The 57,671-nt window shown below is 49.4% G+C and carries 58 protein-coding genes and 1 riboswitch (2 of these 59 cut by a window edge); of the genes, 27 read left to right on the top strand and 31 right to left on the bottom strand.

Features of this window, described 5'->3' with window-relative positions; all coding sequences use genetic code 11:
• The 3 genes from ACTRXD_RS18900 to ACTRXD_RS18890 form a co-directional block, all read right to left on the bottom strand.
• On the bottom strand, window positions 1-1,029 hold the 5' portion of the coding sequence (locus tag ACTRXD_RS18900; RefSeq protein ID WP_442433333.1) for a hypothetical protein. Its footprint begins 762 nt before the window's first position; the window shows 1,029 of its 1,791 coding nt (coding positions 1-1,029); the start codon lies at window positions 1,027-1,029; its stop codon lies beyond the left edge, outside the window.
• A gap of 480 nt (window positions 1,030-1,509) precedes the next feature.
• Entirely contained in the window at window positions 1,510-3,822 is a 2,313-nt protein-coding gene (locus ACTRXD_RS18895) for a hypothetical protein (protein ID WP_442433332.1), read from the bottom strand.
• A gap of 551 nt (window positions 3,823-4,373) precedes the next feature.
• Window positions 4,374-4,748, bottom strand: a complete 375-nt coding sequence (locus ACTRXD_RS18890; protein WP_442433331.1) for a DoxX family protein — start codon at window positions 4,746-4,748, stop codon at window positions 4,374-4,376.
• 346 nt (window positions 4,749-5,094) lie between these two features.
• On the opposite strand from ACTRXD_RS18890, the gene ACTRXD_RS18885 reads away from it, so the two are divergent.
• Window positions 5,095-5,310 (top strand): addiction module protein, encoded by a 216-nt coding sequence (locus tag ACTRXD_RS18885; RefSeq protein WP_442433330.1) that lies wholly within the window; start codon window positions 5,095-5,097, stop codon window positions 5,308-5,310.
• A gap of 1 nt (window position 5,311) precedes the next feature.
• Entirely contained in the window at window positions 5,312-5,515 is a 204-nt protein-coding gene (locus tag ACTRXD_RS18880) for a type II toxin-antitoxin system RelE/ParE family toxin (protein WP_442433329.1), read from the top strand.
• Between the two features lie 6 nt (window positions 5,516-5,521).
• On the opposite strand, the gene ACTRXD_RS18875 is transcribed toward ACTRXD_RS18880, so the two are convergent.
• A complete protein-coding gene (locus ACTRXD_RS18875) occupies window positions 5,522-6,298 on the bottom strand; it encodes a hypothetical protein (RefSeq protein ID WP_442433328.1) in 777 nt (258 codons plus the stop codon).
• Window positions 6,299-6,641: 343 nt separating this feature from the next.
• Between ACTRXD_RS18875 and ACTRXD_RS18870 the strand changes: the two genes are divergently transcribed.
• The gene (locus tag ACTRXD_RS18870; RefSeq protein ID WP_442433327.1) at window positions 6,642-8,324 is read left to right on the top strand and encodes a protein kinase domain-containing protein; all 1,683 of its coding nucleotides are present in this window, start codon (window positions 6,642-6,644) and stop codon (window positions 8,322-8,324) included.
• 91 nt (window positions 8,325-8,415) lie between these two features.
• On the top strand, window positions 8,416-9,114 hold the full coding sequence (locus tag ACTRXD_RS18865; RefSeq protein WP_442433326.1) for a hypothetical protein: 699 nt from the start codon (window positions 8,416-8,418) through the stop codon (window positions 9,112-9,114).
• A 370-nt stretch (window positions 9,115-9,484) separates the two neighbouring features.
• Here the strand turns inward: ACTRXD_RS18865 and ACTRXD_RS18860 are convergent, their stop codons facing one another.
• The 3 genes from ACTRXD_RS18860 to ACTRXD_RS18850 all read right to left on the bottom strand — a co-directional run bounded on the left by ACTRXD_RS18860 (window position 9,485) and on the right by ACTRXD_RS18850 (window position 12,130).
• Entirely contained in the window at window positions 9,485-9,787 is a 303-nt protein-coding gene (locus tag ACTRXD_RS18860; RefSeq protein WP_442433325.1) for a hypothetical protein, read from the bottom strand.
• A 418-nt stretch (window positions 9,788-10,205) separates the two neighbouring features.
• Window positions 10,206-10,415 carry an addiction module protein gene (locus tag ACTRXD_RS18855; protein ID WP_442433324.1) on the bottom strand — a complete coding sequence of 70 codons (210 nt, stop codon included), beginning with the start codon at window positions 10,413-10,415 and terminating at the stop codon, window positions 10,206-10,208.
• Window positions 10,416-10,543: 128 nt separating this feature from the next.
• Window positions 10,544-12,130, bottom strand: a complete 1,587-nt coding sequence (locus ACTRXD_RS18850; protein ID WP_442433323.1) for an esterase/lipase family protein — start codon at window positions 12,128-12,130, stop codon at window positions 10,544-10,546.
• A gap of 273 nt (window positions 12,131-12,403) precedes the next feature.
• On the opposite strand from ACTRXD_RS18850, the gene ACTRXD_RS18845 reads away from it, so the two are divergent.
• Window positions 12,404-13,399, top strand: a complete 996-nt coding sequence (locus ACTRXD_RS18845; RefSeq protein ID WP_442433322.1) for a HEAT repeat domain-containing protein — start codon at window positions 12,404-12,406, stop codon at window positions 13,397-13,399.
• 158 nt (window positions 13,400-13,557) lie between these two features.
• On the opposite strand, the gene nhaA is transcribed toward ACTRXD_RS18845, so the two are convergent.
• Window positions 13,558-14,865, bottom strand: coding sequence for a Na+/H+ antiporter NhaA (gene nhaA / locus ACTRXD_RS18840; protein WP_442433321.1), 1,308 nt, complete (start codon window positions 14,863-14,865; stop codon window positions 13,558-13,560).
• 410 nt (window positions 14,866-15,275) lie between these two features.
• On the bottom strand, window positions 15,276-16,109 hold the full coding sequence (locus ACTRXD_RS18835; RefSeq protein WP_442433320.1) for a DUF4412 domain-containing protein: 834 nt from the start codon (window positions 16,107-16,109) through the stop codon (window positions 15,276-15,278).
• A 547-nt stretch (window positions 16,110-16,656) separates the two neighbouring features.
• Here ACTRXD_RS18835 and ACTRXD_RS18830 point away from each other — a divergent pair.
• The 12 genes from ACTRXD_RS18830 to ACTRXD_RS18775 all read left to right on the top strand — a co-directional run bounded on the left by ACTRXD_RS18830 (window position 16,657) and on the right by ACTRXD_RS18775 (window position 26,525).
• Entirely contained in the window at window positions 16,657-18,414 is a 1,758-nt protein-coding gene (locus tag ACTRXD_RS18830; protein ID WP_442433319.1) for a DEAD/DEAH box helicase, read from the top strand.
• Between the two features lie 99 nt (window positions 18,415-18,513).
• Window positions 18,514-19,704, top strand: coding sequence for a hypothetical protein (locus ACTRXD_RS18825; protein WP_442433318.1), 1,191 nt, complete (start codon window positions 18,514-18,516; stop codon window positions 19,702-19,704).
• A 249-nt stretch (window positions 19,705-19,953) separates the two neighbouring features.
• On the top strand, window positions 19,954-20,688 hold the full coding sequence (locus ACTRXD_RS18820) for an SIR2 family NAD-dependent protein deacylase (protein ID WP_442433317.1): 735 nt from the start codon (window positions 19,954-19,956) through the stop codon (window positions 20,686-20,688).
• A gap of 84 nt (window positions 20,689-20,772) precedes the next feature.
• Entirely contained in the window at window positions 20,773-20,973 is a 201-nt protein-coding gene (gene thiS / locus ACTRXD_RS18815) for a sulfur carrier protein ThiS (RefSeq protein ID WP_312748054.1), read from the top strand.
• Window positions 20,970-21,899: a cysteine synthase A gene (cysK, locus tag ACTRXD_RS18810; RefSeq protein ID WP_442433316.1), complete on the top strand. Its 930-nt coding sequence runs from the start codon at window positions 20,970-20,972 to the stop codon at window positions 21,897-21,899. The genes thiS and cysK overlap by 4 nt, the downstream gene beginning before the upstream one ends.
• A gap of 224 nt (window positions 21,900-22,123) precedes the next feature.
• Window positions 22,124-22,954, top strand: a complete 831-nt coding sequence (locus tag ACTRXD_RS18805; RefSeq protein WP_442433315.1) for a HesA/MoeB/ThiF family protein — start codon at window positions 22,124-22,126, stop codon at window positions 22,952-22,954.
• Between the two features lie 31 nt (window positions 22,955-22,985).
• Complete coding sequence (gene thrC, locus ACTRXD_RS18800) at window positions 22,986-24,224, top strand: threonine synthase (protein ID WP_442433314.1); 1,239 nt, start codon at window positions 22,986-22,988, stop codon at window positions 24,222-24,224.
• Window positions 24,221-24,496 (top strand): ubiquitin-like small modifier protein 1, encoded by a 276-nt coding sequence (locus ACTRXD_RS18795; RefSeq protein ID WP_312641811.1) that lies wholly within the window; start codon window positions 24,221-24,223, stop codon window positions 24,494-24,496. Before thrC ends, ACTRXD_RS18795 begins: the two co-directional genes overlap by 4 nt.
• Window positions 24,493-24,735 (top strand): NIL domain-containing protein, encoded by a 243-nt coding sequence (locus ACTRXD_RS18790; protein ID WP_312641817.1) that lies wholly within the window; start codon window positions 24,493-24,495, stop codon window positions 24,733-24,735. Before ACTRXD_RS18795 ends, ACTRXD_RS18790 begins: the two co-directional genes overlap by 4 nt.
• A 14-nt stretch (window positions 24,736-24,749) precedes the next feature.
• A complete protein-coding gene (gene moeB / locus ACTRXD_RS18785; RefSeq protein ID WP_442433313.1) occupies window positions 24,750-25,550 on the top strand; it encodes a molybdopterin-synthase adenylyltransferase MoeB in 801 nt (266 codons plus the stop codon).
• Between the two features lie 4 nt (window positions 25,551-25,554).
• A complete protein-coding gene (locus tag ACTRXD_RS18780) occupies window positions 25,555-26,064 on the top strand; it encodes a M67 family metallopeptidase (protein ID WP_442433312.1) in 510 nt (169 codons plus the stop codon).
• A gap of 110 nt (window positions 26,065-26,174) precedes the next feature.
• Entirely contained in the window at window positions 26,175-26,525 is a 351-nt protein-coding gene (locus ACTRXD_RS18775; protein WP_312748067.1) for a hypothetical protein, read from the top strand.
• A 171-nt stretch (window positions 26,526-26,696) separates the two neighbouring features.
• Here ACTRXD_RS18775 and ACTRXD_RS18770 read toward each other — a convergent pair whose 3' ends face one another.
• The 15 genes from ACTRXD_RS18770 to ACTRXD_RS18700 form a co-directional block, all read right to left on the bottom strand.
• The gene (locus tag ACTRXD_RS18770; protein WP_442433311.1) at window positions 26,697-27,896 is read right to left on the bottom strand and encodes a substrate-binding domain-containing protein; all 1,200 of its coding nucleotides are present in this window, start codon (window positions 27,894-27,896) and stop codon (window positions 26,697-26,699) included.
• A gap of 164 nt (window positions 27,897-28,060) precedes the next feature.
• Window positions 28,061-28,741, bottom strand: coding sequence for a hypothetical protein (locus ACTRXD_RS18765; RefSeq protein WP_442433310.1), 681 nt, complete (start codon window positions 28,739-28,741; stop codon window positions 28,061-28,063).
• Complete coding sequence (locus ACTRXD_RS18760) at window positions 28,734-29,255, bottom strand: peptidylprolyl isomerase (protein WP_442433440.1); 522 nt, start codon at window positions 29,253-29,255, stop codon at window positions 28,734-28,736. Before ACTRXD_RS18760 ends, ACTRXD_RS18765 begins: the two co-directional genes overlap by 8 nt.
• 26 nt (window positions 29,256-29,281) lie before the next feature.
• Entirely contained in the window at window positions 29,282-30,349 is a 1,068-nt protein-coding gene (locus ACTRXD_RS18755) for a hypothetical protein (RefSeq protein ID WP_442433309.1), read from the bottom strand.
• Window positions 30,350-30,407: 58 nt separating this feature from the next.
• Complete coding sequence (gene tatC / locus ACTRXD_RS18750; protein WP_442433308.1) at window positions 30,408-31,208, bottom strand: twin-arginine translocase subunit TatC; 801 nt, start codon at window positions 31,206-31,208, stop codon at window positions 30,408-30,410.
• A gap of 38 nt (window positions 31,209-31,246) precedes the next feature.
• A complete protein-coding gene (locus ACTRXD_RS18745) occupies window positions 31,247-31,492 on the bottom strand; it encodes a DUF465 domain-containing protein (protein ID WP_312748079.1) in 246 nt (81 codons plus the stop codon).
• Window positions 31,493-31,538: 46 nt separating this feature from the next.
• Window positions 31,539-32,093 carry a ribosomal protein S18-alanine N-acetyltransferase gene (gene rimI, locus ACTRXD_RS18740; protein WP_442433307.1) on the bottom strand — a complete coding sequence of 185 codons (555 nt, stop codon included), beginning with the start codon at window positions 32,091-32,093 and terminating at the stop codon, window positions 31,539-31,541.
• A gap of 47 nt (window positions 32,094-32,140) precedes the next feature.
• Window positions 32,141-32,836 carry a tRNA (adenosine(37)-N6)-threonylcarbamoyltransferase complex dimerization subunit type 1 TsaB gene (gene tsaB / locus ACTRXD_RS18735; protein WP_442433306.1) on the bottom strand — a complete coding sequence of 232 codons (696 nt, stop codon included), beginning with the start codon at window positions 32,834-32,836 and terminating at the stop codon, window positions 32,141-32,143.
• Window positions 32,837-32,887: 51 nt separating this feature from the next.
• Window positions 32,888-33,673 (bottom strand): hypothetical protein, encoded by a 786-nt coding sequence (locus tag ACTRXD_RS18730; RefSeq protein WP_442433305.1) that lies wholly within the window; start codon window positions 33,671-33,673, stop codon window positions 32,888-32,890.
• A gap of 27 nt (window positions 33,674-33,700) precedes the next feature.
• Window positions 33,701-35,083, bottom strand: coding sequence for a DNA repair protein RadA (gene radA / locus ACTRXD_RS18725; protein WP_442433304.1), 1,383 nt, complete (start codon window positions 35,081-35,083; stop codon window positions 33,701-33,703).
• A gap of 111 nt (window positions 35,084-35,194) precedes the next feature.
• Window positions 35,195-36,061 (bottom strand): hypothetical protein, encoded by an 867-nt coding sequence (locus ACTRXD_RS18720; RefSeq protein ID WP_442433303.1) that lies wholly within the window; start codon window positions 36,059-36,061, stop codon window positions 35,195-35,197.
• A gap of 29 nt (window positions 36,062-36,090) precedes the next feature.
• A complete protein-coding gene (locus tag ACTRXD_RS18715; protein WP_442433302.1) occupies window positions 36,091-36,345 on the bottom strand; it encodes a hypothetical protein in 255 nt (84 codons plus the stop codon).
• Between the two features lie 115 nt (window positions 36,346-36,460).
• The gene (locus tag ACTRXD_RS18710) at window positions 36,461-36,748 is read right to left on the bottom strand and encodes a DUF507 family protein (RefSeq protein WP_442433301.1); all 288 of its coding nucleotides are present in this window, start codon (window positions 36,746-36,748) and stop codon (window positions 36,461-36,463) included.
• 50 nt (window positions 36,749-36,798) lie between these two features.
• Window positions 36,799-37,080, bottom strand: a complete 282-nt coding sequence (locus tag ACTRXD_RS18705) for a DUF507 family protein (RefSeq protein ID WP_442433300.1) — start codon at window positions 37,078-37,080, stop codon at window positions 36,799-36,801.
• Window positions 37,080-37,448 (bottom strand): cyclophilin-like fold protein, encoded by a 369-nt coding sequence (locus ACTRXD_RS18700; protein WP_442433299.1) that lies wholly within the window; start codon window positions 37,446-37,448, stop codon window positions 37,080-37,082. Before ACTRXD_RS18700 ends, ACTRXD_RS18705 begins: the two co-directional genes overlap by 1 nt.
• 137 nt (window positions 37,449-37,585) lie before the next feature.
• Here ACTRXD_RS18700 and ACTRXD_RS18695 point away from each other — a divergent pair, with 137 nt between their 5' ends.
• Window positions 37,586-38,359, top strand: coding sequence for a ribonuclease H-like domain-containing protein (locus ACTRXD_RS18695; RefSeq protein WP_442433298.1), 774 nt, complete (start codon window positions 37,586-37,588; stop codon window positions 38,357-38,359).
• A complete protein-coding gene (locus ACTRXD_RS18690; RefSeq protein ID WP_442433297.1) occupies window positions 38,356-39,135 on the top strand; it encodes a PP2C family protein-serine/threonine phosphatase in 780 nt (259 codons plus the stop codon). Before ACTRXD_RS18695 ends, ACTRXD_RS18690 begins: the two co-directional genes overlap by 4 nt.
• A 21-nt stretch (window positions 39,136-39,156) precedes the next feature.
• On the opposite strand, the gene ACTRXD_RS18685 is transcribed toward ACTRXD_RS18690, so the two are convergent.
• The gene (locus ACTRXD_RS18685; protein ID WP_442433296.1) at window positions 39,157-39,897 is read right to left on the bottom strand and encodes a 2OG-Fe(II) oxygenase; all 741 of its coding nucleotides are present in this window, start codon (window positions 39,895-39,897) and stop codon (window positions 39,157-39,159) included.
• Window positions 39,898-40,129: 232 nt separating this feature from the next.
• On the opposite strand from ACTRXD_RS18685, the gene ACTRXD_RS18680 reads away from it, so the two are divergent.
• Window positions 40,130-40,801 (top strand): DUF6445 family protein, encoded by a 672-nt coding sequence (locus ACTRXD_RS18680; protein WP_442433295.1) that lies wholly within the window; start codon window positions 40,130-40,132, stop codon window positions 40,799-40,801.
• Between the two features lie 78 nt (window positions 40,802-40,879).
• Here the strand turns inward: ACTRXD_RS18680 and recN are convergent, their stop codons facing one another.
• From recN to ACTRXD_RS18665, 3 genes are all read right to left on the bottom strand, one after another.
• Window positions 40,880-42,610: a DNA repair protein RecN gene (gene recN, locus ACTRXD_RS18675; RefSeq protein WP_442433294.1), complete on the bottom strand. Its 1,731-nt coding sequence runs from the start codon at window positions 42,608-42,610 to the stop codon at window positions 40,880-40,882.
• Between the two features lie 25 nt (window positions 42,611-42,635).
• The gene (gene trxA, locus ACTRXD_RS18670) at window positions 42,636-42,983 is read right to left on the bottom strand and encodes a thioredoxin (protein ID WP_442433293.1); all 348 of its coding nucleotides are present in this window, start codon (window positions 42,981-42,983) and stop codon (window positions 42,636-42,638) included.
• A gap of 168 nt (window positions 42,984-43,151) precedes the next feature.
• Complete coding sequence (locus ACTRXD_RS18665) at window positions 43,152-43,709, bottom strand: hypothetical protein (RefSeq protein WP_442433292.1); 558 nt, start codon at window positions 43,707-43,709, stop codon at window positions 43,152-43,154.
• A gap of 443 nt (window positions 43,710-44,152) precedes the next feature.
• On the opposite strand from ACTRXD_RS18665, the gene ACTRXD_RS18660 reads away from it, so the two are divergent.
• Window positions 44,153-44,722, top strand: a complete 570-nt coding sequence (locus ACTRXD_RS18660; protein WP_442433291.1) for a cell wall hydrolase — start codon at window positions 44,153-44,155, stop codon at window positions 44,720-44,722.
• Here ACTRXD_RS18660 and ACTRXD_RS18655 read toward each other — a convergent pair whose 3' ends face one another.
• The 3 genes from ACTRXD_RS18655 to ACTRXD_RS18645 all read right to left on the bottom strand — a co-directional run bounded on the left by ACTRXD_RS18655 (window position 44,723) and on the right by ACTRXD_RS18645 (window position 48,282).
• Window positions 44,723-45,601: a sigma-70 family RNA polymerase sigma factor gene (locus ACTRXD_RS18655; RefSeq protein WP_442433290.1), complete on the bottom strand. Its 879-nt coding sequence runs from the start codon at window positions 45,599-45,601 to the stop codon at window positions 44,723-44,725. It abuts the gene before it with no gap.
• An 86-nt stretch (window positions 45,602-45,687) separates the two neighbouring features.
• Window positions 45,688-45,778, bottom strand: a riboswitch (cyclic di-GMP riboswitch).
• 301 nt (window positions 45,779-46,079) lie between these two features.
• Entirely contained in the window at window positions 46,080-47,168 is a 1,089-nt protein-coding gene (gene lptG, locus ACTRXD_RS18650; RefSeq protein ID WP_442433289.1) for an LPS export ABC transporter permease LptG, read from the bottom strand.
• A gap of 28 nt (window positions 47,169-47,196) precedes the next feature.
• Entirely contained in the window at window positions 47,197-48,282 is a 1,086-nt protein-coding gene (locus ACTRXD_RS18645) for an LptF/LptG family permease (RefSeq protein WP_442433288.1), read from the bottom strand.
• A gap of 328 nt (window positions 48,283-48,610) precedes the next feature.
• Here ACTRXD_RS18645 and ACTRXD_RS18640 point away from each other — a divergent pair, with 328 nt between their 5' ends.
• From ACTRXD_RS18640 to aspS, 6 genes are all read left to right on the top strand, one after another.
• Complete coding sequence (locus tag ACTRXD_RS18640; protein WP_312641881.1) at window positions 48,611-48,832, top strand: cold shock domain-containing protein; 222 nt, start codon at window positions 48,611-48,613, stop codon at window positions 48,830-48,832.
• A gap of 271 nt (window positions 48,833-49,103) precedes the next feature.
• The gene (locus ACTRXD_RS18635) at window positions 49,104-52,046 is read left to right on the top strand and encodes a 6-bladed beta-propeller (protein WP_442433287.1); all 2,943 of its coding nucleotides are present in this window, start codon (window positions 49,104-49,106) and stop codon (window positions 52,044-52,046) included.
• A 276-nt stretch (window positions 52,047-52,322) separates the two neighbouring features.
• The gene (gene guaB, locus ACTRXD_RS18630) at window positions 52,323-53,783 is read left to right on the top strand and encodes an IMP dehydrogenase (protein WP_442433286.1); all 1,461 of its coding nucleotides are present in this window, start codon (window positions 52,323-52,325) and stop codon (window positions 53,781-53,783) included.
• A gap of 58 nt (window positions 53,784-53,841) precedes the next feature.
• Window positions 53,842-55,398 carry a glutamine-hydrolyzing GMP synthase gene (gene guaA / locus ACTRXD_RS18625; protein WP_442433285.1) on the top strand — a complete coding sequence of 519 codons (1,557 nt, stop codon included), beginning with the start codon at window positions 53,842-53,844 and terminating at the stop codon, window positions 55,396-55,398.
• Between the two features lie 2 nt (window positions 55,399-55,400).
• Window positions 55,401-56,639 carry a pseudouridine synthase gene (locus ACTRXD_RS18620; protein WP_442433284.1) on the top strand — a complete coding sequence of 413 codons (1,239 nt, stop codon included), beginning with the start codon at window positions 55,401-55,403 and terminating at the stop codon, window positions 56,637-56,639.
• A 67-nt stretch (window positions 56,640-56,706) separates the two neighbouring features.
• A protein-coding gene (gene aspS / locus ACTRXD_RS18615) for an aspartate--tRNA ligase (protein ID WP_442433283.1) crosses the window boundary here: on the top strand, window positions 56,707-57,671 show its 5' portion. 811 nt of this gene lie beyond the right edge of the window; the window shows 965 of its 1,776 coding nt (coding positions 1-965); its start codon is at window positions 56,707-56,709; its stop codon lies off the right edge, out of view.

Here is a 57,671-nt window from a genome sequence, read left to right as displayed (position 1 = left end):
TCCTGCATGGACGAGCCAGAGATTGCCGGCTGCTTGATTCGAGAAAAAGTTATAGTCAGTGTTACCCGTTCCCGGCATGCCGACGTTCAGACCGCTTTCTTCAGAGAACTGCACCGTGGCAGATACTTCTTTGGTGGCAATGGTGTAATTGAAGTTGAAATCGGGGCGGGACTTTTGTGTGTTCCACGTGAATGCGACCTTTTTTTGATTATTCTGAAACACGACCATGTTCCAAAAGTTTAGTTCGTTCGTTTTGCCTCCTGCGATCTTTGATGGGTCGGAACCACGTCCCCTCAGAACACCATCCTTGTCACTATCCGTCCCGTCGAAGATGATTACAACCTTGTAGTTCTGGGATCCGTTCCACGTTACCTGATACCCTTGGGGATATCCAACGGCCGGCTGCCAGTTGGCCGGACAGGATTGAAGATTAAAGAAGGCCAGGGAGGAGGTGCCGTAATCGTCTGTCGGTGGGGGGGATTGTTCGCTGTCCTTCTTCTCGCACGCAAGAATCTGGAATAGGGGAAGATCCGAGGAACCGCCATTCTGGGTCGGTCCCTTGACCGTGTAGTTATGGCTACTGTCGCTCTTGTGCACAGCGTTACCTGTACAGCAGCCGCAGTCGCCGCCTGACAAGTGTTTTTCGCTGAGGTTGAGGTCTGCGGTGAACGGATGCTGGTGTACGGGGGCCTGGAGATTTGTCAGGGGGGTGCCGACCGTTTTCGCCAGATCGTAGGTCGTGAGGTCGGTCACGCCGAGCAGGAGCCGTCCCTGTGCATAGGGCGCTGGCTCCCATCCAGTCGGACATTGGCTTTGCGGAAAGAACGCAACCATACCGGCCGGGGACGTGTCGGTGGCTTGCGCGCTTGCCGACGGAGGTGCCAGTGCGCTGACCGTGCCCAAAATACACGAAACGAACATGAGCCCCATACCCGAAAACATCCAGGTGTGCATGACATACTCTCCGTGATGATGAGGTGAAAAAAATGTTCTTTTTGAATGGTCGGCGATAACAACCTCAAGAGACATACATTTCGCTTTTGGTACCATTTCCCCTATTTTTTGTCAAAAAATTTGGCAGAGCATATAGCGCTGAAATATGTCGTCATTCTCACGGCATCTTCCTATTGTTCAGCATAAAAAACCGCGGATGTTCGCCAAAGCCCGTTCACCAGCCTGCGAACACTCACAAGCTGACGGTCACACACATGGAAAACATTCTCTGAGCAAACACATTGAGGCGGGAGGCTTCACAGAAAATTTCCTCGAATCTGCAAGAGTGGGCAGGCTTATTGAAAAGCGAGGGCAGAAGCATGTGTCATGAGCACAGAAAATGGTGGCATCAAGCGGCAGCAGGACATGCCATCAACTAATGGGAGAAGAGAGCTGGCACGCCAGAACAGCGGTACCCTACCCCACGGTTAAATGGGGGAGAGCACCGCCACACGACGATACACAACGACGGTAAAATTTCATTTTAGGTTATGGCGCTGTCGGGTATCATAATTATCAATCCCGATCAGGCCCTCCGTAAGGTGAATGGTCCCGATGGCCATATCGGTGGTCTCTCCTGTGGCCGTTTCGCCGGTCCCTTCGGTGGCCTGTTTGGTCAAATGATTGCGGCGGTCCGATGAGCGGTGTCTTCACGGGTCCGGCGGCGCCCGGAACGATCACGAACGAATTGCCACCCGGATTGGTGTTATAGACCGGCCCGTAAGGACCGGTTTTTTTCCAATTGTTGAGGAGCCAGACGTTTCCGGACGGATCGATACCACCGCCCGTAATCCGGTCCAACGCATCACTCACGTACCCGGTGGGCGGTGAAATGGGGTCACCCTTCCTTTTATTTAACGGGCATTTGCCGGGATCCGCACCACAGAAATGCGAGAGCGGCGTATCCGGCCACACAGTGTTTTCATCGACGTCGCGGGTAGGTTTCTGGCCAAAATTAAACACCCATAGCGTGTCGTTCCCGTCGACCGCGTTGCCCCAGGGAACGGTAAGACCGCCACCAGTGTATACAGTAGGAGCAATGTCATCAGCGGGATACAGCGTGATGGAGGGACCCTGCTCTCCGTCTTGGGGGTCGAGTGGGTCGACGCAGGGAACTTTCACCGAATTGGAGTTCGAGACCCACATGTTTCCCTTGCTGTCGCCGGAAATTCCCATCGGCCATGACAACACCGGGACGTTGTTGGCGTCGAGGTTCGATAAGGTTTCCACGGTGCCATCGGAGGAAATACGGTACACGCCGCCAACCGCCTCGCTCGGATCATCCGTGCCTGGATGGACATATTCTGCCTGGTTGGCGGTTACCCACGCACGGCCCTTCGGATCGATCGCGATTGCAAACGGTTTAAGAAGTGGCGCATCCGAATTCGGCTCCGTATCCGGGATAGACGGGGTGAAGTTGCCGGCTGCTCCCCGTCCGCCTGGAAGCACAATATTCCTTGCATGCGAAGCCTTGCCATGCGGGATAAAGGTGACCGTGTCGTTTCCGCAGTTGGCTAGCCAGATGTTCCCTTTCTTGTCCGATACGGTGGCCTGTGGCCACCAGATATGGCCCACACTGAATCCATCAAAGCCGGAGATCGAACTGCCATCGGGACGGAAAACCGAGACGCTGTCATGCGCGGCCGGTATTTTTAAAAGCGGATCAGGCATGGGGTCGACGGTGGTATCCGCACAGGCCGGTGCCTCAAATCCAAAATTGCCCACCCAGACCTTGCCGTGCGGGTCGAGTGTAATACCGAACCCCACCCCGCTGAGACCGCCGCCGAAGTACGGCGATCCGGGGAAGGTCTCACCCCAGGGATACAGTTTAATCAAGCGCTGGCCGGCACAGGCAATTTCATTTGAGAATGTCGGACGATAGTTATCGTTGATCCAGGCGAACCCGCCTTCGTCAAAGGCGATTTGGCCAGGGCCGCTCATGAGGTTGAACGGATCATAGATGTTGTGCTGTCCCCCGTTGAATTTGATGAACAACAGCCAACTCGTCGGACGTGACGTCAAGGCCGGCTGATTGACCGGGTCCAATAGCGACAACTGATACAGCGGATCATCCGTGTCTGTCGGATAACCTGGATACGACGGGTATTTGGCAATGTTGGCGACAGCTTGCAATACTGTGGTCGGCGCGGGTCCACCCTCCGGTGTCGTCGCCTCAAACAGTGCCTGACAGTTGGCGTCATCACCTACACAGCCCGCAATTACGTTGGTGAGGGAATTGAAGGTCGGATATGTCGACGTCTCGGTTCCGTTTGGTTTATTGAAGAGCACCTCGCCAATGTCTCCGGTCTCCGGATTGGCCATGTTCTCCGCCATCTTGACGGCGTTGATCATGCCGTAGGTGTTGCCGTGAATATTCCGTCCATCGACGAATTGAGCAAAAGCGGTTCCGCTGGCAACCGTCGTGCGTTCATTGACCAGGACGACGTGGGGAACCTGATGGTCGGTTCCAATCACGCCGGCCAGCATGACCGGTCCATGTTCGGCGATGACAAAGAGGACGGATTGCTGACCATGCGGCAACCGGTAGCGGATCTTGAATTTCCCATCGCCATCGGTTCTAGCCGTTCCAAGCACTTGACCATTCCCATGGCCGCCTGCCTCAGCCGCATAGAGCGAGACCTTATACCCGCGTTGCGCATGGCCATTGCCCTCTACCGTGCCACGTAGCGTTTGAGAATGCGGATGTTGGCCAGCGAACACGGGCAGCATCCCAACCGTGCACGCCAGTATCATCATGGTCATGGCTGTGATAGCAACCGGGAATTTTCTCAAAAAGACCGATCGCGCGAGTCCAAATGTGGGTGTCATGATCAGACCTCCTTTTTCTCTTCCCTCTTCACATGGAATAAATGGTAAATGATGCCTGTTCCTGAGGTTATGGAATGACCACTTGCCTGGTCAAGGAATGGAAAGATGAAAGGAGTCTGAAAAATGTGAGGGGTCTACCAGGAATGGGGCAATACAAAAACCCCTGTATTGATGGGTCACCGGCGAGTTATTCAAACTGTGAGTGTTGAATAATAAGGATGTTCAAGGGCAAATTTGCGCAGGATTAGATTACTCATCAAAGGCTACGGATCGATTCAAAAAAGTCCGTCCAGCAAGGCCGCAGCCGTTTTTACGCGCGGAGCGTACGCGTAGTACGTGAGCACGGGAAAACGGCGAGAACGCCGCTGGCGGCTTTTTTCAAAAGACCCAAACTCATCCAGGCTCGGCTAGCCAACGTGTGATGCAGGCACATCCGCCACGGGAGAGCCCCTTACCAATAAATCCCTACGGAAATGTGAAGGAAAAACCCAAGCGATTTTTTTGTAGAATTTCGTGCGGACCGGAACCTGTATGACGCTTAAACCGATTTGTTATTCAGGAGGCCAATGATTGGCTCCATTCTTCCTGGACGTTTTTTTCACCGTCCAAGCCAACAGGACCAGAAGACCAAGCAGCACAAGTGGAACCGGCACAGCACCCATTTCTCCAGCTCTCAGATGGGTCAATGCCGCACCCACCATGGTCAAACCCAAGACCACAATGCCATACCATTGCGTCTTTGGAATAAATAAACAGATCCCGCCTCCGACCTCAACCATTCCGGTCAAATACAGAAACCAAAAGGGATACCCCCATTGCGCAAAATGTTCAACCTGAGATGGACTGCCCATGAGCTTGGCTCCCCCTGCCACAACAAAGAAAATCCCTAACAACACACACAGAACAATGCTCATCACGCGCTTCATGGCATCTCCAACCCCTCCCCAAAAAATAATAAGGGAAAACCTGAGTTTCAATTCCCCTTATCCTAAACCTTTTTCAGCACCGCAGGAAAACAGAGGGCTCGTAACAGGAAAAGTGGCACGAGGAAATTCCAAGCGTAAAGGCAAAGCCATCGAGGCATTCGATCGCAGGTATCAGGTGATTGAATAATTCTTGTGACAGAGATAATAGAGCCTCGCCTGAGAGAGGAGGGTACTATTTGGTGACCTCAACGGTAATTTCATGGAAGCCAAAATTGTCATACGAACAGCCTTCACCTATACTTAGCTACCACTTCAGGACGAAGCCATTCTACGATGGGAGGAGACGATGAATAAACTGACCGCACCCGATACCCTTCGCTTATCCATTCCAGAACGCATCCAGCTTTTTGAGGATATTTGGGATACTATGGCAAGTCAGGCTGACGTGGTGAAACTCACGGAAGAGGAAAAAGCTTTACTGGATGAACGGCTCAATGTCTATCATCAGAACCCCGCCGCCGGCTCTCCATGGGAATCGGTTTTCAAACGAATAACCCGCTAAGATGGCCTTTAACCTGACCGTTCTTCCAGAAGCGGAACAGGACCTTTCCGAGGCGTTTCGATGGTATGAAGAACGAAGGAAAGGATTGGGCCATGACTTTCTTTTGCAAGTGGATGCCGGCTTCCAGTTTCTAAAACGGACGCTTTTGGTCTATCCGGAAATATACCGTGGAATCCGTCGACATCTCATTAAATGGTTCTCCTAAATAAAGTCATTCATAAAATTCCACATTCGGTCTTTCATTTTTCATGGCAACTATTCCCTCAATACTTTTAATAAATTGTCCTTCTGAGAATAGACCCAACCACAATTTATAAACATTTTCAGGAAAAGCAGGGAAATTTCTATTTCCCCATTCGCCTGACGACGTTTGATACGGTTCCGTTTCCAACCGAAAAGAATTCATTACGGCGTCGCTAAATGACACAACAGACACGCATACTTTTGAATTCCCAGGAATATTCATGATGTAGTTTTCATCATCCCTATTAGGTAATCTGGTGTTTGATGGCAAAGAAATGAGCTGACCTCGTTGGTAATCAGTCTGTGAAAGGAGGTCCATACGAATGACCAGCACCTCTACACCAAGGAAATCCTTGCCAGAGGCATGAAGTTCGATCCAGTATGTCTTTCTTGAACCTCGAACAATTCCATTATCATTCTTTTCAAGGCATTCCTCAAAACAGTTTTCATGAAATTGAACTACCAGTGGGCTGTCAGACAATTGCCCGGCTGAAATTCCTTGATATAAATTATGGGATACACTTGTATTCTTCAGGTAAAAAGGCCACTGAAAATGAATTATTTTTAAGCCACTATAAGCCTCCTTTATCCAGGGTTTTGTCCCATAAACAATCATGATTAGACCAACACAAAAAGCCAAAACAAGAATCCATTGTGGCGGAGAAAAACTTGATAATTCTGCTACTGCTACCATTAGCCAAAATCCAAAACCCGCAATACTGGCTCCTGTATGTTTTTTGTCCATTTAGCCATTGTACGTAATTCGTTGAATTATTGATACTTTTATGCGGTCTTCGGTTTCCTTCACAGTGAAACTCCCCTCAGCAAGCTGGGGGGCATCTTTTAAACGTGTTGTCTAATTACAATTGCGCATTCCTCCCCTCAGCAAGCTGAGGGGGATCCTGCGCTGTTTTTCTGAAAATGAAATCCCTCCGAATGGAAGCGGTTCCACCACCGATCCCTCTTGAACTCGAGGTGTCCCCTCCTTCCGATGTTGAAATGATCCATATCCCATACATCGGAGCTGGAAAATCGCTTATGGCATCAAGTTCTTCAGCGAATGTAGAACACAGGTGGGAAAGTATAAGGTGAATCAATTTCATGACGGTTCATTGCCTTCGGTTTATAAAGAAGGCGATTTTATAGGCCAAAACTACCAAGTTTTCGAGCTTCTCGGGATCGGAGGTTTTGGTGTCGTCTATCTGGTCTATTCACACGAAACTCATGAAGTTTATGCTTTGAAGACATTTCGTGATGAGTATCTTCATGATGTTCAAATCAGAGAACAGTTTTGGAAAGAAGCTCATGTCTGGATGGGTTTAGGATCGCATCCATTCCTTGTGCGAGTCCACTATATTGATGAAATTGCAGGTCGGCTTTATATCGTCATGGAATATATAGCACCTGGTGAAAACAGCTTGAATTCACTTGAGAATGTCCTACGGCATGATCCGCCGGATTTGATTCAAACCCTTCGATGGGGCATTCAATTTTGCTACGGAATGGAACACGCCTATTCTCATGGACTTCGCAGCCACCGAGACATTAAACCGGCCAATATCATGATCAGCGAAAATAAAACGGTTAAAATATCGGACTTTGGTATAGCAAAAGTTTTGGGTGCATCAAGAGATATGGGAATCAGGGTGAACAATCAGCATGAAAGGGTCGGGCTATCAGGACAGACTTCAGCTGGAGTGGGCTTTGGTACCCCCACTCATATGCCTCCAGAGCAATTCACCGATGCTGCAAAATGTGATGAAAGAAGCGATGTATATAGTTTTGGGGTTGTTCTATATCAAATGGCAGCAAGTGGCAAGCTGCCTTTTCTGACTTCTTTGCCTAAAGATAATTCTACAGATGAGGCAAATCGATTTTGGATGGCGATGTACAACTTGCACCGTGTCCATTCTGCTCCAAGGCTGAATTCACCCCTTTGGCCTCTAATCCAACGTTGTCTTGAGAAAGACTCTCGACAAAGATACTCAGCTTTTGGGCAATTGCGGGAGGACCTTGAAAAGATTCTCCATCGTCAGACCGGCAAGGTTTTCAAACTGCCTACGACTAAGACAGGTGGGTGCTGGGATTGGAGCAACATGGGCAACAGTCTCACTCGACTTGGTCACTTCGACGAAGCGATTGGCTGTTTTGAAAAAGCCATTGAGTTTGATTCACAGGATGCATTCGTATGGACCAACATGGGGGTTGCTTATAGCGAGAAAGGTAATTTTAATGAGGCACTACGATGCTTTAACCAAGCCCTCAACCTAAATCCACGAGAAGCAGGGGCTTGGAATAATAAAGGGCTTTGTTTAAACCAACTAAATTGCTTGGACGAAGCGATTGGCTGTTTTGCCAGGGCTCTTCAACTTGCTTCGCATCATCCAGGATTTTGGTGTAATAAGGGAGAGACTCTAAGAAATTTAAACCGACTAGATGATTCAATTCAGTGCTTCGATCAAGCCCTTGTCCTTGATCCCAGAAATGCTATGGCTTGGGAGGGAAAAGGTATAAGCCTTACCTATTCGGAACATTTTGATGAAGCGATTGAGTGTTTCAATCAAGCTCTGATGTTTAGCGAACGCCTACATGATTCTAAGGTTTGGTATATTAAGGCATTTGCTGAGGAGAAAGCCGGTAGATTATCCGATGCCGCTAATTCTTGGAAAGAATTCCTTGAGATTGCATCAAATGCATCGGAGCTCGCTGACGAAGCCCAAGAAGCTAGGCAACGACTACAGGATTTGGCCAGGAGAATACAAGGTGGTTAAAAGAAATCTATATATACCAAAACAGGGGAAGATGTATGTGCCTTGTTCAACGTCTGGGTGTCATAATACGCCTTTAAACATTGAAGTGAGAATGGCCATAGCCCAATTGGAATATGACCTACGAACCGACTCTACAGCGATTTTTTCAATAGAATGTGAGCGTTGCAGTCGAGAGTCAAAATATAATTTAGCCGCTCTCTTACAGATGGTGGATCCTGATATGCGACCTCGCGCACTCCCTCTAGGACAGAAATGGGGCATAATACTGATCGAACTTGATACAGCGGCTACAATGAAACACAGAGGATTTTTTGGAGAGAGAGTCTTGGTGCAAATATTGGACGAGGAAAATGGCGGCTGGTCTGGCAGAACATTAAGGGAATCGCAGTTTGCGCCCTCTTTAACTATTGGAAGTGAAGTTTGCGGTGGAATTTTTTCTGGCTTTTACGTCTGCCAATACTTATTAAGTTCAAATGAATGGATTGAATTACCGATTGAAGGGGTTCCTCAAAATTCCATATTGGGCGTATTTTTTTTACCAAAAGAAGGCAATGTGTTCGATCTTCAGTGTGCAAACTTATTTTGTAGCAACCCTTCTTGTGAAAATATATTTAGTTTGACGTATAGTAAGCTCAAAAGTGAAATTGAAAAAGCAGGAGAAAAAATACAAACAGATACTTCCTTGCTAAGCGTAGGAGCAACGGATTTTAAACTAGTCCAAACTTGCGAACTCTGTGGCAATTGCAAGGCTGTTGATCTAAAATCCTTTGAAGGACTATTTAAGGTGTAATGCTGTGTATACGGAGATTTCCTCCGGATTGGAGCAACTCAAACCGTTCAGTGAGATCCATTCTCTGCTTCACGGCAGGATGTTATGAGGCTCTTCACCAGCGACGTCATTGACAGTCCCCCGACCACGCTCGCCGCACGGATACACCCAAGCTCTGCAGAAAGCGGACGACCGTATATGGTCGCTTCTTTTGTTTGAGTCCATAACAGCGGAGGCGGCGGCGGATCTATTGGTCCAGCCCCGCGCATTTTTCGTTCATCTGCGGGATTTTCACCTCCACGCGTTCCAGACTCTGCCAGATGCGGCGAACTCCTTGAAAAGGATGCTCCCTGGGTTTCCAGTCTGTTGGTGCGAAAAATTGGGCAGACAGTCATTGAAGGTCGACCCACTTGGGAAACTCACTTCCGTCTCCTTCCCGAATCCAGCGCTGGAAGATCCTGGGATGTCGCAGGATGTCTGGCTGAAGCGGCCTAGCGGCGAAACGGTTGTGATAGACGACAAGGTACGGACCTTTGGGTGACTCGAATAGCACCGCAACTCCACTCACTTTTGTGTTGTGCTTGAGCGTCATGCTACGACCTCCACCAAGACGACGGGCGACCGACAGAACTCGGGCACCTGGTCCACGGCTGGTAGTAATATCGACTTGGTACAACCCGTACATCGCGGACATGACCGCATGCTCGTCAGTGAAGCCGCGAAGAACGCCAACATTTTTGAAGACGACAACCAGCGTGGGCTGGTCCAATTTGGCACGGGCTCGAAGTTGCGACCCGCCTTCGAGATTCTTCCGCGCAGTCTATGCCCAGGTACGTCCCTGGAAATGTATTCCCCGGTGTCGGCAATTAGGGAGCGCAATGCTTTGTCGTCGCGATTGGGATCGATCTGTTTTACCTCGACGAGGACAGGTGGGTTCTGCCAGTAAACCTCATAATCGGGAGTGCGCCGACCTATAGATGGGTCTGGCGACAGGCATGTGAACGGAATATCCGTTTCTGTGCAGAACCGTTCGAAAAGCGCCTCGGATATCGTACGAGTTGTCATTTACTTATTTTGACTAATAATGATTTAGAAATATCCGCATAAACGAGTCACAACTTGCGCCGAATTTCCCTGATAGATTCGGTTGCGATGCGACCAGGGTTTCTATCGACTTCGTAGGCATCGAGACGTTTATCGAGTTCCGCCTTTTGCTCGTCGGTAAGGGGTAGCACCTTCTGATCGGAGGCAATGCTATCCCATAATTCTTCAACGAGCTTGATTCGCTCGTCGACTGGAAGGTTTTTCAGTTTTGTATTCATCACGATACCTCCCAATTTTAATTATGTGAGTTTAACCCAGAAAGCCCAATACCGCATATAGAAATAATTTACGGTACGAACAATGCTGTCCATTCGGCAGTTCGGAGCCCGCTCACGTCATCCCCTACTCAAGCCCATGGCCGGGCTTCGATGCGTAACGTTCCAACCAGGCCGGGGCGAGCGTTCTGCTCGATGGGGATATCGAAAGCAATGCCGGAATTCGGTTTTCCCTTGATGAGAGGACGGGTGTCTACGTCTTTACCGGGTTTGCCGGGATTCATGTCCTGGTAGCCATACTTGATGCGCCAACCAGCCGGTTCCGTATCATCGGGGAAGGCCTCGACGAGAACCAGCTCACGATAGATGAACCCACCCTCGTAGTGCCGTTTCATAAACAACAGGCCATCCACAACGTAATCGGGTACCAGGACCTTGATATCGAAGGCGAAGCTAACGGATTTTGAAGTTTTGACGCTCTTGTTCGGATCAAGAAAAATGGAGAAGAGGTGTGGACTCTTCGTGCGATCCGGCTTGCGCTTGGTCCCGGCCTTTCCGGGAAAGAGTTCATCGTAGCTCCGGAAGATTGCCGAACTCTCGCGCACCTCGCGCCGCGTCATCTGCCACTGACAGCCGCGCACGCTGGCGGCAATTTCGAACTGATACGACGCCCGCACTGTCTTACCGTCGTCAAGTGCCTTTTGCACCTCCACCGGTAACGTGATGTCGTCGATGTTCAGAATGCCATCCACGCGCAATTTACCGAACAGGAACCGCGTGAGGTTCTGGTAGCCTTCCTCGGAGTTCACAATACCGTAATGGCCCGAATGGCTCCTGTGCACAAACGCGCGGGGCGAACTCACATCCTTGCCGTTGGGACCCGCGCCATGCGTGGTGGCATTCTCGAGGCGCACCAGACCGTCGCTGGCATCGCCCGCCGCCCACGCCGAGATGCCGCCGGCCACGGTATAATCGCGTGAATCGGTGCCGACCAGATTAAAGATGCGCTCGGGCGGAAAGTTTTTCACCACCGAAACGTCATTACCCTTGGGCACCGCAAGATAGGAGGCCATTTTGCCGCGATTGAAGTTATTGATATCGCCGAACGAGAGCCAGCCCGGAACATTGCGTACGATCCGCATGTCAATACCATTGTGAGGCGTGGCATAGGTAAAGACCTTATTAACCGCACCTCGCGCCTCCGCTGAGCCGAGTTTCGTATTCTGTAGAAAGGCCCGGCAGATCAGCCCTCCCATGGAATGCGCCACGAGATACACGCGAAAGTCTTTGGACGTGACTTTATTGGCCTTATTCGCACAGACCTTTTCGCGCAGGCGCAGAATGAGAGTGCCCAGGCCTTTGGCGAAGTGCTCGATGGGCGGCGTCTTGCCATCCCCAAAGTCTTTTGAGGCTTCATCGTAATAGCGGTAGATGATAATCGAGCGGTATGGGACGGGATACTCGGTACGCTCAGCTAACACGAGGTCGTCTCCATCCACAAACACATCCTCATATTCGTGGTCGCTCATTAACCGCACGAGGGGCGACTCAAAATAAAAACGCTTCACGTCGCCGGTCCAGGCCGTGCGCGATTTGGTCGAGCCAATATTAAATCCCATATAAGGGTCGGCCACCGTTTCCTCAATCTCGCTCTGTGTCGCTGCGAAGCCACGGACATAGATAATCGGGTGGTAGGGATGCTGCGCGGATGTCGTCATGAAGGTACCTCCGAATTACGGTTGGGCGTGTCAGTGTGAACGAGCCTTCTTCTGTTCCAGTTTATTTTCCATCGCAGATGCGAGGATCGGCTGAGAGGAGATTTTTGGTCAATTCATTAAATTAGTCAAGGTGTGAAGAGGAAAAAGAAGAACTAGAAGGGTCAGCATGACATCAGGAAGATTTGGAATTTCGCATTCACTCTTGATAGGGTATACCTACTACGTTCTTGATGGCCGGAGAGACCAGAGTCGTCCAACCCAATGGAGCGTTCTATGCTTCACAGTCTCAGCCGATGCAATCCGAGCAGACTTCTTTTCTTTTTCTCCCCACGATACGAACATGAACGACATGCCGAGCGGCCACGGCAGCGATTAGGGATCCGATACCTGAGGCCTGCTCGGAGCGCGTCCGTCCTGCTGATCAGTCTGACCCTGGTGATTTCTCTCACGGATGGACTGTGGGCACATGAGGAGCCGCTGACCAAGTCCTCATGGTCGCAGGAGGATCAAAAAATCCTACAGAACATTCAGACCATACTCGTCGCCGGCACTGTCCAAACGTGGTTGAATGTGCCGAGTCCACCCTACAATGTGGGGGTGACCTTGAAACTCAAACTGGAAGATGCGGGGTTTCAGGTGGTCTTTGATCCCAAGCAACCACATGATGCGATGCTATACATTCAATATGAGGAAATACCCAGCGGACAGTTTCAGGTATTGGAACAAGCGACGGCAATCCGCTACGACATGAAGCTGGTGCATGACCGTTTAGGCAAAATCTTTTCACATCACTTTGAAGCAGAACCCAATGCGGTTCCCCTCGGAAGTCTGTATTGGGACGCGATTGGTAATCTGGAGGAAGATCCGTATTACTGTTTTGTTGGAGATCTGATTCGGGGACATATTGATCGGGACCAGAATGCACAGGAGATGTTAATGGAGGTGTTGGTAAGGCCCTTTACCCAAAAAGAGTTGGTGAATGCGGCCGGAGCCCGGGGAGCGACTCAGGCTATTGTCCAACAACGCGCCAGGTTGAATATCATTCAGGAACTCGGACAGGGGGAGTTTCATACCCCTGAAGCGCAAGCAGTCTTATGGACGGTTGCCAAAAAAGCGCAACCCACTGAACGGGGGGCGGCCATGACCCAACTTGGCGAGATTGGCGACACCACGTTTCTCTCTCCACTCTCAACATTGTTGGAAAAAGAAACCGATCCCGAAGTGCGGTCGGCTGCGGAGCATGCGATCCAACTCATTGAATCCCGGTAACGTACACGAGAAAAAATTTCACGTGGGTATAGCAGTCCTGTAGCGGTAGCCCTCGCAAATAATCTTCCTGAAGCATTTCCAGCCTCGGGTTTGATCATTTTGCAACTTCCCGCACGGCACATTTCCACTGCACAATCCACAGTCTTCTATTGAGAAATTCATCCTGCCCGCCGCAGCAGAAAGTACCCAGAAATTCCACCTATCAACGAGGCCAGCAGGATGCCCAACTTGGCTTGGAGGATCAATACGTCATCGTTGAAAGCCAGTCCGGTGATAAACAGCGACATCGTAAACCCCACCGAAGCAAGCATCGCAGCACCAAAGAGATGCCGCCAGCCGGTCTGTTCCGGAAAAGAGGCCCACCGCCAATGAATCAGGATGTAGCACATGCCCATGATGCCCAACACCTTTCCCCCGAGCAGTCCCGATGCCACTCCTAATGTGACCGGACTGGCCAACTGATTCATGAAGTCAGCCGGAAAGCTGATGCCGGCATTCGCCAACGCAAAGACCGGCATCACCACAAACGCCACGAAGGGGTGCATGCCATGTTCCAGCCGTTGGAGCGGAGTCAGTGCCTCCCTGGCCACCGCGCGAATGTCTTCAAGCACATGGAGTTGCTCATCTGTCACCAGAGTCAGGTCATTGCTTTTGGCTGTCTCGAATCTGTCCCCCAATGTTTTAATGCGTGAAACGAATCCCTTGTCCGAGATTTTCACATTGGCAGGAATCGTGAATGCGGCCAGCACCGCGGCAATGGTGGCATGCACTCCTGATAAGAGAAACGCCAGCCACAGGCCGCCGATTCCCAGCAGTCCATACCACAAAATGTTGCGGACACCCAGCAGGTTGGACGTCACCAGCAGGATCATGAATCCCGCACCGGCCGCCAGATTGATGAGATCGATGTGTGATGTATAAAAAACTGCAATGACCAGCACCGCGCCCAGGTCATCCGCGATCGCAAGAGCGGTCAGAAATACTTTAAGTGATAATGGGACCCTGTTGCCCAACAGGGAGATGATGCCGAGCGCGAAGGCGATATCGGTCGCCATGGGAATGCCCCATCCGTCACTGGCGTCGCCCGACGAATTGAACGCCAGATAGATCAACGCCGGCACAACCATGCCGCCTACCCCCGCTGCGATAGGGAGCAGCGCATCACGGGGATTGCTTAGTTCACCCGCCATGATCTCGCGCTTCAGTTCCAACCCGATCACAAAGAAGAAGACAGCCATCAACCCATCATTGATCCAATGGTGCAGGGTCTTGGTGATCACGAAATCGTTAAACCCGACTGAGATTTCGTTGTCCCAAAGATGGTGGTAGGCGTCCGCAAAGGGAGAATTGGCCACGATCAATGCCAGCAGGGCGGCAACGAATAGCACCATGCCACTGGTGGTCTGCCTGCCAAGAAAGCTGTTAAGGGGATCTGTCAGCCAAGTATCAACTGGAGTTTTCTTCATGCTTCGAAACTACCATGAAGAACGGGCATGTGAAACCGGATGCCGGAAGGATTTCTTATGGCACGGAATCTGCGTTCCTCAACTTCCTAATATCCTTGTGCAGTATGCCCAATACCATCTGGGCCAATGCCATCACCTCGCCTATCATTCCGCCGAACATTGGGGGAGGCGCCACCACACGTACCACCGCACGGTGGGCATTCAAATCAAGATGAGGGTCATGAAGGATCAACGAGGGAGATAATGGAATTCTCTTGTATAGAAAATTCGATCGGACCACGCAGACAGTGACCGGCGCCCATATGCTTCTGGTAGGCCTCATCCACCTTTATCCACCGGGCATCCTGAACCGGATGCGAAGGATCAGAGTCCAGGGAGAGAAACCTGAAACTCAGCAATGCTCTTCTCTCCTATTGCCCCATGGGAGAGGAAAGATTTTTCGGCAAGAAATCTTTTTTGACATAATCGTCGGGAGGGTCAAATTCCTTCGCGGCGACCGACTTCTCCTCTACTCCGGTCAACCGGCTTTCTGTGACAATGGTTTCATTGGAGAAAATTCTCGTGAACACCGGGTAGCCTTCAATTTTCCCTAGGGATTCAAAAAACGACGCTGGACCTCCATTACCTTTGAATGCTCCTTGCCAGACCTCCTGAGAAAAGGCAGCCATATCTTGAAACACGCCTCGGGCTTCCTGGCTGCCGGGAACCTGCTTCCAATCACTCACGCAATGTTCTGCAACTTTTTCGCTTTCCCGCCAGGTTTCATATTTCACACAGGGATAGCCATTGATGGTCTGCCTTTCGCCCGTTTTTTTGACCTGCATCTCGACCTTCCCGCCCAACATGGCAGGATTAATCCCCTGCCCGGCAAACATCTTTTCCATCATGGCTCGTCGTTCCGGTGGCATACTCTTCAACATTTCCTGCATCTTTTCCATGGCCGGGTTGATCTGTTGGCCAAGACTAACCATCGTGGCCTTGTCCATCGCACGCCAGGTCTGATCTCCATGATTGATCAGCAGAATTTCCTCCAGATCGCCTCGATAAATAAATGTAGATTGCGTGGTTCCCGCCTCATTGATCGTCATTTTCAGTTTCTTCCCGTCAACCGTCATCGCGTCGATTCTGGAAGGGACCGCTGTCCGATTGGGAAAGGAGGTCTCGACATGAAAAACCACGCCTGCACAGACCGTGGTCTGAATACCCAGCACCAACCCGCCCACAAGACCCAGAACCTTCACCATATCAACCTCCTGACGCGTGATAGATGGCAGAACCTGCTACTTTGACAAATGGAAACACTAAGACCCGTCAATTTCTCAAAATTCTACCCGATTCACAAGTCATTTTATTGTGAAAAAGCTTCAACGCACGCTTCTCCCACCTGCCATTTTGAGCCCACCAAGAATCATTTTTCATACAGAGAGCTAGGAATTGGTTTCCCCTTCCTGGTAAAAGAAGTATAGACAGGTAAGGCTCGTTAGACGACCACCCCACATAACCGACAGGCAGACATCCCTTAAAAGAGGTCACGAGTTGTCGTGACCTTTCACGGTTTCGTCATCATGGTCAGGGACCATATGCTGCCCGGCGCGACACGACCATCGGGTCGCGGGGTAGGACAACGGTAAGAAGGCCCAGTCTCTTAAAGGTGAGGCCAACCAGCCCAAGGAAGACGGTTTCCACCGTCCCTTCTTTTCGTCTTTAACGAACACCACATATCGACAGACCGGCACAAAGTCGGCCTGCACACAATATCAGGACCTCATCCAGAAAGGTTGCAAAACCGTCATGAAACACGATGCCTCCAACTCACCCACGGCTCCAACGATGAAGGGCTTTTCACCCGGCTTTGCCGCTCTTGGCCTTGAAGCGGCGCTGCTGACCACGCTCGAGGCATTAGGATATGAAGAGCCCACCCCCATCCAACGCGAAGCCATTCCACCGCTATTGGCCGGAAACGACCTTCTGGGGCGTGCCGCAACCGGAACTGGAAAAACCGCTGCATTCACGCTTCCCTTGCTCCAGCGTCTTGCCCATTCGCCCAAGCAGCCACATCCTTCAGCCCTTATTCTCGTGCCCACCCGCGAATTGGCCATACAAGTTTGTGAGGCTGTCCAACGTTATGGGAAGCAACAGGCCATCGCCATCCTCGCGGTTTATGGAGGTCAAGCCATCCGACCACAGCTCATCGCGTTGAAACGCGGGGTTGATATCGTTGTGGCGACGCCAGGCCGGGCACTGGACCATATCCGGCGCAAAACTCTTCATCTCAAAGACCTTCAGATCGTGGTCCTGGATGAAGCTGATGAGATGCTGAATATGGGGTTCGCAGAAGATCTGGATGCCATTCTGAAACAAACGCCGACGACCAGGCAGACCGCACTATTTTCAGCAACCATGCCTCCACGCATTGCATCCATCGCACGACATCATCTACGCAACCCCATCGAGATTCAGATCATCAAGGAACCCGTAAAGGCCGGGATGACTCCTCGGGTGCACCAGACGGCCTATCTTGTGGCCAGGCCACATAAAGTGGCGGCCCTTGCCAGAATCCTGGATATGTCCAGTCCAAAGTCCGCCCTGGTGTTTTGCCGAACACGCTTGGAAGTCGATGAGCTGACCTCCATGCTCAACGGCCGCGGATACCGGGGAGAAGGCCTGCATGGCGGGATGAACCAGGCTCAACGAGATCGGGTGATGCAATCGTTTCGTGCCGGGAAAACCGAGCTGCTTGTTGCGACGGACGTGGCGGCCCGGGGTCTGGATATTCCTCACGTTTCACACGTCGTGAATTACGATGTCCCGTCCTCTCCCGAAGCCTACGTCCATCGTATCGGACGAACCGGACGCGCCGGACGGGCTGGTGAAGCTATCACCCTTGTGGAATCCCGGGAGCGCTGGCTGCTGCAAAATATTGAGCGGGTGACCAAATCCAAAGTCGAGATGGGCACCCTCCCGACGGGGGCCGATCTTCAAGCCAAGCGCCTTGGACAGATTGGCGTTTCTATTCAAGAAATTCTCAAGGCCAACGACTTTGAGCCATTCCGAGTCGTCGTCACCACCCTCACCGAAAAATTTGACCCTGCGGATGTCGCCGCAGCCGCCCTTCAATTGGCCTATGGGTCAAAAACAGGTAATCGGGTGGAAGAGGATATTCCTACAATACGGGACCGGGCACCTGACACATCCCAGACGTCCAGACGGCCAAGGCGAGGGCCATCGGATCTCCAAGACACTGGAAGGGCTCTCAGAGGAGGTGGAGGGGGTAGGGCCGCCGGCAGGCGGGAACGTCACCGTCAATCCACAAGCATGGCAACCTTGCATGTGAACGCCGGTCGAATGGCAGGGGTCCGCACAGGAGATCTGGTCGGTGCCATCGCCAACGAGGCCGGAATTAATTCGAATGTCATTGGCCCCATTAAAGTCTCCGATCAATTCTCTCTGGTCAAAGTGCCTGAAGAGCATGTCCATGGCATTATCAAGGCTCTAGGCCGGACAAGAATTAAAGGGCAAAAAGTCACCATCCGCCTCTATAAGGAATAAGAGAATTCCTGACACCGGCAGGGGAAAATTCCCTCAATAGCTTGCTCGTGGCGTGGCTCATTTGGTCTTTTCTATCAATATGATTCCCGGAGCATTAACGTGTTACGTTTGGCTAGCCTGACGAATCATCAAAATGCAGTCAAAACTATTGAAGAGGAATTTGGAGTCAAATGGCTTACAAAGAAAGCTAACCTCCATAAGACATCCCATCCAGTTCCCTCACAATGGAAGGAAACTAGGATAGCCTTAAGCGAATATCCTACAAAAGGTGTTTTCGAGATATCCGAAAAAAAGATTTCCCTGACCAGTCTTGCTGAAGATTTGAGATTAGCCAGGAATTTGGAAAACTATAAGACCGCCATTCACACAAGACTTAAAGCCAATGAATTTCTGAAGGTGTGGTATGAAATTTATGCTTCTGGGCTATGCGTCAGAGAAGGGTTTGAAACTAAATTTATCATCCCCTCCCAGGGATCCAAAACGGCAGATCTTCTTCTTTCAAGGGGGAGCCTTAATTTGCACGCTGAATGTACTCAAAGGGACCCGTACATACCTTTAAAGCCTAAACCAGAAGGTCCGACAAAAAATCTGCTGTCTCTAATAAAAGAACAAAATCATGCTGGCCTAGAAATTATTGTCGTAATACTGAGCACACTTGAGGAAGAAATTATCCCAGAAATCATTAATAATCTAAAGCACCTCAGTCCAAATACAAATGAATATCTTTTCCACGGATTAGGTTATGGTATCTACGCACCCCCATTGCCTCCTCCTGAAGGAGATGGGTATTGGATGACCCTTGGGAATCCGCCATTCGCTTCAAGAAATGGAATTTTTATTCCTGGCGGGCAAAACCCGGCATGGGCTGCCGCCCGCGTTGCAAAAGATGAATCAGGAAAGAAGTTCCTTGAAGATCACTGGAGAGTGTATTTACATACAATCAATTCTCACAACTTAGCAAAAGTTGTCGAAACCTTTAACCGCAAAAGACAGCAAATTCCAAAAGATGGACCAGGAATAATTTTCATCGACCTAGCCGTGAGCCATGTCTCAGCAAGAGATATTCCTCTCTACTTGGAAATCATTGCTCAAGGACTGAGTCGGTGTTTTGGACCGGCTTTCAATACTAGGATCTGGGCAATTATCCTAACCACGGCTCCTGTTTCAATTCCAACAGGCGAAGGAATAAATAAATTCAATACCTTACGCAGACTCATTAAAGTCTTGCGAAATCCTTATGCTCCCATTCCATCTAATTTCACAGTTCCTGGTGAAATGCTTGCTAGCTGACGAAATTATAAGGGGGGTCGGAAAAATTGAAGTCCGGTCAGGCTGGTTAAAGGTTCTAGGTGAAAAAATTCGTCAGAAACCATTTCACGGCACGCGGTGACTCCCGTTAGTGCCTAAATGGACGAAAACAAAAAACTTGAGGCAGTTACGGAAAAAGATCTGGACACCAGGTAGTTGGCGGAAGGCCGGTGGAGCGCAGCCTGGATTTAACGTCAGTGGAACATAATACTTTTAGATAGAAAATCCTTCATGCCTAATGGTCTGACGATTCTTGATGTACGTGACCGTATTTCTAAAGCCCGTTCGGTCACGGTCCTTACCGGCGCGGGAATTTCCGCGGATAGCGGCGTGCCGACGTTTCGCGGACCCGAAGGCTTGTGGAAAAATTACCGACCTGAAGAACTGGCATCGCCGGAGGCATTTGCCCGGGACCCGAAACTTGTTTGGGAGTGGTATAACTGGCGACGTGAATTGGTCGGAACCAAGCACCCGAATGTGGCACACGAAACCCTCGTTGAACTGGAACGACGGATTGAACACTTCTGGCTCATCACGCAGAACGTTGATGGACTTCATGCCCTGGCGGGCTCGCAACGTCTTTCCGAAATCCATGGCAATATGTGGAAAGTGCGTTGTACGCAATGCAAGCGGATTTCGCCGAACCGCGACCGGCCTTTGGTCTATCCACCCACCTGCACGGACTGTTCGGGGTTGTTACGCCCTCATATTGTGTGGTTTGGAGAATCATTGGATCAGGAAGATATGAACCGCAGTTATCAGGCTTTGCGTACTTGTGATATTCTTCTCATCATTGGCACGTCAGGCGTGGTCTATCCGGCTGCATCCTTTGCTTCGATTGCCAAAGAGGGTGGCGCATTAGTGGTCGAGCTGAATTTGGACCCGACGCCAAACTCCTCTGTTGTGGACGTGGCCTTTCAAGGCCGTGCCAAAGACCTGGTGCCGCTGTTGCGCGAAGTCACCTAATCACCCTATTTCTTGACTCCCTTCGTGGGGGTTTGTTACGTTTTTTTGTTTAGGGATTCTCAGTACTTACGTTTGGAGCACGGTATGCAATTGACGATCAATGGTAAACCTGAAACCCTGGAGGTTTCGACGGTGCTAGACGTCTTGAAAACCAAAGATATTGACCCGCAACTTGTCGCGGTAGAACTGAATACGCAGATGGTTGATCAGGAGCAACTAGGAACCACCTCCATTAAAGATGGCGATAAACTGGAGTTTTTGTTTTTCATGGGCGGTGGCGTGTGAGTGCCACATTTCTTCGGAACATTACGGATGGCATCGGGCATACTCCGTTAGTACGATTAAACCGGCTTTCCCCCCCAGGCGGGGCCATAATTTATGGGAAGGCGGAGTTTTACAATCCCGGCGGCAGCGTGAAAGACCGCATCTGCCTGAATATGATCGATGAGGCAGAGGAGAAGGGACTGCTCAAGCCGGGCGGAACCATCGTGGAACCCACCAGCGGCAATACCGGCATCGGGTTAGCCTTGGTGTCTGCGGTTCGGGGTTATAAACTGATTCTCGTCATGCCGGAAGGGATGAGCCTGGAACGGGCCAGTCTGCTCTCCTCGTATGGCGCGCAATTGGTGTTGACTCCCGCTCGGGAAGGAATGCGTGGATCAATTAAAGAAGCAGAGAGTATTTTGGACCAAAATCCCGAATACTTCATGCCGAACCAGTTTTCTAATCCGGCCAATCCAGCCATGCATCGCAAGACCACGGCTTTGGAAATCTGGGAGGCCTTGGATGGAAAGGTGGATGCATTCGTGGCGGCAGTGGGCACCGGCGGAACGATTACCGGCTGCGGAGAACTGTTTAAAGAAAAAAATCCCTCGGTCAAGGTGATTGCGCTGGAGCCAGCCGGCTCTCCCGTCTTGTCCGGAGGAGAACCCGGGCCACACAGAATCCAAGGGATCGGCGCAGGCTTCGTCCCCAAGGTGCTGAATCGCTCACTCATTGATGAAATTATGACCGTGACAGATGAAGAGGCGTACCAAACCACAAAGCAACTTGCCAGGAAGGAAGGGCTCCTGGTGGGGATTTCTGCAGGAGCCAATGTGTTTGCGGCTCAAAAGGTCGCGGAATCCTTAGGGCCGAATAAGAATGTGGTGACGATTCTCTGCGATACGGGTGAACGATATCTAAGTATTGAGAAATATTTCAATATCTAAGGGATTTCCACTAAACCATTCCCATAAAGGAAGAGCCAGGATGAGGAGAAGCCCACAAGATCGCTTCCTCAAACGAGATAAGGAAAATTAAAATATGCCGGGGCATATCGGCTTGCTGAGAAAAATTCTCATGGCCAAGAATCATTTTTGAAAATCAACACCCCTCATTCTCCTCTATCTAATATGGGGGATGACCCCATACACCGTAAAAGGTCAGAGATCCTATGAGTTTCACAGAAGATCAGATTACCCGTTATAGCCGGCACATTTTACTACCCGAAGTGGGCGGCAAGGGACAGAAAAAATTGTCTCAAGCGAAAGTCTTTGTCGTTGGAGCCGGGGGCCTGGGATGCCCTGTCGCCTATTATCTTGCCGCAGCCGGCATTGGCACCATTGGATTGATTGATAGCGATGTGGTGGATCTTTCCAACCTGCAACGACAAATCCTTCACCATACTCCGGATGTAGGACGGTCCAAGGTGCTTTCGGCCAAGGAAAAAATTCTGGCCTTAAACCCTGATGTCCAGGTCAACATGCATGAAGAACGATTGACGTCTCGCAATGCTCGGGACCTGATCAGCCAATACGATATCGTTATCGATGGCGTCGACAACTTCCCGGCAAAATTTTTGATTAATGACGCCTGTTATATGGAGAATAAGCCCCTCGTCCATGGGGGAATTCTGCGGTTTGAAGGACGGGCCTTCACTATTATTCCCAATCAATCCGCCTGCTATCGTTGTATTTTCAAAAATCCGCCGCCGGCCGGCGTGGTTCCTACCTGTCAGGAGGCCGGGATCATTGGAGTCGTTGCGGGAATTATTGGGACCATTCAGGCCACAGAGGCCATGAAACTCATCCTCAACATTGGAACCCCATTAACGAACCGCATCCTGGATTTTGACGCACGCACCACCGCGTTTCGAGAAATTCGCGTCAAACGGAATCCTTCCTGTGCACTTTGCGGCCCAAATCCTTCGTTGACGGAACTCATCGACTATGAACAAGAGGCGTGCCAACTTCAACCATCGGCTACAACGCTAACCAACGGATAAACCCCACCGGTTAAGAGGGGAGGATGATGCTATGAAAAAAATGCAAGCTCTGGTCTGTCGGGAGTGCGGGAAAGAATATCCTACCCAGGATATTCATGTTTGTGAATTGTGCTTTGGGCCACTGGAAGTCAAATACGATTATGCCGCCATCAAACAGGTCATGACGCGTGAAAAGATTGCATCCGGCCCTCACAGCCTTTGGCGATATGTGGATCTGCTCCCCGTAGAAGGCACGAATTTCATCGGTCTTCATGCCGGATTTACCCCGCTGGTTCATGCCAAAAACCTTGGGGCATTCCTCGGCCTGGACAACCTGTACATAAAAAATGATTGCGTCAATCATCCGACGCTGTCGTTTAAAGATCGCGTGGTGGCCATTGCCTTAACTCGAGCCAGAGAACTGGGCTTTGAAACAGTCGCCTGTGCCTCAACCGGCAATCTGGCAAATTCGGTGTCGGCCCATGCAGCATCCGCAGGGATGAAATGCTATGTATTCATTCCCGGCGACCTGGAAGCCGCGAAGGTCCTGGGGAATCTGATTTATCGTCCCAATGTCGTGGAAATTGAAGGGAACTATGATGATGTCAATCGACTTTGCAGCGAAATCGCGGGAGAACGTCACTGGGCATTCGTCAACATCAACATCCGCCCCTATTATGCTGAAGGCTCGAAAACCTTGGCTTTTGAAACGGTCGAGCAATTAGGGTGGCGGGCTCCGGATCAGGTCGTGGTGCCCATGGCTTCGGGATCCTTGCTCACGAAAATTTGGAAAGGCCTCAAAGAATTTGAGAAGTTGGGCCTGGTGGATTCGGTAAAGACCAAGGTAAACGGGGCGCAAGCAGAAGGCTGCTCCCCCATTGCCACGGCATTTCGAGAGAATCGTGATTTTTTTAAACCGGTGAAGCCACACACCATTGCCAAATCCCTGGCCATCGGCAATCCGGCGGATGGATACTATGCCTTAAAAACTGCCGCGGAAAGTCAAGGGGCCATGGAGGCCGTCACCGATGATGAAATAGTGGAAAGCATTAAACTTCTGGCTCAAACGGAAGGGATTTTTGCTGAAACCGCTGGAGGGGTCACGATCGGCGTCCTTCGCAAATTGGTAAAACAAGGGCGCATTCAAAAAAATGATGTGACTGTGGCCTACATTACCGGTAACGGACTGAAAACTCAGGAAGCGGTCGTCGATTCCGTTGGACGCCCATTTCGCATCCCGCCCAGTCTCAGTCACTTTATTAAGACTTTTGCCATAGAGGAGTCAGCATGATTAAGGTCAGAATTCCCACTCCCTTGCGCCCCATGACCGGAGGAAAAAGCGAGGTGGAAATAGCAGGGAACACGGTGTCGGAAATTATTGACAACCTGGGGTCTGCCCATCCCGGCATTAAGGAACGAGTCTATGATGAACAGGGAGAGGTTCGGCGGTTCATCAATATCTATGTCAACGAAGAAGATATTCGGTTTTTGACGGGCAAAGATACCCCACTGAAGGACGGAGATGAAGTCTCCATCATCCCCGCAATCGCAGGAGGTTCATGATGGCCAAACTACGCTTTCACATTCGTTATCCCGAAGATAAAATTCCTTCTCCCATCCTGTATGAAATCGGGCAGGAATACCAGGTCGTGCCCAGTATTCGACGGGCCGATGTCCGTGAGACGACCGGATGGATGGATGTGGAATTTTCTGGAGAAACTGATGAAATTGACCGGGCTATTCAGGGTCTTCGTCAAAAAGGCTGCATGGTTGATCCAATCGAATTGAACGTCGTTGAATAAGGATTTCGCTTCTCATGGAATTTACTGAATCTCAAATCCAGCGTTACAGCCGTCAGATCATTCTGTCGGAAGTGAGTGGCAAAGGACAGAAAAAGTTACAGGATGCCAAAATACTGGTGATTGGAGCAGGAGGGCTTGGTTCTCCGGCAGCTCTGTATCTGGCTGCGGCCGGAATAGGAACCTTAGGTTTGACAGATGGCGATGTCGTGGACTTATCCAATCTGCAACGGCAAATTTTGCATACAACCGACCGGATAGGTGTTTCAAAGGTTGAATCCGGCAGAACATTATTGTCAGCCCTCAATCCTGAAACCACACTCAAGCTGTATCCCGAACACGTAAGCGCCACCAATATCCTCTCCTTAATTGAAGCCTATGACATCATATTGGACGGATCAGACAATTTTTCCACACGTTTTCTCGTCAATGATGCCTGTTTTTTTGCGAAAAGGACACTGATTTCAGGAAGCATTTTTCGCTTTGAAGGACAATTAGCCACAATCAAGCCTCATGAAGGATATCCCTGTTATCGCTGTTTATATCCAGAGCCTCCCCCCGCCGGCCTTGTGCCAAATTGTCAAGAAGCCGGGGTGTTAGGCGTGTTGGCCGGGACCATTGGTGTTTTGCAGGCCAATGAAGCTATTAAAGAAGTCCTAGGTCTGGGAGAAAGTTTGGCCAAACATCTTCTTCTCTACGATGCCCTGGATATGACATTCAGAAAGGTTGGTCGCCCAAAATCTCCCGACTGTCCTCTTTGTGGACCTCATCCCACTATCACCAAACTTGTGGAACAGGAAGTCTCCTGTAGCATCTAGGTCCATGCTTGCCATTCCGTCCAGCATCATCAACAATATGATTCTTCATGCCAGGGAGCTAGCTCCCCATGAATGTTGCGGCATTCTCTCAGGAACAGAAAATACCGTCGCCGAGGACTATCGCATTACCAATATTCTGGCTGCGTTATCAGACCAGGATCTTACACGCTTTGACGGAGCCAAATTGACCGACCTGCAACGCTTATCGCCGGAGGAGCGAGCGGATATCGCCTTTCAGATGGATGCCAGGGAAATGGCTATGGCTCAGCGGGACATTCGTTCAAAAAATCTTAATCTGTTAGGTTTTTACCATTCCCACACCTTTAGTCCGGCTAGGCCATCTCAAACGGATATCACTATTGCCATGGAATTTGAAAGCTACCGGGCCAAACTCCACCTCCCGGAACCGTTTCACTTGATTATTTCCCTAGAGCATACCGATCAGCCCGTAGTCCGGGCCTATAAAATCAAGGAATCCAAAGCCACAGAATTTCCCATCCAAACCTTGCCCTAAGTGGTGTCCTCCCAATCATGCCTGCAATTTTTATTGGAAAAAGCATAGACTTACACCCGAGATCTTGAGATAATGAGAAAGGCTTCTCAAAGCAACAAGAGGAGAAAATTATGCCAATCCCCCATCACCTGCTAGGTTTTCTGCTAGGGTTGATTGTATTTTTTCAGCCGGGTTCACAGGTGTTTGCGGAAGCTTCCACCTCGCTCCAGAAGTTCAACAGCCCCATTATGAAAATTGAATCTGACAAAGGGGTATTTTTAATTACAACCGATTCTGGCATTCAATGGGTTCAAGTTGATGAAGTGGCAAAGATTCAACTGAAGACATTGGATGTAGGAGATATCATCGACGTGATCGTCGAAATGCGATCAGATAACACCCCACCATTGGTTAAATCCTGGAAATTAGCCAGAAGTGGTTCCTCATGTAAAGTGTTCAATGGCAAGACCTGCAGTCCTTAAGCCTTTCCCAATAGGACAATTCTACCCGCACCTCCACCGACCTCAGCTGATGTCCATTGTCTCAATGCGGCTTAACGCAGCCGAAACGTTCCAGGCAGCTTTACGCAAGTAAAACATATGGCCCTAGGCCGTGACTCTGGCCATACCAGGGATATCGGGAGAGAGCCAGATTTACCAATGAAGAATTTTTCCGATTTCCGTCACCGTATATCCCCCCAGTGATTCGATTTCCCGCCTGAATGGTTGACTGACCATCGCATCAAGAAATTGAGACATAATAGGGTGTGATTTTAGAAATTCTCTGCGCATAATTAAGTCATACTGTTCTTCGCGAAGCGGAATGAAACCAAGACCATAATGACGAGCTGCGGCTTCCACTCCAATGCCCACGTCAGCCATACCATCTCGAATCAGGCGAGCGACTTCGAGATGAGACGGTACTTCGTGCTCATATCCCAGTACCTGCTCTCCAGTGAATCCTGATTTCTGAAGAAGGGAATCCAAAAGAAATCTCGCTCCGGCTCCCAATTCCCGATTGACGAGACGAAGTCCCGACTGGCCAAAGTCATCCACACCACCGATGTGTTTGGGGTTTCCCGGGTAAACCAACAGGCCTTGCACCCAAGAAGCAAAGCGCACTCCGACAAAATCATGACCAGGAATATGGCGTTTCAGGTAAGGAACGTTACTTTGCCCGGATTTCACATCCACAAGATGCAATCCCGCCATATGCACTTCATCCCGTTGCAGAGCACGGAGTGCATTCGCGCTTCCCATCGTCCAATTCGTAATTCCCGCCAGGGTATTTATCTTGCGGACATGCTCGCCGGCGAGAAATAACGCCGGGTCACACCCGGCAATAAGAATCCCTTTTTTGATCACGTCCAAAGAATTCAGTAATTGAACCTGCACAGAGGGCCTTTTTCCGCTGGAAGATTTCTTCCCCTGTTCCTGAATTATTCCATCAGCCGGCATCACAAAATTCAACACATCGCCCAGTTCGGCCATCGGTCTGGCAAGTATCCGAGATCCAACGAATGACAGCTTCACCCTTGTCGGCTGACCCAATGGCGTTGTCCCCCCAATGAACTCAGCTTCAACAGTTTCTTCATGATCTTCAAGGATGAAAAGATCCTCAACTCGGCACTTCAACGCACGAGCGAACCGTAGGGCAATGTGGGTGCTTGGCAAATATTGATTGGCCTCTATGGCGTAGACTGCTTGTCGTGTCAGGCCAACAAGGACTGCTAATTCTGCCTGTGAGATTCCCTGTTTTTTCCTTCTATCCCGCAAGCGATTACACACGGATTCTTGAGGCGAGACCTTCGCCTGCCGTGAGGTTTTGGGACTTTTAGAAACCATGTTTTTCATGATCGTACGGCTCTATCAAGGAGAATGCCCGCTGTCTTTATGACCTGCTCAACATCCCTTAAGCACCCTTGCGCCTCTCTCAACCCAACCCCATTGCTATAGGACCCGTAGATGCCAGTCCCGCACCCTATCCCATCCCCTACCGGTCACCTTAGGACCCATCCTTACATTTTCATCATCGACAATCGGGAAAGATCGAGAACTATTTCGCCGCTATGTTCGTCTCCAAAAATAGCGTCCCAAAAACTTTTCTTTTTCGGCAGTACCGTCTCTTCTGTCTCATAGAGTAAATCCACGTCAAGTGGAGCAAGAGAAAACAGTGGATACCGCCGATCATAGATCAGTCCTGCAGGAGGAATCTCATAGTTAGTACGGTGATTACTGATGATGACGTGGAGATGCCCATATCTGACATACATCCCACCGGAAGTCACTTCCCGTTTTGTAGCATTCACCGGGTGACTGATGTAAAACGTGACCAGTTCCTGGGGAACAGCTAATCCTAATCCCTCCAGCAATCGTGGCACCAATAATTCAATTTCTTCCTTATTGAAAGCCGGCTCGGGATCCGCGAGGCCACGAATCCAGCGAATGGGGCCGGATCGATACTCACGCACCCGTAATCCGCTCAGGGCCTCGATCATTTGGCGGCGAGACATGGTAGCGGGATGTTCGTTCAATGTCTGAGGAACATCAGGATCAACCCAGGGGGAGACCTCAAGCCGAACAAACGATGTGGGATTTTCATAGACCAGGTAGGAATAAAATGGGGGAGCAACACACCCCGCGAATAGCCATCCAATAAGTAGGCAACACAACCAGACGCCGCGCCACGTCTTAGGCATTCGCTTCAGAGACACTCATGGTCATTTCAATTCGTTCAAGAGGATTATCATTGGCATCCCGCTTGGCACTGACAATTTGATCCACTGTCTCCATACCACTCACCACCTCACCAAACACCGTATATTGACCATCTAAAAAACTCGAATCCGCCACACAAATAAAAAACTGGGAGCCCGCGCTATTGGGATCTTGTGATCTCGCCATCGATAGCGTTCCGCGTTTATGAGGCTTGGAGCTAAATTCCGCATTGACGCGATGGCCTGGACCACCCATTCCATGACGTGACCGATCGTGATCCTTACTATTGGGATCTCCCCCTTGAATCATAAAGCTGGGTATCACCCGATGAAATGTCGTGCCGTCATAAAACTTCTCCTTGGCTAATTTCAACATATTCTGTACATGGTTAGGCGCGACGTCCGGAAAAAGCTTTAAGTGGATATCCCCCAAGGCCTCGCCGTTCACCCGGGTGTGAATAGTGATTGTCTGACTTTCATGAGTTGCGTCGCTCATCATACCGTCCTTTCCGTTACACCGATTTATTCATAAGGGCCCTTGGGAACCAACTGGATACCCAACCCCTGGCTAATATTCGTCCAATGCGCACCCCCGTCTTGACTCCGAAATGCTCCGCTACTGGTTCCAGCATATAACTCCCCGGCATTCGATATCGTGAGACTTTGAATAGCCAGGTTGGTCAACCCGGTATTCATGCCCATCCATTTTTGCTGATCATTTTTCCAACGAAAAATTCCGTTTCCGGTCGCCACAATGACATCTTTATGATCGGGGACAATGCTTCTGATTGAATCATTGGGAAGATTCCGACTGAGGGAGGACCAGGAATGGCCTCGATCCGTACTCGTGAAAATCCCCCCATCCTGTGTCCCTAAAAAAATGTGTTGCGCCTCATTGACGGCAATGACCCGAAGATAGCGATGCGGCAACCGCTCCCGTGGATCGATAAATATGGATTGGGAGTCCACCCAAGTAGAAGGAGAAGAGTGTTGAGTCTCCAACTGAAAGAGGCCTTTGCCTGAAGTCGCCGCCAACAGCTTGCCATCATCCATGATCGCAAGGCCCGGAACCAGAATCCGATCCAATCCGGCTCCGACAGTGACCCACTGCTTCTCGGCTTCAACCCACCGATACACCCCAGTTCCTGTTCCCGCATACACGACATCCTGGTGAACCAAAAATGATTTGACTTCCGATTCGTGTAATCCGGTTCCAATAGATTCCCACGTCGTCCCCTTGAGCTCAAGACGATATATTCCACCACGCATTGTCCCGGCATAGATATGCTTCCCAGGAATCACGGCCAGACACAGCAAGAAAGGGTCAGTCAAGCCTCGATTCAACGGCTCCCAGGATTTCCCCTTATCTTGGCTTCGAAAAAGTCCCATTCCAAATGACCCTGCATAGACCACTCCGTCCGGGGTCACCACGAGGGTTTGAATACTGGGGGAAAATCCTTTTTGGGTATTTTGGGAGTCATCAGGATGAAGAGAGGGAATATTCGAGACGGAATGCAGCGACGATACCAGAGAATGACTTTCTCCAAGTCCGGAAAATCCCATAAGCCATAAGGAGGCCACGGTGCCCACAAGACAATTCCATAGAGGTCCGGGCATTCGGGTCGATTGGTGAACGGGTCTAATCGGTTTAACCTTTTGCCGCATGGTCGGGTGCTTCTCCCTCCTCAGTTGCTTCACAATTCTCCCCCGCCGGCAGAGGAGCACGACCAAAGACCTTTGCCCCCCAAATACCTATTTCATATAAAATGATCAACGGAACAGCCATTAATAGCATGGTGAACATTGTCGCATCCGGGGTGATCACCGCAGAAAGAATCAACGCCACCAGCGCCGCATGTTTACGGAACCGAATAAGGACGGATGCTTGAATGACACCCACGCGGGCCAAAAGAGAAAGCACCAGTGGAATTTCAAACGCAAAACCAAACGCCAGAAGAAATTTGACGTTAAAATCGACATAGGTGCCGACAGCTAATTCTGGAGTAATGGCTCGATCCATGCCAAACGTGACAAAAAAGTTGATGACCAATGGCAGGATCACCATATTGCAAAAGCCCAACCCCAGAAGGAAAAACCCCAACCCGAGGAAGAAAAGCGGCACGGCCCAACGTTGTTCCTTCTGAAGCAACGCCGGCTCAATAAACTTCCAAAATTGGTACAGAATGATAGGGACACTGGCAATCACCGCCGCCATAAAAGAGATTTTTATGGAGGCAAATAATGCCTCCGCCGGAGCGTAAAAAATCAGATCATCTTCAAAAGGCCGTTTGAACCAATCGATGAGAATGGAAGAGTAAGAAAACGCTATAACAAAAAACACCATGATCGTGGCTCCCACGATCAATAACCGGCGTTTAATATCACGAATGTGGCGCTGAAGGGGATGCACCACCGCATTCATGGCCATGGTAGGGGAAAAAGCAGCCATTAGAAAGTGGGACTTAAAGTGCGAAGTAACCGTTCGAATTATCCAGGTGTTTTGGCATTATCACGTGAGGCACGATGTTCACGAATCAGAGCGGCCATTCGATCTTTCTTGCCAAGTTTTTCCTTCTGTAAATGTTTTTTAAGAATTTCTTCCTGAGGAGTCAACACATGATGTTTCAATAACTGCTGAAGCTCCAGATCCAACCGGTGATGGGATTCCTCCAATTCCTGATACTCCACATTGGATGCCCGCAAATTTTCGGCGATTTGTTCGTCCGTCACCATCGGTACCCTCCTGTGTTAGTAGTGAATGTTGAACTGGTGACCGTTTCTATTTACATTCGGCCGGGATTCCCAGGAGATCATTTTTGTCAGATTTGGGCTTGAACAGAGGCTCCAGAATCATAAGGATAGCATCCTCATTTGGATTCGTATAGTAGGAACTTCTTCTGCCATATTCCTTAAATTCAAAGCTCTCATAGAGACGTTTCGCCACCTGATTGGAGTTCCGAACCTCTAACATCCCCCGACAACATCCCTGAGCACTCCCGATGCATAAAGCTTGTAAAATTAACTGCTTAGCCAATCCCTGTCCACGGAAATGAGGGTGAACCGCCAGATTTAAAAAGCGGATTTCTTCAAAAATCACCCACACGCAGCAATAGGCCAGCATGGGAATTTCCTGTTGTCCCTTTGGACCTGGAATGACAAGAATTCGGCTAAAGGCATTCCCTTGCAATTCGGCTTCAAAACTTTTTTTCGACCAGGGGACAGAAAAGCAGGACTCTTCCAGACTCACCAATGCGTCCAAATCAGCCAATATGGCCAACCGAATATCCTCATGGTGTGATAGTTCACTTCCCACGACAGGGTCATTTGTGTCCATGCTTTCACTCCTCTATTGATGTCACACGAACAGGTATCCCAAAAGTCTCACCCGATGGGATTCAAGCTTATCGTTTTCGATATTTCTGCATACGATGGCTGAATATAATGTGGAGAGCAGCCTAGTGGAAGGAGATCCCCTCGCTCCAGCAGGACCCGTCCTGCCATTCCAATCCCTCTGGCTGATGGCCATTGCTCATCGGGAGGAGCTTCGACAAGGGAAAACCCTTTTGAAAGGAGAGTCGCCCGGTTCTGCATCCACCCATCTCCGAGCACAATGGTCGGCTCGGTCAGACCGCCACAAACCTCAATGATGTCCCCAATTTGTGACTCTTTCACGCACACCATCTGCTGATTTTCCCAACGGAACAGAGCCCAATACACGATCCCCGGCCGAATACCGATAGTGCTGAGCAAAGGGAGCTCGGTAACAGAATGATTCCAGGCAAGCCCTTCGAGTGTGGAAATCCCCACCAACGGAATCTGTAAAGCAAACCGAAAGGCCGTCATGGTCGCCAATCCCACCCGTAGTCCAGTGAACGTCCCCGGTCCTATGGACACCACCAAGCCTTCAAGATTTGATAACTGCAAAGAGACCGAGGTTAACAGGCGATCGATGGTGGGGATGAGTTGCGGGGTCAAAGGCTGCCCCGACTCACAGGCCACACTGGCTAACAGCTGGTGGTCCCGAAACACGGCCACACTCTGATGGGGGGTGGCAGATTCTAGAGCTAAAAACAACATAATAATGGATCCTGACTTACCAATTAGTGGTTGCTGGATGCATAAGGGCACCTACGAGGCCGCATTGACGATAAACTCCTTGAAGTGCAGGGAAATGGATCCTCCGCTGGGTCGATAGTCTGTCGCCCGAACCACAAACGGCAATCGAACCGGAGCGCTATCTTCGCCCGTGGCGACTTTCACCTCTCGATAATCTTCACACTCTACCAATACAACCATGTCATCGAATGAGCGTCTGTATTCAATCGACGTCACATCCAGGGTCTGGGCATCCACCCAGGTCCGTACGGTGAACTCATCCTGAGATGAGGTAGATGAGGATGGGTTGGCAGCCAGATCAATGCGATAGTGTTCGTTATTTTTCCACACGCGAGCCCCCTCACCGACTACCCCCGGGACTTTACCCAACATGGCATCCAACGCACGAAGACTCAGCATCACGGTGTGATCCCAGGGTGAAGGCTCCTGAGGTTCATCTACTCTTCCGGTGATCACCTTGTCTTCACCGGATAAATACAGTTCATACTCGTTGCCCCTGCGATGAAAAGTCATCACGGGAACACCCATACGGATAAAGGTTTTCAGATCCAAGATATCGGGATGCACATACGAAACCGTGCCAAGAACATTTTGGGAAAGCGGCACACCAGAACCAGAAATGGACGCCTGAAATAATCCTCGAAGGGTGCGAATGGTCGACTCTTTTTGACGTAAGGCTTGGAATACCTCCTGTCGATCCGCCTCGTCTTCAAGCAGTTGTAATGATCCTTGAAAGATTCCGGCGCATCCGACAAGGAACACCAGCGGCAACAAGAACCAGCGACTAACAGCTTTCATTGTCACAAATCCAATTGACTACGCCGTTTATGAGGCAGGACTCACAACCGTTTCCCAAATATCCCCAATGTCACGAATGCCAACGACTTCCATGCCAGCTACAGGTTTCCATTGGTTAAGATTCGGCTCAGGAACCACGCAGCGTTGAAACCCCAATTTCATCGCCTCACGAATGCGTAGGTCCGCATGTTGCACCGGCCTGACCTCTCCGCCCAACCCGACCTCGCCCATCACGACCAATCTGGGATCCAGCGCTAACTCCCGAAAGCTGGAAAGCACCGCACATACGATGCCCACGTCAACCGTCGGCTCATCAATCCGAAGCCCTCCCACCACATTCACGTACACATCGTACCCGGTAAAATGCAACCCCAATCGTTTTTCAAGAACGGCCAACAGCAAGGACACCCGATTCACTTCCACACCTTTGGCCATACGTTTCGGCATGGGGTAGGTAGTCTCCGCAACCAAAGCCTGCAACTCAACCAATAAGGGCCGAGACCCTTCCACGCTCGACACAACAATAGATCCGGCACCATGTCCGATTCGTCCGGTTAAAAACAGTTCGGATGGATTCCCAACCTCGGTCAGCCCCTCATCCTTCATTTCAAAAACCCCGATTTCATTGGTCGGCCCGAAGCGGTTTTTCACGGCTCGAAGAATTCGATAGCTCTGGCCTTTGTCTCCTTCAAAATACAACACGGTATCGACAATATGTTCCAGAAGCCTTGGCCCGGCAATCACGCCTTCCTTCGTCACATGCCCGATAATAAAGATAGGAACATGGGTCCGCTTGGCATACCACATCAGGCGGCAGCCAACCTCCTGAACCTGGCTAACACTACCTGGGGCTGATGTGAGTTCCTGCGTAAAAACCGTTTGAATGGAATCCACGACAATGACACCGGGATTCATCTGCTCAGCCACTTTGAAAATTTCTTCCAGGGAGGTGGCAGCAGCCACATACAGGTTGGGGGATTGAATGCCTATACGATCCGCCCGCATCTTAATTTGCTGAGGTGATTCTTCTCCCGATACATACAACCCGACCTGTTTGGCCGTTCCCAGGGAGGCCAGGGTTTGGAGCAAAAGTGTCGTTTTACCAATTCCAGGATCGCCTCCAATCAAGATAACCGATCCTGGAACCACTCCCCCACCAAGCACTCGATTCAATTCTTCAATACCAGCCTGAAGACGAAACTCCTGAGTCTGCACGATAGAGCTGATTGGGACAGCCTCCGGTGTTCCTCCGGAGACACTTCGCTGTTGAAGGGTTGAATGATCTTGATCAACCTCCTCCCGCAAGGAATTCCATTGCGCACACTCCGGACACCGGCCGCTCCAGCGGACGCCTTGATATCCACATTCCTGACATACAAAACGGGTTTTGGGTCGTGCTGCCTTCACCAAGACTTCTTCCCTACGATCTGGCTCATGAGCAGAAAATTATTTAGCATTCCCCACTATCCACATCCGATCGTTGGACCGTTCGTCGACCGGCATTTTGCTTAACTGTCTCCATCAAAGATGCCTTCGGATACGTGACCAATCATTGAGGACAATGGCCCGGCGTGGGAACCGACCCTTTGTCTGTGGTAGCGGTAAAATCACGGTTTGCAGGCGATTTTGAACGAGTACTTCCGCAAAATCTACCGTGCGCCCGATACCTCCACTCACTTTTTCCCAACCCTCTGTTTTCAGATCGTGTATGAGTTCGGTCAATGCCGTTGGCGTCTTCTGAAGGATTCTAATCATTCCTGGAGGGAATTGGTGCTCGCGCAACCAGTCCTGAATATGTTCAAGATGCCCTCGCCCGGTCAAGTCCAGATATACAAGGTTGTAATAAAATTGCGCGAGTTTGCCCAATTCTGCCGCTGCTGCTGGATGGGCATCTCCTAATATGAGGCCCGGATCCTTATAGAGTTCAGGCGGAGGGGGATCCATAACCAGCTCTCCCTCCACTAACACCGCCAAGTCAATCAGCAATATGGGACGACGACGTTCCCAGGAGAGAAGGACGCCTTTCCCTTCGATGGCCTCGGTTTTAGATGGCGTCACCACCTTCACAATGATTGATAAATTCCCCCGCATACTGGGAGAAAAGTCGAGCCGAGCCCACCCGTTCGCGTCGGTATTCGCCTGGCCCACCGTCCGGCCATGCACAATAAATTCCAAGGGCTGGTCCGGCAAACCAATCTCCCCTTCTGCCTCGGGATTGGTTAAGCGTGCCTGTAATTGAATGGGCTTCCCGGGAGAGGTGAGCAAATCAGTCACCGACAAATTAGCCGCCTGAGCCAGTGAGGCATTTAGCCCTATTAGGGTCACCAAAATTCTCATACCCCAATCCACCATCACTAACCTCGTCAGAGGACGATCGCCTTGCTTCATTCTACGGTCTCCATGTGGCTGGCAGATGGTTAAAATAATCCTCGTCCGCGCTTACCAAATGCAAACGCATCGAAGCCCGCCAGAATGGCAAACTGCATATAAATTAGCCAACCTGTCGGCCAGAAAAACTTGGAAATAATCAATAAAAGAATCCCACAGACCAGGAAAATATTCCCGCGTTTGACACCTAGGTACAGATGACCGATCCCCGGCAAAATGGAGAGGGTGGCGGCTCCAAGAGCATGCATGGTCTTTTCACGATCATTCACCAGAGTACCCTTCACAAACCATACCATTGGCCCTCAAGAGAGTTCCAGATATTAGCATCTGCACGGTAAAAGGGTTGACGGCACACTCGCAGAATAGAAAGAAATCTGGAGGGGTGCAAAGAGGAGTTCTTCAGCTTAGGTTCCGCTTACGTAATTCTTCCTGGTAGGTTTTTTGATAAAGGACATCCCACTCTTGGGAACCTTCTGGAATCGGCCGTGCATATGATTGCAATCGATTCCGCACTTTTTGCACCAGCTCCTCTTCCGCTTTCATGTGCTCGGCCAGCACGCGCTTCACTTCACGAAGGGCATGAGCAGAATCGCCAATCATCTTTGCCTCGGACATGCCGGTGACACTGGTCAGAATTACATGCGCAAGATGAGTCTGTTTTTCGTCGCTGAGGATGGGTGTATTCATTAGCAATTCAGTCCTACGACCTTCCTTTAAAGTTTATTCTGCCATATGCCCTATAAAATGACCCCGCGTTCTTTGATGAGCTTTTGCTTCACCATCGTAAACATTTTCTGATAATCCGCTCGGCCTTCTGCAAACTCTCGTTCAAACTGTTTTAACATCTCCCGGACATCCGCGTTCAAACGATCTTCCACCTGCAACTCGGATAGAATGGCTGCTTCCAATTTCTGAATCACCACTTCCGGTTTTCCTTGAATTTGCAACAATCCACTCGCCTGTAATCGTTCAATGACTGAGACGGCCATTTGATGTACGCGAACTTTATTGAGTCGCATCAGGTTCCTTCAGGAAGCTGTTCCACTCTCATAAGAGACGCCCCTATGGCCTCCCTCAACACATTCGGATCACCTATCACTTTTCCAATGACGTTCACCCGATCAGCAGGAACCGGATCATCTCCGAGGCTCATGGGAGTGCGTCCAAAGAAGACCGCCAACATCCCCCCCATGCCCCAAAAAGCGACATCGCCAACTTTTACCTGAGTGGTGGCAACCTCTCGATAGTCTTTGACCCCTGGCATGTTGCAATAAAATTCTTCTCCCCACTGATTCACGGGGACCTCAATAGGAAGAGCTTCAACCACAGCCTGTGCGGTTCGATTCGGTTTGAGTTGTGCAATGACCTGGATCCCACCGATGGTCATTTTGATTTTCTGTGGACGGAATTCCATATATTCTCGCTTATGCTACGAATGAAAGAAGATCTCAAGATTGCTTCGAATGTAGCTTGTCCTCTTGGTGAAATCAAGGTTAGAATTAGGCTCTCTTCCCGTTAAGACTCATGCTAGAATCCACATTTCTTTTTTTACCGGGCATTGGAGAATCCACTGAACGCCTCTGGTGGGAGGATGGCATTGACACGTGGGACGCTTTCCTCAAGAAACCTATCGCTCCCCGCATTTCCTCGTTTCGAAAAGCCCAATACAATGAAGATATTCTGGAAGCGCAAAAACAATGGAAGGCACAAAATTCCCGTTTCTTTACCCGCATCCTGAAAGCACGCGACCACTGGCGTCTTTATCCAAATTTTCGATCTCAGGCAGCGTTTCTGGATATTGAGACAAACGGAATTCCGTTACCCGATGGCGAGATTACGGTGGTGGGTATTTACGGAAAAGGTCGCATGACCACGTTGATTCAAGGAGAAAACTTATCGGGTGAACGCTTGCAGGCGGAATTTGCCTCATACGATCTTCTCGTGACCTTCTTTGGCTCAGGCTTTGATGTGCCATTTCTGAAGGCCAAATATCCAGACTTGACGCTTGACCATCCCCATATCGATTTGTGTTTTGCGGCCAGACGTCTCGGATTAAAAGGTGGGCTGAAGGCGATTGAAACGGAAGTAGGGTGTTATCGACCGACCTCACTGGAAGGACTGACGGGGTGGGATGCGGTCCGTCTGTGGGAAGAATCGCAACTCGGACAATCGGGCTCTAGAGAGGTGCTTATCCAATATAATGAGGCAGACTGCAAAAACCTGGAGCCTTTGGCCGATCTTATTTACAACCGTCTGGTTCAACGTCATGGACTCCCTGAATATATTGCTTCCCTATGACATCCGCGAAACGCTTTGATAAATGGACCGGCGTCGGACTGACGGATCTTGGTCTGGTTAGAAAACTGAACCAGGATGCCTTTTCACTCGATAATGCCCTACAATTGTGGGTGTTGGCAGATGGGATGGGCGGACATGCCGGGGGCGAGGTAGCCAGCCAGATTGCCGTCAAAGCCATTCCTGATGTCGTTCGAACCCAACTCTCGACTGAAACCTCACCCTCCGTTCAACCTGACAAATTAGAATCGCTGCTGGGTCAAGCTCTTGAATCCGCCAATCAACGTATTCGAAAAGCAGCGGCAGAAGACGATTCCCTGAAAGGAATGGGAACAACCATTATCGTGGTCGCCATCACGCCTTCTCCTGCAGGATACCAGGCATGCGTGGCTCATGCCGGCGACAGCCGTGCCTACCTCTTTAGGCGGGGCACGCTTTCGCTCTGGACAAAAGATCATACCCTTATGGAGGAACGGTTAGCGCTGAATCTCATTACAGCAAAACAGGTTCGCACTCATCCCCTTCGGCATGTGTTAACCAAAGCTCTTGGAATTGATCCTGAGACACGACCTACCATTCAGACCTACCCGCTTGAGCCATCGGATCTCATTCTGATGTGTTCAGATGGACTCACAAAAATGCTGACTGATCAGGAGATTCAAACTATTATCCGCCAAGAAGCTCCACAGGCCGAAGCGATATGCCGAACACTTGTGGTTACTGCCAACCGATTAGGTGGAGAAGACAATACGACTGTCGTGTTAATTGGGTTGCACTGAGGAGGGATCTGGAGAAAGTTTTCAACGGTGGGGTTTTCGAAACATGGCCGACCATCCAAAATATCCCACGGCATCTTTCATATTCGAAAACCACCGTTGGGCCAGACCCATTGACGGGTTAGTGACGTATTGAAGCGTGAGCACAATCCGCTCTTCTCCAGCCCCCAGCGGCGTAACGGCATGATGCAATTTATCGCCATTAAAAAAAATAAATGTGCCGGGGTCAGTCAGGAGGGATAACTCTTTAACCTCTCGCCCCTGTTCTTTGGTATGTAAACGACAGACCAATCGGCTGCTTGATTGATCCTGTAATCCTAATAATACCGTAAATCGATCGCCCTTATAATACGAGGTATCATAATGATACCCGATATGATCTCCAGCCTCGGTGTAAAAATACAGAGCACAGGAATGGGGATCCTCTTCTGGACACAGCATTAACGGAACTCCGGCAATCCGGCTCAAGAGGTCGATCCATCCCTGGTGGTGATAGAACGCAAGAATGGCCGGAGCCGATTGCTGCAAAAGATAAAAACTGACACTTCCCCCCTTTTTATGCCCTGGTATAAAGTTTCGATTGATTTGGGGCCGCACGCGCTCTACTTCCCGCATAAATTCCTGAACAACCGGAGTGGGGAACAAATGCTCTAAAGCCAGGAACTCACCCTGCTCCCAATAGTGACGCGTGACCTCCTCAACCTTGATGACCTGAAGTGTCTCAGTCAACAGTTGATCAATGTCGGACACCGCTGGATTGAGCATAATCACTCTCCTTCATCCCTTCAGACTTCAAACCTTCAGTCTATTTTTTTTTCAATGTCGTTATTACCCATAGCTTATCATGATAACCATCACATTCTCACCAGACTATCCAACAATACATCCGCTTGACCTCACCCTGACTGACGTTTTATGGTGCCAATTTTCATCCACGAACGCTCATGTCGTCTCACAATTTTCTCCTCTGCTCAACCACTCTGCCTGACTTGTATTTATGAACCGACTCCCCTATCGCGAATTAATTCATGGCCAGGATTATTGGATTCAAGATCAGGCCCTCCCAAACGCATTAGAGATTGCCCAACGATGTATTGCCATTCCAACCTGGACCTTGGGATCCCCCTGGCGGCCGGAACCCTGGCCCGGCATGCGGGCTCCTGGAGCTCTGACTCCCGATGAACTGTGCACCGTGGAAAGCTACGTGACCACACATTTAGGTATTCCCAACCTCACTCCCCAATCGGATAACGAGGCAGGACTTTCCGGACACAATCATATTCAGATATGTGGAGGAGCTGAGGGAGTCGCTCGCCCACATGTCGACTCTGCCAGAATTTGCGATTACGCCGCCGTCCTCTACCTCCACCCAAGCCCACCCACATCACATTGCGGCACATCCTTTTACCGATTGCATCTTCCCGGAGAACCACTAGACGGCAACTATTGTCCAAAAGATTATGAAAGTCTTAGCGAAGTACCTGGGGTATCACAGGAAATGGATCCTACCATGTTCAAAGAAATCCTAGAGGCCCCATATGCCTTCAACCGCCTAGTTGCCTATAAATCGGATCTGATCCATTCTGCAACAGGGTATTTTGGCTGGGACCATGCGTTAGCTTCAAAAAGAATGGCTGTCGTGTTTTTTTGGAAAGCCGGATCTAAATAACTCTCGATAACAGGGAAAGAGCTAACTACTCGTACATGAATGGCTATCCTGAATGTATCAAACTCATTCGAATTGAGATTAGGTTTGGGCAGGTTTCTTTTTTGGCTTTTTATGACTGGGGCCTACGTGAGGACTGCTTCCCCGATCCAGCATTTCACCGGCGGTTTTTCTGATCGTTGGAGTTAGCGTGCCTCCTCCCAACATGCGAGCGATTTCGGTTTCCCGATGAACTCCCGTGACTTCATGGACTTTCGTTAACGTACGGTCCTCTAGCGTTATTTTCTCAACCACAAACTGTGCATGAGCCTGCGAGGCAATCTGCGGAAGATGGGTGATACAACACACCTGATGAAATTGAGCCAACTGGCGCAAGCGACTTCCCATGACGATGCCGGCTTCCCCACCAATCCCACTGTCAATTTCATCGAAAATGACGACAGGCGTCTGATCATTTTCCGCAAACACGGTTTTTAAGGCCAACATAATTCGAGACAGTTCTCCACCCGATGCAATTCGGCCCAATGGCATCAGCGGTTCTCCAGGATTGGGAGCCAGTAGCATCTCAACCCGATCCATTCCTGCCAATCCAAATCGATTGTCTCCGTTGGCTATTTCAATATTAACCTGCACCTCCATTGTCGACATTTTAAGAGCCGCTAATTCCTGCTTGATCTCTTTGACCAAATTCTTCGCAACTGTTTTCCTCCGGGCCGACAAGTCTTCTGCCAAGCCCTTCATCGATTCATATCGACTGGTCACTTCGGCCTGCAAATACCCCACCTGCTCTTCTCCATTTTGGAGTTGCGCTAAATCTTGCTCCAGGGTCTTGGTAAGTTCAATTAAATCTTCGATCGGCTTTCCATATTTCTTTTTCAGCCGCTGAAGACCGGCCAACCGACTATCAATCAGATCCATTCTCTCCGGATCATACTCGATCCCAGTCCTGTAATCCCGAAGGTTATCGGTCACTTCCCGCAACGACATATTCGCTACTTCCAACAACGGGACCCACGATTCACCTTGCGCATCAATTTTTGCAAGCTCTTGTACCCACTCAGTCACCTCACCCAGATGATCCAGAACCGATCGCTCGCCTTCATGTAAGGCCGTAAAGGCTTGATTCGATAATTCTCCTAATCGACCGCTATGTTTCAACCGATGATATTCCTGGCTGAGAGTCTCTTCTTCTCCAGACTGCAACTGCATTTTGACCAGCTCATCATATTGATATTGAAGGATATCCTGCCTATTGGTTTGATCCCGTAACCTGACCACATATTCATCCAAAGCCGCCTTTTTCTCGACCCATTCTCGGTGCATCTCCTGATAGGATCCGACGACATCTTCAAGATTCCCAAACGCATCCAGCAATTTGAGCTGGGTCTTAGGGGAGAGCAATGATTGCTGATCATGTTGACCATGGATATCTACCAACTGAGGACCGATGTCTTGAATCGTTTGAAGAGGGGCGAGTTGCCCATTGAGGAAATTGCGATTCCTTCCCGACCGGGATAACATCCGACGAACGATAATGTCCTGTTGGTCGGGCAGGAGGTATCCATCCCCTTGCAACCTGCTCGAAAGAGGATGGGTCGGTGGGATGACAAAACAGGCTTCTAGCAGAGCTTCCTCGGCACCAAACCGAATATGCTCCGCAGAGGCTCGTCCCCCGGTGATTAACACCAGAGCATCAATGAGAAGAGATTTTCCAGCCCCGGTCTCCCCCGTCAAGACAAGAAACCCAGGGGAAAATTCCAAATGGAGTCGATCGATGAGGGCAAAGTTGGAAATACGCAGCTCGGTCAGCATAACACCGAGTCATCGGTCCCGCTGATCAGGCAGGGGAAGTGGATTGAGCCAGGAGCGAGTCAATGACTTGTTTGAATTGTTGCTTCGGTCTTGCACCAACAATTTTTTCGACAACTTGGCCACCCTTGAAGAAGAGAATACTTGGGATACTCATGATTTGATATTTTCCCGCAACTTCTGGAGCATCATCGGTGTTGAGCTTCATGACTTTGAGTTTGCCTTGATATTCCTGTGCAAGCTCATCGACGATTGGGGCCACCATTTGACAGGGTCCACACCAAACTGCCCAGAAATCCACCATCACCACCTCTGAAGCTTTCAGTACTTCCCCATCCCAATTCGTTGCATCGGCTTTGGCCACTAATTCAGACACTGACTGCCTCCTTGGATAAATACGACAAAATGTCCAGATTGTCTTGGCATCCTAAAACCGCTCTTGTCGGACTGTCAACTCACTCATATACGATTAACTGACTCAGTAGCATTGCACCCTGTGTGATCTGTTTGACCTCCTCACTCCCAGGCAAGGCAGGGATAGCATTCACCACTGCCATTCATCCGGGGTACCGGTCCACCATGAATCAGGGTTCAATTCACGCCAACGGGTTTGTTGTGCCCATAATTCATCCGTCCGCGTCCGGCTCAACCGATTGGCCATTGCTGCGGTCACATCAAATTGTTGACGAATGCCTTCATGAATGAGTTCTTGGGCCATACGAGGCATGACATTTGGCGGATCAATGAGATCGAGAATATCCCGTGCGGTCAAATTCAGCGCTAATTGCTCCACTTTCACATAATCCTCCTGCATGGCTAATGATCCTAAATAGCCATCAATTGCCTCATAGACATAGGCCAAATACACGTATGCTTCAACCGAGGGATTGCGGTCAATATTTTCCTGGCAAGCCCCTACTGCTCGACGGTAATCTCCGGCCATCAAATACACTTTAGCGTGCGCAAGAGGTTGAATAGGCAGGACAGGTACCTGATCTGACTGAGCCCAACCATTGGAAAGCGGTAACGTACCCAGAAGAATTACTCCCACTCCGAGACATATCATTTCCCTTACTCGTTCGCTCACCGACGAAATGCTCATGTTCCCCTCCATCACTAAAATCGCGCAACAGACATCATTCTCGATAGATTCTCTGTTCTTTCTCCATACTTTTCGACGATTCACTTAACCCATTTTTAAGATTGTCAGATTTTTGATCAGTACGAGAATCTCGAAATCACCCTGTTTTCAATCACTATTAAATTATAAAACGTGTGGCCTAATCTTTGATGTCCCGAACCACGACACAATGGTAGGTAACGGCCACTTGTTACTTATGAAAACACAAAAAGTCTAACACCAAACCCTTCCCTACAACACAAGACTCCTAAAAACACATTCCATTGACCAGTCTAAAACGTCAATGGCATGTACTTTGCGGAAGACCGTGTCCAAGAAGAATTTTATTGAACCTGACTCCTCAATATCTAAACATAAAATTAATGCGTAAAAATTTTAAACCCACAAAGATTTAAAGGGATAAAATGAAACGAAACCAAACATTGTTGTCATGTATCCTCATCATCGGCGTAGAAACCTTGTCCATATGCTTACTCCCCGTCTCACCAACACCCGTAAATTCGGCCGATACGGCATCGGTTCTTTCGTATTCTTCGCCTGTATCACCATTGCATCTAAAAGTAATCCATGGGCAGGAATCCAGCCACAGCGACGACATTTTAGCCGCCCTAACCATCTATCTGGAAGCCGGTGGGGAAAGTTTTGCTGGAAAGTTAGCTGTCGCGGCCGTCATTCGGAACCGAATGGCTCTCAAATACCACAGCGACGGCACGGTCAAGGGCACGGTTCTTCGTGCCAAACAGTTTGAACCATGGATTGGACGTAATCCAGAAGAAGTAGATTTTGATCAAACAAATCGAATCATGCAAGATAGTTTGTTAGCCTGGAAGGTTGTACAAGACGGGCGGAAGGTGGTGGATGGGGCGGTACTGTTTTATAATCCCCAACTGGTCAAAACTCCCCGGTGGGCTCAGTTCAACCGTAAAGTGGCAAAAATTGGCGGACACGAATTTTTCAATAAGCAAACCATTTAATTAGTCGCGGACAACGGGCGTTTTTCGTAAATTCCTGGGTCGAGGCGCGCTGCCCCCTCCATCCTCAATACGTTTTAACTCTATGCGTAGATGTCGAATGGCACCGGAATGTACCCGACAGACGCCAGACTCGGTCAGACCCATTTGCCGACCAATTTCTTTCATCGTCAATCCGGCATGATAATACGATTGAAGCACCTCTTGCTGGCGTGCCGATAATGTCTGGAGCGCCGCTGACAATGCCGCTTTCATTTCTGCATCCGCACAGGCCACAAAAGGGTCCAGATGGTTGACGTCCGGCAAAACATCACGGAGGGTGCATTCATCTTCTCCCTGCCCAACCGGCTCATCCAGACTAATTAAACGAGGATCACACCCGCCCACTCCTTCTATTTCCTCAATAGGTACGCCCAACAGCGTTGCCAATTCCTGTGCAGTCGGTGGCACCCCATTTTTCTGAAGATGCTCTTCAACTATTTGTCGTACTTGATCTCGGCGAGATCGAACAGACCGAGGAACCCAATCCATTGACCGAATTTCATCTAACATCATGCCACGAATACGATATTCGGCAAATGTGCGAAATTTAATATCCCGTGTTGGATCATAGCGCTTCAACGCCGACAACAAGCCCATAGCCCCTGCGCTCGTCAAATCCTCGACATCCAAGGAAAAGGGATTCCTGAACGCCATAATTCCAGCCATCCGACGAATGGTCGGGAGAAACTCTAATAAAATCCGAGTAACATGCTCCTGATCGAGCTGGCCCTGTGCCTCCGTATGTTCTGCTTGGTCAGGACTACCCGAACCGGGGTGAGACGAGTTGAGTTCTTTGATACCAACTGCTGTCTTTGTAAAATGTTGTGCGTCTTCGTCCATATTTTGGCCTTTCCAGGGTGACCAAAAAAAAGCGCCTAATTCCAGAGAATGGGCGCATGAACGAACGCATGGACCTACCAACACAGTTCGGTAACCAGACGAACCCTGAAACAACAACGTTCTCAGGGTTTCTTGGCTTTGCGCCCTACCCTCACGGATAGTTTGCCCTTGTCACCTGTTGAATTCGTTATTCGATAATTACAACCTCTTGTAAGTGGTGGGTTTTTGAGATTTCCCCGATTAACTGTCTGTCTTGGGTCTTCGGATTCTCCCCTACTCTTCGACCTCTATCTCTATTGAAATGTTATCGGATCCGAGTCAAGGGGAATTAAGAAAATCCCTTGCGTGTTTATGAGAAAATTTAACAAATTCATACATTGCACAGCATCAAAAACCAATACGAATACGGATCAGGAACAGATGGTCAAATCTCAATCACACATTCCTTCCAGTGCCCTTCATGACAATCGTGGATCCTTCATTTTAGCCTCAAAAAAAGATTAATTCCGATGATCAAAAACATGACTGTGGCAATCCAACTGCCAATGATCGGTAATACCGCTCCATTGCGTCCTAAAACAATGCCTACTGAATGCGCCGCCCAGAAAAAAAACCCAATTGCCAGAGTTTGCCCAAGCCCTTTAGCTATTCCAACCTCACGCACACCACTTCCGCGGAGACTCACCGAGATCCCTAACAGGATCATCACCAGAGGAACGAGAGAATATGCAATTCGAGACCAATAATCAGTTAAAAAACGATGAGGACTATGACCATCTTCTATTAACCTTTGAATATAGTCATGCAATTGATACAAGGACATATGTTCTGGAGACTGAGCCAGCCAATTCTGAAAATCATCAGGCGTGAGAGAGAGAGGCAACGTCTGCCGTGGTATAACATTCACTTGCAGGCGTTCTTTAGCCGGAAATGTTCGCTCAATCGCATGCTCCATTATCCATTCCTCAGCGACAAAAGTTGCCCATTCTCCTTCAAGAATGCTTTTGAGACTGAAGCCATCATCAAGTGTGTATTGGTGAATACCATTCAAACGAAACCCATCTTCTGTCACCGAATCAATTCGCATAAGGTGATTGCGTCCCACCCGAAGCCATAAACGTTCCGGAGTAAGTAAGAGGGGTTCTGGTTTATTTTGGATTAAAACAGATTGAATAAATTCAGCTTTAATATTGGCCAAAGGAATCAACACGGCCGTCAAACTCAAACCCACGACACTCACAAACCCGCCAAAGACAAAAAAGGGAATGGCAATTTGATAAAAACTTAATCCGCAACTGCGCATCGCCGTGATTTCACGAGTCCGATTAAGCCCACAAACCGTCAAAATTGATGCCATTAGAGCCGCTAGCGGGGCTAAGAGAAAAGCAATTTCGGGAATTCGATAGACAAAAAAGCTTAAAATAACGCTTAGGTCTGCATCATATTTCAAAAACTTTCTCAATTTTTCAAAAAAATCCACGACAAGATAAATCGTCAGCACGGTAACAAGACACATTACGAAGACGCGACTAAATTTCCCAAATACATACCAAGAAATTTTTTTCATGATCTAACTTGTTTGAAAGAACTCTGGATCATTGTTTTCCTGCTTGAAATAGAAGGAACCCTGTAAAGAAGGCCAGGATAATGTTAGGCATCCACGCACCGAAAAACGGAGAGATCACCAACGTCGTCACAAGAAACTCTCCCAATACATTTAATAAATAAAATCCGATAACCACGAGAACCCCAATCGCAAACCCTCCAGCTTTCCCGGACCGCTTCGACACAATCCCCACCGGGACGCCCAATAACCCCAACACAAAGGTGGCGACCGGAAAGGCGGTGTCTTTATGAAACTCTACCAATCGACGAAGGGCTCCTGCGTCCGTTCCACCTGATTCCTCCAATTGCTGAGTGAGGTTTTGGTAGGTTTTCCGTTTTGTCTTATCTTTCACGGAGGTAAAAGGCGAAGAAAGCCACAAATCATAGGTATCAAAGATAACCCGATGAAAACTATTGGAATCTTTGGGAATTTGATGAATGGCACCCTTAAACAATCGAATGCCAAACTGCTGACGTTCGCTTTGTTTCAACATGTGAAAATTCTCCGCCACAATTATCAAGGGTTGCTCCGGATTGCGTTGGTCCGAAATAAAGATTCCCTTATCGCCAGAAGCATTCCCCGAGTGTGGCACATACACCATGAGTCCGGGGATCGGTTCATTAAACACTCCCGAATCAACCGCAAGAGTCAACTCATCTTCGATGACGCTCAGAGCCAAAGTCTTCAATGACACCTTGGCCCAAGGCTGGCCCCATTGAGAAAGATATACCGTTAAAAGGAATACGATGCCGGAAAAAACCACCACAGGAAGATTGATTCGCCAGAAACTGACCCCCGCAGCACGAATGGCCATGATCTCATTGTCAAACGATAGGCGATTAAATGCCGAAATTGAAGCAATCAAGCAGGCAATTGGTAAGGTTAGGACTAAAAAGGAAGGAAGCAAATGCAGCACAATAGACCCCAAGCCCGCTAAACTAATTCCTCGGGATACCACTAAATCCACCAGCCGTAGCATTTCCTTGGTAAAAATGATGAAACACAATCCGGTCAGGCTGGTCAAAAATGGGGAAAGCAACTCAAAAAAAATGTACCGATCGAGGAGTCTGATCAAGGTTTTGGACAATTCAAATAAGTGGAAAGTGATGAAATATGTTGGCTGATTAGCATGGCCCCTTTTTTCGTTTTCAATCAAATATCCGAAATAATTAGCCTATAGGCGAATAGTAGGGAATGAATTTCCTCCTGTCATTTATTGACAGATTCTGCAAACTGTGCTACATCCTCTACGTTTTTGTAATGGGTAAAGAAGTGAGAAGAATATTACGCCGTGAAGCCGAGAGAGGAATTGACTCCTTTTTCGGCTTTTCTTTTTATCTTTTTAAACACGCACAACTTTTTTGAAATATATATCCACAAGTACTCTAATGGGGAGGGCCATCATGAGAAGTAAGGGAACGGTAAAATGGTTTAATGATCGAAAAGGTTTTGGCTTCATTCAAGTTGAAGGTGGACAGGATGTGTTTGTCCATTATTCCGCACTTCAAGAAGACGGCTTTAAGTCTTTAAAAGAGGGGGAATCGGTAGAATTTGACTTGGTAGAGGGAGCAAAGGGTCCACAGGCTGCAAACGTCACAAAATCAGGAATCGGCCAACCATCTTAAAGTGGTAAATCTCTGTCGCATTCTCGCCATTATTTGCTGATAACGAAAGGGTGAATTTTTTGGGACATTAGATCTCAACTTTTCTTCAACGGAATAATCTTGAATTCCTCGTCTTTGACTTGTTGTCAAAGAAGTCTAAGAGGTAAATAGCTTGCTGGGACTTTCCTTGACTTCCCTCTTTTTCTCCTGGTAGACTTTGCCGTAAGTATTTGAATTTATTGCATAAATTACAAATTTCACACAACTGCCTCATCAGTTTCAGGGGAACAGCATGACAAAACTTTTCGATGTTTTATTTTATGGAAATCCGCTCTATCGAAAGACTGTGACCGTAGAAAGTGGAGTGGAGGACTGGGGAGCAGGCAAAAACGAGGATGCCAATATTCCACAGGCACCAGCAAACCTACGCGCTAATCCTGATCACACGCGAATTACCCTGACTTGGGATCCTGTCCCAGAAGCCCTGTATTACAACGTTTACTTCATGACCACCAAAGGCGTTCAAATTAAGCCCAACGAACTAACCAGGCCAGTCGCAGGCCAAGAGGATTTCATCCCAAAAGTTGGGATAACCAAAGAAAAAGCCAATTGCATTGAGGGAGCGATCTCTCCTTACGAACATAACGACCTAGCCAATAACTTTTGTTATCACTATGCCATTTCTGTGGTCACGGAAGAGGGTGAAAGTCTATTATCCGAAGAGGTAATGTCCATTCCTTCGCCCTACCTCCCCGTGATGCAAATCGGGTGTGAAGGCGTCGACGATGGAGAATTCAAATCACCAACCGGCATTGCTATAGATAAAGACGGAAATATCTATGTCGGCGATACGGACAATCATTCAATTCAGAAGTTTGACCGATCGGGAAAATTTCTTGCACGTTGGGGAGACGAACCTGATTCAACCGAAGGGAAATTTTACTACCCGCGGGGCATTACCACATCCCCCGAAGGAGATGTGTATGTGGCGGACAGTGGGAATAATCGCATCCAAAAGTTTGATTCCGAAGGAAATATTATCAACGCATGGGGAAAATTCGGTTTTGCCTGGAGAGGGGCGGAAGCGGGGAAATTTGATGTCCCCTGGGGTGTTACCACCGATTCACAAGGCAATCTGTTTGTCTCGGATACCAGCAATGCCAGAATTCAAAAATTCCTCTCCGACGGCTCCCCTGTGCTTAAGTGGGGGCGTGACGGGGGATATGACGGCGCCTTCTTTTATCCACGCGGCCTCGCAGTTGACTTTGTTGGGAATATTTATATTGCCGATGAGGGGAACCATCGGATTCAAAAATTTGATGCACGAGGAAACTTTCTCCTGAAGTGGGGAAAGGAAGGGAATGCCCCTGGTCAATTTAAAGCCCCATGGGGTGTGGCCTGCGACCCTTTAGGATATGTGTATGTCGTCGACAGCGGAAATCACCGTGTCCAAAAATTTGATTCTAGCGGGACCTATCTCACTTCGTGGGGAAATCGTGGATTAACCGAAGGACAGCTGAATTTCCCGTCAGGGATTGCGGTGGACAAAGAGGGATTTGTGTACGTCATAGACAGCGGCAACCACCGTTTAACCAAGTTTGCCCCAACTGAGGATGAACTCAATCGTGGCAAACAAGAAAAACGGGTTGCCAGCGATCTTACCGCCCCCATCAATCTTGCCGTCAAACCCGGAGATACAGAAAACATCTTAAGTTGGCTCGAAGTTCCCAATGCGGTCAGTTACAACCTCTATTTTAGTACTGAACCAAACCTCTCAACAGATACCTCCACAAAGATTGAAGGTGTGACAACTCCATATATTCACAGTGGCCTCACAAATAACACGGCATATTTTTATGCCATGACGTCGGTGACCGAGGATGGAGCTGAAAGCCAGCTATCTGAAGAGCAGACCGCTATTCCGGTTTTGATCGACATCTCGGCACCTCAAAATCCTGACATCGTCATTAATCATGGGGCTTACATGACCAATAGTCCTGATATGGTCGCCACCATCTCAGCTAAAGACGTGGATAGCGGAGTGGCTGCCTATTTCATCTCTGAAAACCCCATGACTCCAAGCGGGACCATGCCTGGGTGGGTTGAAGTGGAACCGGAACAAAAATTTGGAGCCACGATTCCTTTTACCACCTCGCCAACCGATGGCACAAAAACCGTCTACGTTTGGTTTAAAGACGCCAACAACAACGTTTCCGTTCCCGCCAGCACCAACATCCTTCTCAACACGTCGGGGTATATTTGTGCCGCCAAGTGGGGAAAACCAGGCCGTGGAGCTTCCCTTCTCCATGGCGGAGAATTTATTAGCCCTCTTTACGGCCTAACGATTGATCGCCAAGGGTCATTGTTTGTGGTTGATAACGGGAACAACCGCATCCAGAAATTCGACAGAAATGGTAATTTCATCCTGTTATGGGGAAATTTCGGATCCGCTAATGGAGGGTTCAATAATCCCACAGGCATCGCATGCGATGGGAATGGGAATGTGTATGTGGCTGACACCAATAACCATCGAATTCAAAAGTTTGATGGGAAATTGGGCCATTATATGATGAAACTGGGATCCCGCGGAAATGGCGAAGGACAGTTTAATGCTCCATGGGGAGTGGCGGTCGACCGGGTACGCGGGTACCTGTACGTCGTAGATAGTGCCAACTTCCGGGTTCAAAAATTTGATGAAACCGGAGAATTCATTATGCAGTGGGGAAGCTTTGGGAATGGGGACGGGCAGTTTTATTTTGCGCGAGGCATTGCTGTAGATCAAACGGATGGAACCGTCTATGTGGTCGATATGGGTAATCATCGGATTCAAAAATTTGATACCAGCTCAAACGTCCTCCCCCAATTACTTACCAAGTGGGGAGGAGGCATTGGGCCTGGTCATGCCAGCAGCGCTCAGGCACAAGAACCGGGACAATTTCGATCACCCTGGGGTGTGGCAGTAGATGAATCAGGAGAGGTATTTGTCAGTGATACCGGCAACCAACGCATTCAAAAGTTTGATCGAGACGGTAACTTTATCACCCAATGGGGCGGCTTTGGCTCACAGGATGGCCAATTCAACTTCCCCTATGGAATTGGAGCTGACTCCAGAGGACACGTCTATTCGGTTGATAGCGGAAATATGCGAGTTCAAGAATTCATGCCGGCAGAGGAAGCCGAAGATCATTTCCAGGAAGAGGAAACGATGGCCTTTATTCCTGAGGCAGCAGAATAGCCACATCGCTCTGGCAGAACCCAGGAAACAACCACACACTTTAACAACAAATGCCAGAGGGTACAGGGTTTACCCTTTGGCATTTTTCATAGTACCGAACCGGATTCCCCGGTGTGGGAATACATTTAGCTGCTGATCCTGAGCAGTCTTGTGTGTTTTTCGATAAGCCCATCAAGTAAAACAAAAGGCACATTGACTGCCTTTCAAAAGAAAATTAAGATGAAAGGCTTTTTCGCATCCACAATTCTTCAGGAGACGAAATACAAGGCCTAACCCATGTTGGAAAAACAATTACGAATGGGACTCACTTTTGATGACGTCGTCCTAGTGCCGCGCCATTCAAATATTATCCCATCTGAGGTAGATCCCTCCACCCAACTCACTCGAAATATACGGATTAATATCCCAATTCTGAGCGCGGCCATGGACACTGTAACCGAAGGACGATTGGCCATTGCGATAGCACGCGAAGGGGGAATTGGAATAATTCACCGCGCCCTCTCCCCTGACATGCAAGCCTCAGAAGTCGATAAGGTCAAAAAATCAGAAAGCGGGATGATCCTTTCTCCAATCACCATTTCCCCAGATCATACCATTCGCGATGCACACCATCTTATGGCGACCTATCGCATATCTGGAATCCCTGTAACCAAAGATGGCAAATTGGTCGGCATCTTAACGAACCGAGATCTTCGCTTTGAAAACCGATTGGATCTCAAAGTTTCTCAGGTTATGACTAAAAACAACCTCGTGACTGCCCCTGAAGGCACGGGGCTAGAACAGGCCCAGGCAATTCTTCATGAGCATCGCATTGAAAAACTTCCTGTTGTCAATGATCAATTTGAGTTAAAAGGGTTGATCACCATCAAAGACATTCAGAAAAAAATCAAATATCCTTTTGCCTGCAAAGATGAGCACGGACGGTTACGCGTTGGCGCAGCCGTCGGGGTCGGACCCGATGTGGAAGAACGCCTGGAGCGGCTCACAAAAGCTGGAATTGATTTAATCGTTGTCGATACCGCCCATGGGCACTCCCAAAGCGTCCTGGACAAGGTCAAGGATATTAAATCCCGCTATCCAGACCTGGAAATAATGGCAGGAAATGTCGCAACTTCTGCTGCCACGCTGGATCTTATTAAGGCCGGAGCAGATGCTATTAAAGTTGGAGTTGGGCCGGGCTCAATCTGTACCACCAGGATCGTATCAGGAGCCGGAGTCCCACAATTGACCGCAGTTGCGGATTGCGCCGCCATCGCCAAAGAACACCAAATACCCTTGATTGCTGATGGAGGCATTAAATATTCGGGAGATCTCACCAAAGCCCTCGCGGCCGGAGCCTCTTGCGTGATGATCGGATCCCTCTTTGCGGGAACCGAAGAATCTCCAGGGGAAACGGTGTTGTATCAAGGCCGAACCTACAAAGAATATCGAGGGATGGGATCACTGGGGGCTATGGAACGCGGAGGGAAGGATCGTTACTTTCAAGAAGGCCGCGAATCTTCAAAATTAGTCCCTGAAGGCATTGAAGCCCGCGTTCCCTACAAAGGAAACCTCGCGGTCATGGTCTATCAATTAGTTGGAGGACTGAAGGCAGGAATGGGGTACTGCGGATGTCGAACAATCGAAGAACTTCAACAGAATGCTCAGTTTATTCAACTGACCTCCGCAGGGCTGCGAGAAGCCCACGTTCATGATGTGGTGATTACTAAGGAGGCCCCCAATTATCGGGCTGACTAAGATCTGATTCCGTCCCCAAGTCAGTCAGGTCCCCCGTTGACGAATTGACCGGCACGCCATGCACTCCCACCACGATACCATTGTCATTCTGGATTTTGGATCGCAGTATACGCAGCTTATTGCACGGCGGATACGCGAATTCCACATTTTTTCCGTGATTCTCCCCTCGCAGGCGACAGTTCAGGATATCCTTAACTTTCACCCCAAAGGGATTATTTTCTCGGGAGGACCTGCCAGCGTTACTCAGGCCCATTCTCCGAAAATTGACAGCCAAATCTTTGATCTTGCCATACCCATTCTGGGGATCTGCTATGGTATGCAATTGCTCGCTCATCAATGTGGCGGAACCGTCAACCCCACACCTCATCGTGAATTCGGTCGAGCCGATTTAACCATTGACGACAACACGAATTTATTTCTTGGTCTCGATCCCACAATTGCATTTCCTGTCTGGATGTCTCATGGGGATTCGGTACAACAGCTTCCACCTGGATTTCATGTGATTGCCCACACGGCCCATGCCCCGATCGCCGCGATGAAATCCTCCAAAGACACGCAACAGCTCTTCGGTATCCAGTTTCACCCTGAAGTCATCCACACCCTTCATGGGTCAACGATTCTTCAAAACTTTGCACGCCATATCTGCCACTGCGAGCCAACCTGGACAATGGGGTCATTCATTGAACAGGCCGTGACAGACATTCGGCAAACAGTTGGAAACGGCAAGGTCATATGCGCACTCAGCGGAGGAGTGGATTCCACTGTGGCCGCTGTACTGGCCCACCGGGCAATCGGCGACCAATTGACCTGCCTCTTCATTGACAATGGCCTCATGCGAAAGAATGAAGTGGCACAATTACAAACGACGTTCGATTCCGCCTATCATCTGAAGGTTCGCATTGCCGACCATGCAGACACATTTCTGGCAGCACTGGGACGCACAACAGACCCGGAACGCAAACGAAAAATCATTGGTCGCCAATTCATTAAGGTTTTTGAACAGGAAGCGGTATCTTTAGGTAAGGTCGGGTTTCTGGTTCAGGGGACACTGTATCCGGATGTGATCGAGAGTCTGAGCGTGAAAGGACCATCGGCAACGATCAAAACCCATCATAATGTCGGTGGCTTGCCAAAGCGCATGAAATTCAAACTGATTGAGCCCTTTCGAGAGTTGTTTAAAGATGAAGTTCGTCAATTAGGATTGGAATTAGGTCTACCGGAGGATATTGTCTGGAGACAACCCTTTCCTGGTCCAGGCTTAGCGATTCGCATCATTGGTTCCGTGACTACCCAGCGCCTAGCCATTCTTCGTGAGGCGGATGCCATTGTTCGTGACGAAATTGAACGAGCCGGACTGTCAAGAATCATCTGGCAATCGTTCGCAGTCTTGCTGCCAATCCAAACCGTGGGAGTCATGGGCGACCAACGAACCTACGAATCAGTGATCGCCATTCGTGCCGTCACCAGTACGGACGGCATGACTGCGGACTGGGGCGTGATTCCACCAGAGGTGTTGGGCAAAATGTCCAATCGGATTATCAATGAAGTACAAGGGATCAACCGTGTGGTGTATGACATTAGCTCAAAACCGCCAGCAACGATCGAATGGGAATAGTTATGGCTCAGGCAGAGAAAACAGTCCGTTTACAAAAAATCATCGCCCGTTCCGGAGTCGCTTCCAGACGCAAGGCTGAGGAACTGATCCAACATGGGCTGGTCACCGTCAACGGGGAAACCGTCATGACGCTAGGGACCAAAGTTGATCCTGCTGTCGACCACATCAAGGTCGAAGGGCGCCATCTGAAGTCCCGACCTCCTGATATGTTTCTCATGCTTAATAAGCCAGTGGGATACATCTCCACCTTGCATGATCCGGCGGGTCGTCCCACGATTAAGGCCTTGGTCCCGAAACCTTCCATACGGTTATTTCCGGTCGGACGTTTAGATTATGATAGTGAAGGCTTACTCCTGCTCACCAATAACGGTGATATTGCACAAGCCTGCCTTCACCCCGCACACCATGTCCATAAAACATACCTGGTAAAAATTAAGGGCATCCTAGAAGAACCTGAAATCCAAAAACTCCGACATGGGCTGATGTTGGAAGATGGGCCCACAGCTCCAGCCAAAGTAAAAAAGGCCGGAAAAGCGGCGGCTAATTCCTGGGTGGAAATCACCATCCATGAAGGACGTAAACACCAGGTCAAACGAATGTTTGAGCAAATCGGCCATCCTGTGATCCGGTTAAAACGCGTTCAGTTTGGACCTCTGAACCTTGGAACCCTTCCCCCAGGCCAGACGCGATATTTAACAGATAAGGAAGCGAACGACTTACGTCATTTACTCATCGCACCTGAATCACCAGGTCCGACTGTCCGCCAGCCGAAAACTCCAAACATTCGCCTATCGAGACCTGCAGGTCAATTTCGACCACGTCCCGCAACCCCCAATTCCATCAGAAGCAAGCATACCCCGTCACCTGCCGAAAAGGCCGGCCAAACACGACCATGGACACCAACTCGTCCGCTGATTAAGAAACCAGAAAAATCCCCTACCTCCAGACCTGCAACTCCTTCGCGGCCACGTTCACCAAACACGAATTCCATCAAAAGAAGGAGCACTTCAACGTCTCCGGGAACGATCGGCCAAGCAGGAGTGCACCGATCCAAAGATCAACCCATCAACAGAAGGGAAAGTTTTCCTAAATCGGGACCCGCCGGTCAGTTTTGGCCACGCCAGGGAAACCTGAAACCCATCAGGAGTAAGCAGACGATCTCAACTCCTGGCAGAACCGGCAATGCACGGCCCCGCCGACCCGGCGTCACATCAAAAAGCCGGTTCAAGTTTAAAACTTAAGCTTTCCGCATACTCGGGTTTATGTTCTGCCATCAAAAGCTGTTAGGCATTGGAAAGGATTCTTTCGTTGAAACGATCACATCATTGCGGTCAACTCTCCATAGACCATGTAGGCCAAATCGTGACCTTAGCCGGCTGGGTTGCCAGTCGCCGCGACCATGGCGGAGTGAGGTTCATTGATCTTCGTGATCGCTACGGCCTCACACAAATCGTGTTTGATTCAGAGCAGCAACCCACTGTGCATCAACTAGCCGATCGTCTCCGCAATGAATACGTCGTGGCAATCACGGGTGAGGTGACGTTACGTCCCGAGGGCTCAGCAAACCCTCATATTCCGACTGGCGCCATAGAAATTCGAAGCACATCCCTCGTGATTTTCAATGAAGCCAAACCCCTCCCCTTTGCACTCGACGACACCATCACCACCACAGAGGCACTTCGGTTAAAACACCGGTATCTGGACCTTCGCCGGCCAAAGATGCAAGAACTCCTTCAACTCCGCAGTCATGTGTCTCATCTTGTACGGCAATATCTTCATGACAATCAGTTCATAGAGGTGGAAACACCGATTTTAACAAAAAGCACTCCCGAGGGCGCACGAGATTATCTCGTCCCGAGTCGCGTCAACCCAGGTGAATTTTTTGCTCTTCCCCAATCGCCGCAACTCTTTAAGCAGATTCTTATGATCGGGGGAACTGATCGTTATTATCAAATTGCCCGATGCTTTCGTGATGAAGACCTCCGGTTGGATCGTCAGCCAGAATTCACGCAAATCGATCTGGAAATGTCTTTCGTCGATCAGGAAGATATCATGCAGTTGATCGAACATATGGTTAGACTGGTCTTTAAAGAGACAAAAAATATTGACCTCCCCTCCCCATTTCCCCGGTTGTCCTTTGAGGATGCCATGGGACGCTATGGGACGGACAAACCGGATCTCCGCTTTGATCTTCAGTTACAGGACCTGAGTCAATTCGCCGCAACCTGTGACTTTAAAGTTTTTAAGAGCGCAGTGGAAAACCACGGGGTCGT

Origin of the sequence: Nitrospira sp. T9, assembly GCF_052156535.1 — a bacterium.
Lineage (GTDB): Bacteria > Nitrospirota > Nitrospiria > Nitrospirales > UBA8639 > Nitrospira_E.
Note: the sequence above shows the minus strand (reverse complement) of the source record. Positions and strands in the feature narration are given on the sequence as shown.

Bases quoted from the DNA above. Each gene is read 5' to 3' on its own strand.
- ACTRXD_RS18895 (WP_442433332.1), bottom strand. From the start codon at position 3,822: ATGACACCCACATTTGGACTCGCGCGATCGGTCTTTTTGAGAAAATTC.
- ACTRXD_RS18890 (WP_442433331.1), bottom strand. From the start codon at position 4,748: ATGAAGCGCGTGATGAGCATTGTTCTGTGTGTGTTGTTAGGGATTTTC.
- ACTRXD_RS18885 (WP_442433330.1), top strand. From the start codon at position 5,095: ATGAATAAACTGACCGCACCCGATACCCTTCGCTTATCCATTCCAGAA.
- ACTRXD_RS18880 (WP_442433329.1), top strand. From the start codon at position 5,312: ATGGCCTTTAACCTGACCGTTCTTCCAGAAGCGGAACAGGACCTTTCC.
- ACTRXD_RS18875 (WP_442433328.1), bottom strand. From the start codon at position 6,298: ATGGACAAAAAACATACAGGAGCCAGTATTGCGGGTTTTGGATTTTGG.
- ACTRXD_RS18865 (WP_442433326.1), top strand. From the start codon at position 8,416: ATGGCCATAGCCCAATTGGAATATGACCTACGAACCGACTCTACAGCG.
- ACTRXD_RS18860 (WP_442433325.1), bottom strand. From the start codon at position 9,787: ATGTCCGCGATGTACGGGTTGTACCAAGTCGATATTACTACCAGCCGT.
- ACTRXD_RS18855 (WP_442433324.1), bottom strand. From the start codon at position 10,415: ATGAATACAAAACTGAAAAACCTTCCAGTCGACGAGCGAATCAAGCTC.
- ACTRXD_RS18850 (WP_442433323.1), bottom strand. From the start codon at position 12,130: ATGACGACATCCGCGCAGCATCCCTACCACCCGATTATCTATGTCCGT.
- ACTRXD_RS18845 (WP_442433322.1), top strand. From the start codon at position 12,404: ATGCTTCACAGTCTCAGCCGATGCAATCCGAGCAGACTTCTTTTCTTT.
- nhaA (WP_442433321.1), bottom strand. From the start codon at position 14,865: ATGAAGAAAACTCCAGTTGATACTTGGCTGACAGATCCCCTTAACAGC.
- ACTRXD_RS18835 (WP_442433320.1), bottom strand. From the start codon at position 16,109: ATGGTGAAGGTTCTGGGTCTTGTGGGCGGGTTGGTGCTGGGTATTCAG.
- ACTRXD_RS18830 (WP_442433319.1), top strand. From the start codon at position 16,657: ATGAAACACGATGCCTCCAACTCACCCACGGCTCCAACGATGAAGGGC.
- ACTRXD_RS18820 (WP_442433317.1), top strand. From the start codon at position 19,954: ATGCCTAATGGTCTGACGATTCTTGATGTACGTGACCGTATTTCTAAA.
- thiS (WP_312748054.1), top strand. From the start codon at position 20,773: ATGCAATTGACGATCAATGGTAAACCTGAAACCCTGGAGGTTTCGACG.
- ACTRXD_RS18805 (WP_442433315.1), top strand. From the start codon at position 22,124: ATGAGTTTCACAGAAGATCAGATTACCCGTTATAGCCGGCACATTTTA.
- thrC (WP_442433314.1), top strand. From the start codon at position 22,986: ATGAAAAAAATGCAAGCTCTGGTCTGTCGGGAGTGCGGGAAAGAATAT.
- ACTRXD_RS18795 (WP_312641811.1), top strand. From the start codon at position 24,221: ATGATTAAGGTCAGAATTCCCACTCCCTTGCGCCCCATGACCGGAGGA.
- ACTRXD_RS18790 (WP_312641817.1), top strand. From the start codon at position 24,493: ATGATGGCCAAACTACGCTTTCACATTCGTTATCCCGAAGATAAAATT.
- moeB (WP_442433313.1), top strand. From the start codon at position 24,750: ATGGAATTTACTGAATCTCAAATCCAGCGTTACAGCCGTCAGATCATT.
- ACTRXD_RS18780 (WP_442433312.1), top strand. From the start codon at position 25,555: ATGCTTGCCATTCCGTCCAGCATCATCAACAATATGATTCTTCATGCC.
- ACTRXD_RS18775 (WP_312748067.1), top strand. From the start codon at position 26,175: ATGCCAATCCCCCATCACCTGCTAGGTTTTCTGCTAGGGTTGATTGTA.
- ACTRXD_RS18770 (WP_442433311.1), bottom strand. From the start codon at position 27,896: ATGAAAAACATGGTTTCTAAAAGTCCCAAAACCTCACGGCAGGCGAAG.
- ACTRXD_RS18765 (WP_442433310.1), bottom strand. From the start codon at position 28,741: ATGCCTAAGACGTGGCGCGGCGTCTGGTTGTGTTGCCTACTTATTGGA.
- ACTRXD_RS18760 (WP_442433440.1), bottom strand. From the start codon at position 29,255: ATGAGCGACGCAACTCATGAAAGTCAGACAATCACTATTCACACCCGG.
- tatC (WP_442433308.1), bottom strand. From the start codon at position 31,208: ATGGCTGCTTTTTCCCCTACCATGGCCATGAATGCGGTGGTGCATCCC.
- ACTRXD_RS18745 (WP_312748079.1), bottom strand. From the start codon at position 31,492: ATGGTGACGGACGAACAAATCGCCGAAAATTTGCGGGCATCCAATGTG.
- rimI (WP_442433307.1), bottom strand. From the start codon at position 32,093: ATGGACACAAATGACCCTGTCGTGGGAAGTGAACTATCACACCATGAG.
- tsaB (WP_442433306.1), bottom strand. From the start codon at position 32,836: ATGTTGTTTTTAGCTCTAGAATCTGCCACCCCCCATCAGAGTGTGGCC.
- ACTRXD_RS18730 (WP_442433305.1), bottom strand. From the start codon at position 33,673: ATGAAAGCTGTTAGTCGCTGGTTCTTGTTGCCGCTGGTGTTCCTTGTC.
- ACTRXD_RS18720 (WP_442433303.1), bottom strand. From the start codon at position 36,061: ATGAAGCAAGGCGATCGTCCTCTGACGAGGTTAGTGATGGTGGATTGG.
- ACTRXD_RS18710 (WP_442433301.1), bottom strand. From the start codon at position 36,748: ATGAATACACCCATCCTCAGCGACGAAAAACAGACTCATCTTGCGCAT.
- ACTRXD_RS18705 (WP_442433300.1), bottom strand. From the start codon at position 37,080: ATGCGACTCAATAAAGTTCGCGTACATCAAATGGCCGTCTCAGTCATT.
- ACTRXD_RS18700 (WP_442433299.1), bottom strand. From the start codon at position 37,448: ATGACCATCGGTGGGATCCAGGTCATTGCACAACTCAAACCGAATCGA.
- ACTRXD_RS18695 (WP_442433298.1), top strand. From the start codon at position 37,586: ATGCTAGAATCCACATTTCTTTTTTTACCGGGCATTGGAGAATCCACT.
- ACTRXD_RS18690 (WP_442433297.1), top strand. From the start codon at position 38,356: ATGACATCCGCGAAACGCTTTGATAAATGGACCGGCGTCGGACTGACG.
- ACTRXD_RS18685 (WP_442433296.1), bottom strand. From the start codon at position 39,897: ATGCTCAATCCAGCGGTGTCCGACATTGATCAACTGTTGACTGAGACA.
- ACTRXD_RS18680 (WP_442433295.1), top strand. From the start codon at position 40,130: ATGAACCGACTCCCCTATCGCGAATTAATTCATGGCCAGGATTATTGG.
- recN (WP_442433294.1), bottom strand. From the start codon at position 42,610: ATGCTGACCGAGCTGCGTATTTCCAACTTTGCCCTCATCGATCGACTC.
- ACTRXD_RS18665 (WP_442433292.1), bottom strand. From the start codon at position 43,709: ATGAGCATTTCGTCGGTGAGCGAACGAGTAAGGGAAATGATATGTCTC.
- ACTRXD_RS18660 (WP_442433291.1), top strand. From the start codon at position 44,153: ATGAAACGAAACCAAACATTGTTGTCATGTATCCTCATCATCGGCGTA.
- ACTRXD_RS18655 (WP_442433290.1), bottom strand. From the start codon at position 45,601: ATGGACGAAGACGCACAACATTTTACAAAGACAGCAGTTGGTATCAAA.
- lptG (WP_442433289.1), bottom strand. From the start codon at position 47,168: ATGAAAAAAATTTCTTGGTATGTATTTGGGAAATTTAGTCGCGTCTTC.
- ACTRXD_RS18640 (WP_312641881.1), top strand. From the start codon at position 48,611: ATGAGAAGTAAGGGAACGGTAAAATGGTTTAATGATCGAAAAGGTTTT.
- ACTRXD_RS18635 (WP_442433287.1), top strand. From the start codon at position 49,104: ATGACAAAACTTTTCGATGTTTTATTTTATGGAAATCCGCTCTATCGA.
- guaB (WP_442433286.1), top strand. From the start codon at position 52,323: ATGTTGGAAAAACAATTACGAATGGGACTCACTTTTGATGACGTCGTC.
- guaA (WP_442433285.1), top strand. From the start codon at position 53,842: ATGCACTCCCACCACGATACCATTGTCATTCTGGATTTTGGATCGCAG.
- ACTRXD_RS18620 (WP_442433284.1), top strand. From the start codon at position 55,401: ATGGCTCAGGCAGAGAAAACAGTCCGTTTACAAAAAATCATCGCCCGT.